Genomic DNA, 57671 nt, shown 5'->3' on the forward strand with positions numbered 1-57671 from the left:
TAGACAGGTACACACTTCAGTCCACAAAAATAAAGGAAGCCACCTTTAACGGCAGCTTCCCTTCCATTTCACTATTTCATCTTAGCCAGCTTACTGTTGATTTCCGAAATCTCCTTCTCCACCTCATAAAGATTCTTCTGCATCCGATCCCTGCGAGCCGTCAGCACACTCAACTGCTGCTTAAGCTCCTCTTTGGTTTCACTCAAAACATACAGACCTCCAATGCATTTAAAAAATAAACCACGACGCTCGATTCCCGAGGGACCACCTTTTTCAGAACTCCCATCTTATTATTTACATTTATTTAATGTAAAGCAGCATTGAAAAACGGAAATCCCTTAAGTATATTCAACGACCAGCCTCTAGTTATTAAAAGGCAGCTTCTATAAAGAGGCCCTGTCAGTTTTTTTGTCAACACTCTGTTTTTTGACGGTCATCTGAAACAGGTGGCTCTTCTTGCCAGCCATTTTTAATCAGGAGTCGGGCAAACTGTGATAACACTTTAAGGTCTCTGGAAATTGCTACCTCACAATGAACGATTAAATCAGCTCTCATGCTGGTAATCGCAGCATAACTGTAATAGGATACTGCCATATTAAATAGGCTGCCTGCATGAAACAGCATTAGTTTGTCTGAAAACGGTGCAATCGAAGAATCAGTTATCTCCGAATCCAAGCTCGGAGGAATTCGAAGGTTATTTGCTTGCAAGAGTGATGAAAATAACCCAATATGTTTATTGGTTACTTGCATACCCTTTTCCATGAACTTTCGTACTTCATTTGATTTACATACTTTACTGAACCCCAGCATAAGTCCCTTTTGCAATATCGTTTTTTTCAGATTAAAGAAAATGTTTCCACTTTCAATTGTATTTAGTTGTCTCTGTTTCCCAATAACATCCGTCACATAATTGATATCTTTTATGTAACTTACTTTTTTTGGAGTCGAAAAATAGGGTGATTTCTCATATAAACCCTTTGATAGCAGAATATCAACCGTGATGTTATAGAGATCCATTGCTTCGTTTAAGCATCTGTAATAAAAATCCCTTACATCTTTTCTTGACGATGAATTAAATGCCATTGGATATAAGGAACATCCATGCATGGACATACTATAAATATATATTAACCAAAAATTTTCAGAAAACAATGGAGGAGCGTCTAAATTCACGTCATCTTTGGTAAAACCGTGAGGAATCGGAAAGTTTTCTTTATTGAAAAAATCTTGGAGATCTTTAATATGTTGAATTGATAACTTCATAGCGAATTCAAGAGTTGAAACTATTTCCTTATCTTTTACACACTTCAATGCATATTCTAAGACGCAAATTGACATTGTTTCACGAATATAATGAATCCATAAATTCGTTATTTCCGCTGATGTCATCCTATTTTGGTCCACTGAAATAACTTCCTTTCTTTAGAAGATACTTCATTTAAATTCCCCCCAAAATGGAAATCCATTCATCCCCGTACCGGTTTTGCCTGCCCAATAAACGAAGTAAAAGGAACCTCCTATATTGAAAGTTCCCCGGCCAACGCATATTTAGAGAGTTGTATTTACAAGCATCGCAATCTCTACAAGCCAAAAAGACAGGCTTGTGATGGTTCCAATGACTTGATAGTAGGTCGAATCCTCTGGTGAGGAATACAACCCATTCGTATAAATAATAATAGCCTTCACTCACTCCCTGTTTTTCAGGATAAGCTATCTTTCTTACGCGGCACGATTTTTAAAAAACCGATAATGCAAAGGGCACCGATTCCTTTTACAATACAATTTCCAATCAATGAATCCTCCACCGTTACGCCAATAAGCAGACTTCCTATAAGCAACAGTATAAAACTGACCAAGGCTCTGATATTACACCCTCTCCTACTGCGAACACGCCCGGATTAATAAAACCACACCCAAAACCATCACGACCGAAATGATATTCACCAGACACCCACTGCTTGGGGAGCCTGTAACCGCTCGTGCCCACGCGTTGTTCAGGGCGGCCCCTGGATTTTTCCGCTGCTCCTTTAATTTCAACCGCTCTCTATTTTCTTCTGACATATAAAGCCCCCCGATTTGTATAAAAAGGCGATAGCGGCCAAAACACAGCCCTATCGCCCATTGAACAGCATCATTTCACATCTACGGAAATACTTGCTCTTTTTCTCGCCCGTAAAAATCTGACGAGATTCAAAATAATTGTTTTTATGACAGCATATGTCGGCACAGCCAGCACCATTCCCAGGACACCTGCCAGATTCCCGGCAGCCAGTAAAATAATGATGATTGTTGCCGGATGGGTATCCAGTGTTTTACCAAGGATCAGCGGAGAAAGAAGGTTTCCTTCGATTTGCTGAGCCACCAGGATGACCACTACGACCAGCAACGCCTTCGTCGGTGAATCGAAGAAACCAACCAGCACGGCCGGCGCTCCGCCGATAATCGGCCCGACATACGGGATAATATTTGTAAAAGCGACGATCAAAGCCATGATCAGCGCATAGCGCAAATCGATGATCATATAGCCGATAAAAGCCAAAATCCCAACCGCCGAAGCAACTGTCACCTGTCCCTGGATGTAGGCAGACAGGGTTTCGCCCGTTTCCTTCAGGATCTTCAGCCCCTCATCACGGTACTCTTTCGGAATAAACTTTGACACAGCTTGAGGGAACCTGTGTCCATCCTTGAACATGTAAAATAGTAAAAACGGCACGGTCACAAGAATAATTGCTATGTTGGTAACGACGCCGAGGAAGCCTTTCAAGCCACTCGTCAGCTTGTTTGGCAAAGTATTCGCATACTCTATCAAGCGCTCCTGCACCGTATCAATCATTTCCCGCTGCTCATCCCTGAAGCTTTTAAACTCAGAAGAACGAACTACATCATAGAAATAATCAGTCGTCTTGTTGGCGAATTCAGGAAGGTCATTAGCAAGCTCGGTGGCCTGCTTGGAAACCGCCGGAACCAGATTCCCGATTGCCAGGACAAGAAGCGCCCCGAACACCACATAAATAATCAAGATCGCAAGCACTCGCGGAACCTTCTTGCGCTGCAGAAAGTCAACCACCGGATTCAGCAGGAAATAGAGAAAACCGGTAATCAAAATTGGAAAAAAGATAGTCGAGATAAAGATTCCGATTGGTTCAAACATAAAGGATATCTTCGTTGAAACATAAATAATGGACGTGATAAGCAAAATTTGAATCAGCCAAAACTGCACTTTCGATTTATTCAATGTATGTACCTCTTGCCTTAGATTATTTTGGTAAAATTATAGCAAAATTCAGAGCTAAAGTATATCGATGTCTCGATTTTGAGCTTCGATCTCCACACTCAATTTCTTCCTTAGCATCGAAATGGAAATTGGCGTAATGATCGTCATGACACCAATCGTCGTGAATGCAATCCCCCAATTAAAATAATCGAGCAGGATCCCAAAAATCATCGGTGAAAAAATCGTTGCGCTAAAACCCATAACAGATTGGATTCCCAGTGCGATTCCTGTGATTTCCGGATCGGATACTTCTGTAATCATCGTGTTATAGATTGGGGAATCGGCGATGATGGTAAATCCATAGACGAAAACAAGCGGAAGCAAAATCCACATGCTTGCGGGTGTCAGCCAGCCAATCGACAGCGAACAGGCGATGCTGATATAGATGAACAATTTGATCGATTTTAACCGGCCAAACGAATCAGACATCCTGCCCCCAATGAAACTGGCAACCCCGCCAATCATCACCACAAACGCTCCAATAAAATTGCCAACCGAAATCGCATTCGCGACACTATGGGTCTGGAAGTAATACACCATAAAAGGCCCAATCCACGCCCACATCGCATAAAGCTCCCAGCAGTGCCCCGTGTAACTGATATTCACTAGCAAATTTCTTCTGGTCAAGACCCGTTTTAACAGCGTCATACTCAAACGCTGATTATGAATATGGATATTTTCCGGAATCCTTGAAAAGTAAATAAGCGAAGCAGCAAGGATTGCAGAACATGAAGTAATGAAAATAACACCCTTCCACCCCACCAAGTTAATGAACAAACCAGAAACCAGCAGGGAAAATCCCGAGCCGACCACAAGCGAGCCAACAAAAAGTCCCAGGGCCGCCCCACGCGCCCGGTCGCTCGAAGTCTGCGCGACAATCTTCATTCCCGGCACATAAATCCCCGCAATCCCTACCCCCGAAATAAATCGCAACAATAAAGCCGACCAAAACCCTTGCGCCAAAACGCTAAAAAGAATACCCGATAGCCCAGCGATCAGAGCTCCATACATAAACGAGTACTTCGGATTATAACGATCACTCAAGAAGCTGTAAAAAAACACCGCCGCCACATAGCCAATATGAAAAAAACCAACGATTATTCCCGATTGCGTCGAGGACAACCCCCACTCCCTCTCCACAACCGGCATCACCGCAGAAAAATTAAACCACACCTGCATTGCCAGAAATTGAGCAAACGATAAAGTCCATAACAAACGAGTCAAACCCATCACCGCCTCTCTCTTTTAACATTAAAATACCGAATTTTCGGAATTTTAACAAGGTGAGTTTTTCCTAGGGCAGTTACCCATCAAACCTGTCCGAACTCCCACTTACTTCGGACAGCTTTTCTGCATTTCCCGCTAAACCTGTCCGAACTCCAGCTTACTTCGGACAGCTTTTCTTCGTTTCGCACTAAACCTGTCCGAACTTGGACTTACTTCGGACAGCTTTTCTGCATTTCCCGTTAAACCTGTCCGAACTTCGACTTACTTCGGACAGCTTTTCTGCATTTCCCGCTAAACCTGTCCGAACTCCGACTTACTTCGGACAGCTTTTCTCCGTTTTCCACTAAAGTTGTCCGAACTTGGACTTACTTCGGACAGCTTTTCACCTCCAGCACCCAAACCTGTCAAAATTACCTCACTTTCTTGACAACTTTTCACCTCCAACACCCAAACCTGTCAAGATCCCCTCGATATCCTCCCACCAACCACAATCCAAAGCAAACCAAAAAAACCGTTCAGAGTATCTCCTGAACGGTTTCCAAATCGAAATTATGCTGCTGGGTTTACTTCTAGTTCTACTTTGATCTTGATGTCTTTACCAACCAGAACGCCGCCTGTTTCTAGTGCTGCATTCCATGTAAGACCGAAGTCTTCACGGTTTACCTTTGCTTCTGCTTCGAAGCCGTATACTTCGACGCCCCATGGGTTTGTGCCTTTGCCGCCGTATTCGACATCGAATGTGACTGGCTTTGTTACGTCTTTGATTGTCAGGTCGCCAGTTACTTTGTAATCGTCGCCATCGCGAGTGATGTTTGTTGATTTGAAATCAATTGTTGGGTAGTTTTCAACATCAAAGAAGTCTGCTGATTTCAGGTGGTTCTCGCGGTCCTCGCTGCGTGTGTCGATGCTTGCAACATCGATTTTGAATGTGATTGAAGCTGTTGTTAAATCTGCCAGGTCTGCTGCCTCAACATCAGCTGTATAAGAGCCGAATTGTCCTTTTACTTTTGATACCATCATGTGTTTTACTTCAAATCCGATTGCTGAGTGCGCCTGGTCTACTACAAATTTAGCCATTATAAATTCCCCCTGTTTTGTTTTTATCTCGAATTCGAGATATGATTCTAAAAAAATATCTCAAAACTAATTATTTTTAATTCGAGATAAATTTATCATGAATTCAAGGTGACTGTCAATACCTTATCAACATTTTTTTTAGCAGAATTAAAGTTACTGTTTATCAAATTTTATAATGCTTTTCCCTCCTTCCCTTTCAGCCTGATCTCTTCGATCCTCCACTTTTCCGTCATATCGTAAAAGCCCCCACCTTTTGACATGACGAATTGATAATTGTTTTCCAAATCGTCAACGGTAAGATAAGTAAGGACAATTTTTCTTTTTTCAACATTAAACTCGCTAAGGTCCAGGACTACACCAGGGTTCCAATCATGAGTACGATATTTAAAAGTAATAGTGCATGGACAATTGCCAGCACCATCAAAAGTGCCATAACCTATGAAATTTTGATGCAATATTAATTCCATCGCTTCTTCATTATTCCCCGCCGCTTTAAAAGCTTCAACAACTTCGATCACATCCAAAAAGTCCTGATATGAAACAGCGGATTGCGCTGCGGCCATTTCATCCTCCAAGGTTGAAAGATTCCCGGCCAAAGTATCATTCTCATTCTTCAGATCATCCGCGATCCTCGACCGGTTTTCGACCTCGATTTCCAGACTGGCAACCTTCTCTTCTAACCGCTTTTTGTCCTCCGCCAACCTCGAAGCCGAATCTGCTGTTCTGGCATTATCCAAAAGAGCAATCACTGTGATGACCAATAAAATAATGAGTACTGAGGTAACGTAATTTTTCTTCCCGCCCACCATTTTCACCCCAATTGCCTTTTTAAAATTTCACGTTGACTTCTTCTGCGTCCTCCCAATTCGGATCAACTTGAGGAATGTATTTTTTCAATTCATCAGAGTAATCTTCAGGCTCTACCATGTTGAAAAGCTCAATATTCACCTCGGTATCATCTTTTTTCAATAATCCAAGGTAGCTCGATGACCCTCTCCAGAAATGGTAAAAGCCTTTAATTGACTTAATCTCTGCCGATTCCAGGTCTGATTTGATCCATCCATCCTCAACTACAAAAACCACTTTCGGCTTGATTAAATAAATCGTCGCACGAACGAAAATCGGGACAAAGAACAAACACCCGATTCCAAATGCTATCAAAATCCAATTAAGATTTAGGACGCCAAACAACAATGCCAGCAAACCCGGAACTGCGAAAACCGCTGACGCTAAAAATTTTACAACCAGCCTTCTCCGCCTCATCACTACCTTCATACTTTTGCCACCTTCCCATAGACATTTATAGGAAAATTATAAACTCTCATCCTTCCATTTTCAAAAATTTTCCACAACATCTACAGCAAAAAATCCGCCCTCGTGTCGAAGGCGGATGCTTTTACGATCTCAGTTCAAAATAATCCATCGTGGAAGTCTCTTCAAAACCGCATGATTTATAGAGGTTAAGCGCATTGGAATTGTCTGCCGCTACCTGCAGCATGATTTCCTCTGTGTTTGCCTCTTTCAGTTTTTCGATTGCCAGCAATAAAAGTGCCCGTCCGTATCCTTTGCGGCGGTGCTCCGGCAGTATGCCAAGGCCAAAAATCGCGCCAAGCTTCGAGGTCACCTGCAGATTCACTTTCCCGATGATTTGTCCGTCTTTTTCAACAAGGTACGAAGTCATCCCCCGCTTTTCCTCTTCCTCGGGAAGAATCATATCCTCGGCTTCGACACTTTCTTCGTCATCATTAAAATAAATCACATTTTGCCTGGCAATCTCCTTCGCGTCCGCATTCGTCGCTTTCCTGAAAGCGAGACCTCCCCGCTTCTCTGTCGCAAAGCCCAGCGCCTCATTTTTCAAAAACATCTCATATTCCGTGTGCTTATATTGCGCTCCACTCCCGGCAATAAACCCTTGACCGGCAGCCGAATCGCGGTCACTTAACAGCAGCATGCTTCCTGAACCCCTGCGTTTCCACTCATTGACAACAAGCTCAAACAATTTTGAAAAAATCCCTTGGCGCCGATACTCTGGATCGACCATCCCATTTACTTCCCATGGTCCGCCAAAGCTGCCAATGCCAATATACCCAATCAGTCTCTCCCCATCGAAGTACATGAATTCATTTACTGCCTGAATGCCTTTTTCATTCCCGCCTACGCCCAGTTTATAATCAAGCTCGAGCTTCAAAGCAGTACGGTCATGTTCCATGCATCGCTCCTGGAGTTGGCCGACTATTTCATAATCATCTTCATCAATTCCCTCTTTTAATTTGATCCACGGTTTCCCGATTTTCCTCACAAGCAGCACCCCATCTGTATAAAATCCCCACAATAAAGGATGTAACCATGATAACAAGCGGAACCGCCATACTGCGGTCTACCCCTTCCATGATCCCAGCCACCATGATTCCCAACAGCATAAAACCTGATAGGGTAAAATAGACTAAAGACTGATCCTTCTTCTGTTTGGTCGTATATTTTATTCGCTTAAACACCGGTTCACACCTCTTTCTCCCAAGAAAATTCTAACAAACCATCATGTAAAAATAACATCCAGAATATTTTTTTAAAAAACCGGTCTAAAACAGTGAAAAAAATAAAAACAGCATGCTAAATCTCATATGATTTTTAGCATGCTGTTATTGTTGCCATAAGAATTTATGCCATTTGAACATTAGAGTTTGCACTATCATTAATACGCCATGATCTTGATGCACAACAAATGGTCCGGCTTTAGATGACAGTCCTTGTCCAACAAAGCACCCTCTAAATTAATAATGAAATGAATACGTATTGTATATTGTCTTCTTACTCACGAGCAGCTTAATTGAAACCAGAGATAAAGATTGTAAATCCAATGTATTAGTGATAGCCTGTACAGACATAGTGTCTTTTCCTATGTAAAGGAGTAAATACACTATGCTTAGTAAGGATGAACACTTACTATTTATAAGAGAACTTGGACGTTTACAGAACGAGTTAAAATACTGTAGCGATGACCAAGTAGGGAATGCTATTCAACAGGACATTCTACTACTCCTAAACGCATTATCTTTGACTGCTAGAAATTAGCAGTTTTTTTAATTCCGTCCATATGTATAAATACACTATCTTACTAAACATTCCTGCTTTGTATGTTCAATATGACTCTTTAGCTTCTGTTTCTAAAATTATGGAGTGACATTAGGATTAGAGATGATGTGGCAAATAAGAGGATAATCCCTACCCATAGTCACATTCCACCATAAATACCTCGTATACTCCTTCAACAAATGGCTCCCAGTCATACTGGCAGCCATTTCTATTTAAAAGGGGGATTTTACAAAGGTTAAGCAGCGTTGCGTTCGACGGCTTCTCCGCGTTTGAATACAGTTTTGCGGATGAATGGAACAACCCAGCGGTCCAATCCGTATTTACCGGCGTTGAAGCCAGCAGCCAGGATGATGAACCCGAAGAAGATGTCAGTTGGGTTGTGAGATACGGTTCCGGCAAGGAAGAAGCTGAAGTTCATCACAAGTCCAAAGAACATCGCGGCAGTTGTCAGTGTTCCAAGCAGCAATCCAAGTCCGACAAGGAATTCCCCCAGCGGGACGATTGTATTGAAAATATCAACATTCGGGATCGCGAAGTTTTCAAGGAAGTTCACGTACCAGCCATACACCATATTTCCATCTGGACCTTTAACCGGGTTTGCGACAGCTCCTTTTAAAAAGCCTGTAGCGTCGAATCCAGGGCCAGTCAATTTGCCCCATCCAGCAGTCATCCAGTTGTATCCAAGCCATACCCTAATGACAGTCAATATACCAGCAGCAACATTGTTTTCTCTTAACCATTTAGCAAACATGTTCCTCACTCCAATAAGTTAATTAGTATTATTACACTCTTAAGATATCAAATTCATCTTGAAAATAGTGCGTTTTGTGAACAAATTCACAATTCCGTTGAAATCTTTTGAACGAATGGTGACAATGGCGTTTTTAGAGGACAATTTTTAAAAAGGCTGCCTTCTCTTGACTATTGATGATCATCTTTCTTCCGCAATCCAACCAACTTCCGTACAACAGGAAGAGGCAAAACTTCCTTCCTGCCCCCTGCATATCGCTCCAAAATTTAGACATCATAAAGATGACTAAACCAAACTAGGAGTGATCTAGATGAAAAAATCAATCATCATTGCAGGATGTGCAGTTTTTACAATGGGCCTGGCCGGATGCGGAGCGAATAATAATGCAGCCGAAAACAATCGTGACCAGCAGGTAGAAATCAACCAGGTTAGACGTGGTCCTGTAGCTACCGAGGATAACAGACTTCAGCTTGCTGACCGTACGGAACGCCAAATTGAGCAGATGCCCGAGGTTGATGATGCACGGGTCATCATCTCCGATAACAATGCGTATGTTGGAGTAAGACTGGCGGACAATAACCTCGACAACGATGGAAATGCTCAGGTCAATGATGCACTGGATGGCAATGGCAGGACTTTTGCCAAAAATGGCCGCGTTGACCAGGATGACAGCTCAGCCGGGAATGATGGCATTATTGACGGGCAGGGCGATGCTGGAAAAGACCGCAGGAATGATGGCAATAATGGTGCCAATATATTGGGCAATGGAAATGACAATGACATGAATGGAACAGTCCGCAATAATGGCAAGACAGTAACTTTATTGGAAAAGCAGATTGAGCAAAGAGTCCGCCAGACTAACAAAGGGATCGACAGAGTTTATGTTTCTGTTGACCGCACCGCTTATAACAGAATGGGAACCTTCGCCGATGATATCCGCACCGACAGAAACAGGGACGGCCTGTTCGAAGATTTCCGCAATTCGATGGACGATCTCTTCAGAAGATAAAATCAAAAGCATAGGATTTGCTTCCTATGCTTTTTTGCTGCCCATTAAAAACAGGAATTTCTCCCTTTCCTCGCGAAATATATCTTAGATCTATACTAAGGGAGATTAACATGGTCGTTGACACTGAGATAAAAGAGGAGATCTTTGAAGCGGTCACACGCTTGTTTGGAATCGAAATTCAAAGCTGGAATCCAATCCATTTAGGATATAAAAACTTAAAATGGCAGGTCAAAACAACTGCCGGCGATTTATTTGTAAAGCAATATAACAAGCAGCGATATCCGGAGGAAAGGGTTCCCGGCCTGGAAAAAGCACTGCAGATTCAAAACATGTTGTACGAGGAGGGCCTGCCGTGTCCTAAGCTTTTTCCCTATAAAGGGAATTTCGTCTTAAATACGGAGAATGGCGAACGCTTCGTTCTCATGGGTTTTAATAAGGGATTCACCCTCCCTCCAGGCAGCGCTAACTCCTATCAAATGTATAGTCTGGGAAAGGTCATTGGCAGGATGCACGTGCTGCTTGAGAAAAATATAGCCAGGGAACCGCTTCATTGGGATCTTTTATCAAAACCTGAAATGCTGGAAAACTGGAATGAGAGATATGAAGAAGCCATTGCTCTTGATTGCAGCAAAACCCTTCAAAATCTGGAGATACAAAGAAGGATTCTCGCGGAAAACGATACATCCTTATTTACTCAATGTGATAAAGGCTGGGCACATTGGGACTTGTTTGCGGATAATATTTTATTCAGCGAGAATGGGGTTTCTTCAATTCTTGATTTTGACCGGATGAATGTTGTCTATACCGATTTTGATATTTCACGGCCGATCTTGTCATGCTGCGTTGATGAAAATCGAATGAACGTGGATGGCGTTTCGGCATTTGTCAGAGGTTATCGGGAGTACAAGCCCCTGCCTTTTGCACAACTGATAAAATCGATAAAACTAACCTGGTGGAGAGAAGCTGAATGGGTCCGGGTTGAGAAGCCTGGAGACTCCACGCCCCTTAAACGGTTCAGTGAAGAGAATGTGTGGATAGCGGAAAATTGGGATTGCCTGGAGGACTTGTTTTCAGGAATATAAAAATGCTGCCAGGATTTCCCGGCAGCACGATTTATGAATATGGGGGGAGTTAACTCTGGTTATGCTGCGTTTCGGACACCATCTTCACCGCGTTTGAATACTGTTTTGCGGATGAATGGAACAACCCAGCGGTCTAATCCATATTTACCAGCGTTGAAACCAGCAGCCAGGATGATGAATCCGAAGAAGATGTCAGTTGGGTTGTGAGATACAGTTCCGGCTAAGAAGAAACTGAAGTTCATCACTAGGCCGAAGAACATTGCGGCAGTTGTCAGTGTTCCAAGCAGCAATCCAAGGCCAACAAGGAATTCCCCTAGCGGCACGATTGTATTGAAAATATCGACATTCGGGATCGCGAAGTTTTCAAGGAAGTTCACGTACCAGCCATATACCATGTGTCCATCTGGACCTTTAACCGGGTTTGCGACTGCTCCTTTTAAAAATCCAGTAGCGTCGAATCCAGGACCAGTCAACTTGCCCCAGCCAGCAGTCATCCAGTTGTATCCAAGCCATACCCTAATCACAGTCAAGATACCAGCGGCAATATTGTTCTCTCTTAACCATTTTGCAATCATGTTCCTCACTCCAATAATTTAATTATTATTATTACACTCTTAAGATATCAAATATATCTCGAAAATAGGGTTATTTGTGAAACTGTTCACATTTCTGTTGAAATGTTTTGAACGAATTTTGACAGCCTTTCATTTTAGGGATCCTTTTGCTTCTAAAAGCACCTTTATGATTGCGATTCCAGCCGCATAAGGGTCCCCTTCTTCTCTAAATACATCCCCTTTCTTGCCTCATAAGGGTCCCTCTCCTCACTAAACGCACTCTTTCTTTCCCTTTCCAGCCATATAAAGAGGATTTAAACCGGCAGTTCTAGAATGTAAAAAATACGAGTCATGATTAGTACGTGGAGGGAGGATTTTTAACGTGTACGAACTGAAAATAAAAGAAAATGATCATAGTGTCATCAGCTTTATCGAGAGTGTAGAAAGCCCAAAGAAGCGTGACGATGCGTACAAATTATTGGATATTTTTACAGATACGACAGGATATCAAGCTAAAATGTGGGGGCCAAGCATCATTGGTTTCGGATCCTACCACTATAAATATGAATCCGGCCATGAAGGCGATGCCCCGCTTGTCGGCTTTTCACCGCGCAAAGCCAAGATCAGCTTGTATTTTGCCACTGGCGACACCGAAAGAGAGGCTTTGTTGAGGGATTTCGGCAAACACACCTCAGGAAAAGCATGTGTGTACATCAACAAAGTGGACGATATTGATACTGAAGTATTGAAAGCACTGATTCATCAGTCTGTTGTCTTTTTAAAAGAAAGATACCCTGCCAGATAAGGAGGAATACGAATGGAACCTGTAACAATCCCAGATCTTACTGCCAGGCCATATGGCTTCACCGTTGAAAGGATCATGAGTTCCCCGCCTGAGGTTCTTTTTGAAGCGTGGACCGAAAAGTTCGACGAATGGTTTGCGGCCCCCGGCACGCTAATTATGAAGGCCGAGGTCAATTCAGTTTTTTTCTTTGAAACAGTGTTTAAATTGGACGAAAAAAGTGAGATACAGCGGCATCCTCATTACGGAAGATTTCTGCAAATCGTACCGAATCGCCTGATTGAATTCACCTGGCTGACAGGTGCAGGTGGAACAGAGGGTGCAGAAACAGTGGTCACGATTGAATTAACATCTCATCAAAATGGGACACTTTTAACCCTGTCACACAAAGGTTTCCCTAATGAAGAATCAAAAAGCCGCCATGATTCGGCTTGGGAAATGATCCTTGAACATCTTGATGAGAAAATGAGATAAATGGTTCCCAATCTCCCCTCCTGCAACAAAAATGTAAATAACTGGTCTTTTTAAAGACATATAAAACGGGAATTAAAAGGGCAAGAGTAGTTATTTTCAGATGGAGGGACCGATGATGAAAAAATCGACCAAAAATTTTGTACTGGCTTCCTTGCTATCAGCGGGCGGCGCTGTACTTCTGACAGCTGCCTACCGCAAGAGCCAGCGGGATGCGATACGTTTCCTTGAGGATACCGACATGAGGAACAGCGCGAAAATTGACCAGATGGAAAGTGTCGATGCGGGCATCGATCCCGCGGAAAAAGGGCTTACCCAGCTAGACTCTGCGATGCGCGCTGAGTGGATCGCCAATGGATTCCCGCAGACTCATATGGAAATGGAAGTATTGGAGAAGGAAACAGATGTTGAAAACAACACGAACTATGCACCGATGTAAAAGGTATAAAAAGAACCTCACCATTGTCTGGTGAGGTTCCTTTTACGCATCATGCACAAGCCTGTTTTCTTTTTTACCATGTAAAAAGTAATAGAAGACAAAACCTATGAGAATCAGCGGCACCATGGCAAGATACAAGCCGTTATAACCATAATTCGGCACCATGAAGCCGAGCAAGAATGGCCCAACACCTATGCCCATGTCCATTGCAATGAAAAACGTGGAGGTTGCGAGTCCCATGCGGTGCGGCGGTGTCATTTTGATGGCAACCGTCTGGGCGATGGATTGAAAGTTTCCATATCCTAAACCGATCAGCGCTGCAGCTGCCAGGAAAATCAGACTGGAACTGACCTGGCTCAGGGCATACATTCCGACCGCAAATAAAAGCAATGCAGGGTATGCCACGCTGTTTGCGCCTCTGGCATCCATCAGTTTGCCAGTGAATGGCCGTGAGAATAAAACGGCGATCGCATAAACGAAGAAGTACATGCTGCCCACCTCAACAAGGCCTGCCTCTTTCGCATATGACGCGATAAAAGAGAGCGTTCCTGAATATGAAAGCGCGATGATGAACATGACAATCGATACCGGAAGGGCATTTGGTTCAAAATAATTAGCCAGGCTGAACCTTCTGCTTTTCGTTCCATCGGCCTGGTAGTCCACGACCGGTTCTTTGATTGTGAGTGCAATCGGCAAACACGCAGCACCGACGACCAGGGAGAATATGAACATGCTTATATAACCAAACTCATTGATCATCGCCAGGCCAATCAGCGGGCCAATGGCTGTAGATAAAATCACACTCAAGCTAAAATAGCTGATCCCTTCCCCTTTCCTGCTGGCAGGAACAACCTGCGCCACAATCGTTCCGGTTGCTGTCGAAGCAAACCCGATCCCAATCCCATGCATGAAACGGATGACAAGCAGAAAATAGATGTTAGAAGGAATGAGATAAAGAGCAGATATAAGAACAAAAAACAGAATTCCTCCAAGCAACATCTTTTTGCTGCCAATCCTTGCAATTTCTTTACCGCCATACAATCTGGCAAAAAGAACCCCAATGATGAAAATACTCGAGGCCAGCCCCGCCATACTGCTGGTAGCGTCGTATGTATCGGCAGCGTATGAGGCCATTGTCACAATCAAAAGATACATCGACAACATAATGACGAAGTTCACGACCGAGATTGAAATAAAATCCTTCGTCCAAAGTTTTTCTTTTGGCATCAAGCTTCCTCCTCGCTTTACTTGTTGAATGCAATAGTCTATTTTGCTTGATAAAATTATTTCGGAAAACGAATTAAATTATAACGCTTTAACATGGATGTGTCCAGAGCCTTAAGTATCTGCCTGCATGCAACCATACTTTTAAAAATGCTATAAACCTTGTAGAGGTGGAGTTACCATGATCAAAAACATCACGGACAGCGCCACTAACCTCCCTTCCGAGCTGATGGCGAGATATGACATAACCGTTGTTTAGGATTATCTGAAAAAAGCAGAGCTGACTCCACAGGAATTTTTTCATAAAATGTTTGCTTCTAACGAGCTGCCAAAGACGTCAAAGATTACTCGGTACATATGCCGGGAAAATGGGATGATAATATCTTTTTAGACGGGATAAAATAAGAATACTTCAGCCACGCCTCCCCTCACACCACAGTTTTGTTCCAATCATAAGCGGGTAGTTTTATTTATTATGAAAGGGGAGTACATATGTGGAATGCAGCATTTTGGGGAGCAGTGTCAGGATCTGCAGTATTGCTAGGTTCCCTGGCAGCAATGATTTTTTCCATTCCTAAAAAGGTCATTGGTTGGATCATGGCCTTTGGCACAGGTGTCCTCATTGGCGCCGCTTCCTATGAACTTTTAGGAGATGCGGTTTACGAAGGCGGAATTTTCGCAAGCAGCATCGGGTTTGTCGCAGGTGCTTCTATCTTCACTCTGCTAGATATACTAGTATCCAGAAAAGGAGCATCCGACCGGAAACGTTCCGGCAAGCAGGCAGCTGAAAATGCAGGAATTGCGATCTTTATAGGGACAGTCATGGATGCCATACCAGAGTCGATCATGATTGGCGCAAGCCTTCTTGAACAAAATACTGTTAGCTTCCTTCTCGTCATCGCCATTTTCGTCAGCAACATTCCTGAAGGACTTTCCAGTACAGCAGGATTGAGGAAAAGTGGATATTCACGCCTGAAAATCTCAGTGATGTGGGTTTCCGTCCTGGTGATTGCCACGCTTTCTTCCTGGTCTGGCTACTTTTTTCTCAAAGATGCCTCGGAGGCTTTCATGTCTGGAATCTCAGGATTCGCAGGCGGCGGCATTATTGCCATGATCGCATCCACGATGATGCCAGAAGCTTACGAAGAAAGCGGACCCGTCACCGGCCTGATCACCGCGCTTGGTCTGCTGGCTTCATTGGTTCTGCATCATCTGTCATAAACTATGCCGGGCGACAAGCCCGGTCGTTTTCTTGGAACTTTTCCTCTTTCTCGGGCACATATTCCCCTTTTATCTGACCCAACTCCTTCACTTTCCTCTTTTACGGTCACATAATCCCTTTTTATGTGACCCAACTCCTTCACTTTCCTCTTTTACGGGCACATAATCCCCTTTTATGTGACCGAAATCCTTCACTTTGCTCTTTTTCGGGCACATATTCCCCTTTTATGTGACCCAACTCCTTCACTTTGCTCTTTTACGGGCAGATAGGACTCTTCAGCATTACCGTTCCCTTATGTATCTTCCAAATCAAAAACCTATGAAGCTTCATCATCGAGAGCTATGTCAAGAAGCCGGGAAAGTTCAAATAAAGGCTGCCAGCATCATACCGGCAGCCTTCACTCTTTTATTCAGTCATAATGTTTTCCATTTCATTGAATTCTTCTTTTACCGCTTTGCCTGGTCCTGTTGTGATTTTACTTACAACGATCACGGCAATCAGGCTCAGGAAGAATCCTGGGATCATTTCATACATGAACTCTGATAGTCCATCGATGCTGATCCAGATGATGACGGTTAGCGCACCGACAATGATTCCGGAGAGTGCCCCCCATCGGTTCATGTTCTTCCAGTATAGGCTCAGGAGCATGACCGGTCCGAATGCAGCACCGAAACCAGCCCATGCGTTACCGACCAATGAAAGTATTGTATCGTTTGGAGTGTATGAAAGCGCGATTCCGACCAATGCTACAAGCAGCACGGCTGCACGTCCAACAAATACTAATTCCTTGTCCGATGCTTCGCGGCGGAAGAACGCTTTGTAAAAGTCCTCCGTCAGCGCACTTGATGTAACAAGCAGCTGAGAAGAAATCGTACTCATGATCGCAGCTAAGATCGCAGCGAGCAAGAATCCCGTGATATATGGGTTAAACAGGATGTTTGCAAACATGATGAATACTGTTTCAGGGTTATCAAGTGCAACATCATTTACCTGAACATAAGCTATCCCAACCAGTCCTACTGCCAAAGCACCGATAATCGATACGATCATCCAAGTCATCGCGATTCTTCGTGCAGGCTTAAGCTCTTCTACAGAATTGATTGCCATAAAGCGTACAATGATGTGAGGCTGGCCAAAGTAACCAAGACCCCATGCCAATAGTGAAATGATTCCAAGGAAAGTCGTCCCCTTGAAGAGATCCATCATTGTAGGATCAATTGCACTTACTGTTTCCATGACATTTGTTGGTCCTCCAAGTTCTGTGAAAGCAACCACAGGCACCAAGACAAGCGCAAGGAACATGATGACACCTTGTACGAAGTCAGTCAAACTAACAGCAAGAAAGCCGCCGAATAGCGTATAAATGATGACGACACCAGCTGTCACGAACAATCCCGTACGATAATCAAGCCCGAATGCCGATTCGAACAAAGTACCGCCCGAAACAAAACCCGCTGAGGTGTACAGCGTGAAGAAAATGATAATAACAACTGCAGAGACAGAACGCAGAATTTTAGTTTTATCTGAAAAGCGGTTTTCAAGGAAATCGGGGATTGTAATTGAATCATTTGCCAACTCCGTATAAGTTCGAAGTCTTGGAGCTAAAATGAGGTAGTTCAAATAGGCACCAATCGATAGCCCAATTGCGATCCAGGCGCTGGAAATACCCGAGGCGTACATTGCTCCAGGCAAGCCCATCATCATCCAGCCGCTCATATCAGACGCACCTGCTGAAAGAGCAGTTACCGACGGCCCAAGACCTCGCCCTCCAAGCATATAGTCTGACAGATCAGACGTTTTGCGGTATGCATACAATCCAATGAGGATCATTGCAATAAAGTAAATCCCTAAAGATATAAATACTTCAAAAGTCATGAAATCTCTCCTTTTCGTTTTCCCTAAACGAAATAATTAACATAGTGGTAATATACTCAGGCATACAAAAAAATTCAGCCGAACCACACTGAAAAAATCTTTATGTTAATTATGCCGTCCAAGTTTTTTTTGCCCTCAGGGGGCTTACGGTTATCTAACCTAACAAACATCCTGAATTGTTTCAAGGATGTTACACCTTATTTTGAACAGGCAAAAACCGCGCCCTGACTAGTCCGTTGGGAATGGAAGCGCTTCCAAAATTAATAGAAGTAAATATATTTAAAAAATTCAGAAATGCTTATTCAGCGACTGTGCAAGTAATATTTATCCAAATTAAAACTCCATGAAAGCAAGGAGTTTTGATTATAATCCACAATTGAACAGTCATTTGCAATCACGGCACTTTCACATCAAGACAGACAAAATAAGGCTGCTCAATGTGATGAATGACTAACCAGGTAAAGCACCATGAACAAACTGCCCATTCCAAGAACAATCAGACTTGCATAAAACAATTTTCGCGCTAAACCTCCGATGAAATAGATGTTCAGCAGAACATAATAAATAAAGGCACTGCCGGCGATGAAAAGCAAATATTCTTTAAGGTACCCGACTGGCATTGGGTTAGTGATACTTGTCAGTACTAGCCCTCCAAATATGAATAGACCGATTATATTCATTACCTTTTTCAAATCTGAGTCCCGGTCCTTCTCATTTTTCGCATTTAGCTGAGTTTTCATCTTCCACCCCATTAATCAGACTTACTAAGTTCTACGATTTCAAACATCAAAGGTTCCAGTAAAAAAGAAAAACTACCCTCTTCCCAAGACAGGCACCCTTACCAATACATTTCCCCAGCATATCCTATATGGAAAGCAAATTATAAAGGAGGGAGTTTGATGAAACTATATTTAGATCCTGGCCACGGCGGCTCGGATCCTGGCGCGCAGGGAAATGGTCTCCGTGAAAAGGATTTGACCCTCGATATTGCGCTTAAACTCCGTTCAATACTGGAAAATAACTATAAAAACGTTGAAATCAGGATGAGCAGGACAGGCGATGTCACGAAAAGTCTGGTTCAGCGTACTGATGAAGCCAATTCATGGGATGCTGATTTTTATCTGTCGATCCACATAAACTCTGACAATGGTTCAGCCAGCGGGTACGAGGATTATATCTATAGCAGCCTTTCAAATAATTCATCAACCGCGAATTACCGCGATACCATCCACACTGAAGTCATGAAACTGAACCAGCTCAATGACCGCGGCAAGAAGAATGCCGATTTTCATGTCCTACGAGAATCAAAGATGGATGCCATGCTCTCAGAAAACGGCTTTATCGATAATGCCCAGGATGCCGCCCTCATGAAGCAGGAATCCTGGCGACGCGATGTTGCCCGGGGACATGCCAATGGCATTGCGAAAGCATCCAATCTGACACCGAAGGATAATGTCGATCGGGAAGAATCAGCGACCGATAGCGTACAATCTCTACACAAAGTGATTGCCGGTTCTTTTAAGGATAGATCGAATGCTGATCAGCTAGCCGCAGACCTGAAAGCAAAAAGGTTTGAAAGCTTCGTAACAACTGCTGAGATTTCAGGCGAGACCTGGTACCGTGTACAAGCTGGGGCCTTTTCGAATCGTGAAAATGCAGAAACTCTGATCAAGCAGATTGAAAGCCAGGGAATCGATGCATTTATCACGACAGACTAATATGTATGAACAGCCGGATCCTTCCCGGATTCGGCTGTTTTCATGCAGTTACTGCTCGTAGCTTTCTTCCAGCTCGGTGATGAGCTTACCGACATATTCAACTGCCTCATGGATTGGTTCCGGCCTGGACATGTCGACTCCTGCCTTTTTGATTAAGTCCAATGGCTTCATCGTACCTCCAGCCTTCAACACTTCGAGCCATTTTTCCACTGCCGGCTTGCCTTCTTCAAGTATTTGCCGGGAAACCAGCGTGGAGATGGTTAATCCGGCAGAATACGTATATGGATATAAGCCCATATAGTAGTGTGGCTGATGCATCCAGGTCAGGCCGGCTCCTTCATCCATTTCAACAGAATTTCCCCAGAAATTTTTCAAAACCTCCAATTTTAACTTGGATAATAAATCTGCTGTCAACGGTTCTCCCTTTTCGGCCAGATTGTATACCCTGCGTTGGAGCTCTCCCTCAAGCAGGTGGGTAACAAAATTATGATAATATGTCCCCAATAACTGCAGGATGACCCAGCGCCTTTTACGAGTGTCGTTTGTGTTTTTCAATAAATGATTTCCAAGAAGCATCTCGTTCATCGTTGACGGCGCTTCGATAAAGTACCTAGAGGGGCGGGTGTTCGTCATCCTCTGATTTTTACCTGCCAGGTAAAAATGGCCGGCATGGCCCAATTCATGGGCGAGTGTGAATGCGCCGCGCATCGTATCTGGCCATGTCATCAAAACGTATGGATGTGCGCCATATGGACTCGAGCAAAAAGCACCCGTACTTTTCCCTACATTGTCCGCATAATCAACCCATCTCTCGGAAAAAGCCATCTTGATCATCTCGCTGTACTCTGGCCCCATTATTTCTAACGCTTCTTTCACTGTTTCAGCCGCTTCCTCGTAGCTAGTCTCTATTTTATAATCCGGGTCCAAAGGGGCTTTAAGATCGGCGTTTTTCATCTTATCCAGGCCTAAGACACGCTTTTTTAAATTTGCATAGCGCCTCATATGCGGAGCCAATTCTTTCTGAATGACATCCAGCTGGTTATCGTACATCTCCTGGGTGACCTGCTGATCATGCAGAAGCATTGCCGTGGCAGACTCATAGTTCCTTAGCCTGGCCATTGTCACTTCTTGATTCACCTGGGTTGCGTAGGTTGCAGCAAAGGTATGTTTATAACGGTTCAAGGTCTTGTTAAAAGATTCATATGAATTCCGCCTTACCGTGCTGGAAGGTGATGAGGCATATTTTCCTGCATACAAAGCAAAAGATAAAGGAATTTCATTTTCCTCATCATCAATAAAAGGATCGAATTGCATATCAGACAATTTGCCGCGATTATAAATATTGTAAGGCGAACTGAACAATGAACCGAGAGCTGCCAGCGTTCCCTCCGTTTCCTCACTAAGTGCATACTGCTTCCGATCCTGCAGGTCGCTTAAATACTTTTTGAAAGGGTCTAATCCTGGCTCCTCATTTAAAAAACTCTCTAGTTTCCCTTTCGGAAGCTTGATGATTTCCGTCTCTGCAAAAGCCAGCTCCGCATTGACAATCGACTGGGCATCACTTGCGAAAGCCGCATCCTTCTGCCTTTCAGAATCGGAATGGTCAACCGATTGCCGCAAATCTGCATACATCGAGACAAGGTTAAGACGCTCCAACAGCTTCTCTCTTGCCTCAAGGCATTCGAGCAGTTCAGCTGCACTATTCCCAAGACTCCCCTTATATTGAGTAACTTTCGGCAAATCTTCCTTGACAGCCTTCAGTTCCCTCTCCCAGTCCTCTCTCGTTTCAAAAAGAGCCGTCAAATCCCATGTCTGTTCTTGATCCACATCCTGCCTTTTCAATCGTTCATTTGATTTCGTCATTTGCTCCCCTCCTCATTATTTTTCGTCTATTACAGCTATACCACAACAAAAAATCAATACACTTGGAATCTTTGGACGTCTCAGAGCAGTAAAAAGCCTGGCACTCAAACAAATGCCAGGCTTGGTCTTCACTGTCAGATTTCCATCGTCCATCTTTCTTCTTGCGTCTCTTTAAGCTGCTTTTCTGTCTCCTCAGGATAGACCGTCCGGAATTTATGATGGTCGGCAGGAATGATCTCAACCATTTTTGCGATCATGTCCTCAGGATCAAACTGATCCTTCAGTCCTTCTTCCTGCTTTTCCATATCCTCTTTCCTGGTAAAATTCTTCTCCTCATCGTACCACTTCCATTTTCCCTCAGCTGCACGCTTATTGAAGCCCGTTTCAAATGCTCCAGGGTTAATCGTCGCCACTTTCACATTGAATTCCGCAAGCTCTGACTTCATTGTTTGCGCGATTCCTTCAATTGCATGCTTGGTAGCCGTATAAGGTCCAACATAAGGCGTAGCCGATATGCCAGCCATCGAGCTCATGAAAATGATTTTCCCGCTGCCTTTCTTCACCAGCTTTCGCGCTGCGATTTGCACCGTTTCAAGCGTGGCAAACACATTCACTTCAAAAAGCGCCCGGATCCGGCCCATCGGCACCTCGGCCAGCGGCCCACCCTCATTGATCGCCGCATTCGCGACAAACACATCAAAATCATATTCACGGATCTGTTCACGATCCCGCTCATTGGTTATATCAAGCTTGAACACTTCCATATCAAGCCCAAGATCCTTAGCCTCTCGCATCAAATCCGTCTTCTGCGAAGTCAGCTCAGTCGTCGCAATCACACGGTGACCCTTTTTCGCCAGGCCCAGAGACGCTCCTCGGCCAAGACCGCTCCCGGCACCCGTGATGAAAATCGTTTTCTCCATGTCTGATTCCTCCAATCCTATAACAATAGTTCCCTCTTCCCACGATAATGTCAGACGAAACATAGAAGTCTTACATGTAAAAAAGCCCAGAGCATTAACTCTGAGCCTGTTTCTGCTTGCAATCAATATAGTGACTTGATTTTGGATACCGATCACCCTTCGAAAACCCAATAGAACAATAAAATAGATCCCCTTGTTCCGTGTCAGTATGAAGCACCAGAACCTTATAATGTTTATTCGCTTCATCCATAATCCTTTTTACCAGAAGGCTTCCGATCCCGTGTCTCCTATACGCCTTCCTTACATAAAACCTTCTCAGCCTGCCAATTTCCTTTTCATTCGAAAACGGGTCTTGATTCAAGCCGCCAATCGCAATCAGAGTACCTTCCTCACTGAAAACGCCAAACAACCCTTCCCCAGCATCGCTGAACGTATTACTGCCATATTTATAGTCATTGATCAACCTTTCCACAAACCGAAAGCCCTCTTGCTTGCTTTCAGTCACCAGGTCATCCAGCTCAATATCCAGCAGGTTATTTATTTGCTTGATCTCATATTTTCCGATTAAGTCCCCCTCCCGTTCAATCAATCATTTATTTGTTCCGCTTCACAACGCAGGCTATAAAAATACTGAATAATCTCCAATTCGTTTTTGATCGATTCCCTCAGCTTTATTAAAGTTCGCTTCCCTGCCCTCCGGTCGATCAACGCAAGAATTTTCACGACCATATCTTCGGATTTCAAAGCCTGATCTATTGGCAGATTCAAAAATTCTTCTACACTATCGTAAAAATCGTACTGTGCATAGATTCCTTCTTTTTTTACCAATTCGTGTGCTGTAACACCTATCTCACGATTAATTCCGGGATCATCATAGCCCATTTCATTCAGTCTGTGTAATTCACGATCCTTTCTATGAAGTCTTATATCAGAAGTAATCGTACACATATTAAGAACTTCCTTTTTATCCACTGTGACAAATGCCCTTCCCATCTGATCGTGTGCCCTTCGATAGTTAGTGACTGTAAAATTCACTCTCCCTTTAAGAGAATCGCATATTAAACTATCCAATCTTTTCTTCAACTTACTCCATAGTTGGCTGCGCAATTATGCAAGCTCCTCCTCCATAACCTCTTGTATTAACTCTTCCAAACTCCCAATACATTTCTGCACTTCAGGCAAATGATAGAACGTACTGGTTGTTTCGAAATGATCCACTTCGCCATTTGGTGAATATAGATAGATTCGTTTCCCAAGTCCAAGTGCTATCCCCATTTCGATATGGCTGCCTTTTCCTGCTGGCAAAAGAACGATCACGACATCGGCCTCCATGACTGCGGCCTTTTCTTTTTGGCCTATTTCTTTTAAGTCTTTAAATGTAGAGGCTCTTTCATTCCTCGTCCAATCATATGTCTGAATATAACCTCTATCGATCAGCTGCTTGCTGATATACCGAACTGCCTCTATGTTCTTAAAGCTCGATGCAGCGTAAAACTTTTTCACTTTCCTTTTCCCCCTCTAAAAAAAGACCGCCGTCCAAAGGCAGCCTACGCTATAAAACTCACTTCCAAACTTCCTCCAGCGTATCCCTGAAAAGCTGGTCCAGCTTTGGGGTGAAATCAGGCAAATCAATTTCAAGTGTTGATGCATATTCTCTTAATCGTGTAATCTCTTCGTTCAGGAATTCGTTGATGACATCAATTTTCGGTTCAAAATCCAGTTCATCCCCGCTTATTTTCCTTTTCAGCAAGGTATCAATCTCGCCCTTCAATTCCCCTTCAGGCAAAAGGTCCTCGAGTAGTTTCGGAAATTCTAATGGCGGGAACTCGTTGTACTTTTCAATCCATCGGGCAGCCAGGACCGGCCTTAGGACATAAAAATACTTTTTGATTTTCACTTGATCTCCCTGCAAGTACTCCCTGAAATTATTGCTCGCCATATTCAAATAATGGTGCAGGCAGGAATTCGGCGCGAAAACCTCTTTGCTTAGCTCCTTCATCTTGTCGACAGTTGAAAAATCCTCATAGTACACGATCCCTGATCGCAGCCATTCCATTAACGGCGGATTTGATTTTCTGAATAACTTCAGGGCCTTGGTCAGTTCCCACCCGGTGATATCCAGCAAATCATTGATCGGCAATTCGATCACATCTCTTTTCTTGCCGATCCCCATCTGGTCAATCGTCAGATAGTCTTCTTTTTTATGAACATAGATGAAACGGACATCATAATCACTATCCTTTGAAGGAAATTCCCAGGCCCTGCTGCCGGATTCAACTGCATAAAGGATTTTCACATCAAAGTCTTCTTCGATTTTTGTAAGGGATTTTAAAATGGTCTCTTTCAAAACGATTCTCTCCATTCACTTTGCTGTTTTCACGGCCCATCTGATGGCCAAAAATAGATACAGGATTGCGGCAAATATAATGACGCTGATCATATAAAAAACTGGACTATCATATTCCCTGTTGATTCCGTGCATCCTGTCATACTCTTCAGCTGATATAAAATATGACCTGATGCTCATCACCGTAAACAATAACAGCAGCAAAGCAAGAATGGCCTTTTTATGTAAAATCAACCTCTTCAAACTCACCCGGAAAGCCTTTGAAAACGCCACATTACCATCCAAACGATATCGATCGTTAAAAGGAGTCAGGAAATAGACCATCAGCCCGCCCCAGACAACTGCAAAGACCACTATTGCTGTGAGTTGCATTCAGATCCCCCGCTCGGTTGCTTTCCTGCCAGGTGTTTTTTATACGCAACCGGACTTTGCAAATGCTCCGGAATGATTTCTGACACCTGCTTCTGCTCCGAAACCTCCTTTATATCCGGCGACATGATCACCAGCCTTTTACGAATATCATTCAGCAAGTAAACCGCTCTGAATAAACTGCCTGCAATCACCCCAAATGCAATTACACCGCCAAAAATCGGCCCGATCACTAGTAAAAAATATCCCAGAACCAGGCTTAGTAAGATCGCTAATAACAAATACATGCCCGCTCTCTCCTAATTCAATAAAATGAAATTCCCTCGAAACTCTCTCTCATTGACCGCAATCCTCGTCGTCAAATCTTTAGTGCGCAGCACATACTCTTTTACACCGATAAATTCGGAATCAGCAATCAAATAGAATTGTGTCCCTTTCTTCAATCCCCTGAAATTCTTTTTAAGCATATATCTCTTCATTCTCGTTGCTCCTGTAGTTTCTCTTCGTTTATTTCAACAAAAAGAAGCGTGAATCCTGCTGATTGACGCTTCTGCTGGTAATATTCAATTACTCTAAAAGAAAAAATGCTGCCAGGATTGGCAGCATACATTCTATTCAATTAACGTGAAGCTTTCGGCGGCTGGCACACTTCGCACTTGCGCTGATGATTATCCTTGAACTTCTTGAATGATTTTTCGAAATTGTTGCCGCATTCGCATTTAAACAGTAGTTTTTGCGAAAAGCCATGGTACTCCGTCGTCAAAAGCTTACTCGCCGAATTTTTCTCTACAAACTCTTTAATCTTATCGATCGTCCATCGCTTGTTCATCTTTATACCTCCATATTTGAATCGCCAGGCGGAGGCTTATCAGGCATCCGTGCAATTTTGGGTGAAATTCATATAATCCTAAGTTCCTCATTATACCATGTGCAGACATACAATTATATAAACTGTTTATTCCTTATTATCCTTTTCAAGCAGCTCTATAATCCGATCCAGTTTTTGTTCCATGCTCTTCTGCTTGTCAGGCCCTATGACCAGTGACCGAACTGCATAGAAAACCGCCGCGAACATTCCGATTAGAAAAATGAAAAATAATAGCTGAAATAACAGATCCCCCATATTCATTTTACCCACCCTTTTTTACCCAATTTTATCATAATTTTGTGATACTCAGTTTTTTAATAGACCTAATCCATTTACATTCCACCCCTGCTGGATTTACTATTAAACTAAATTCTGGACAGGGGTGGTAATTTTGGGAAAGTTTAGAGTGGGAATAATCGGAACGGGTTTTGGCGCAAAAGTCCATGCACCAATGATGGACTACCACGTAGGGTTCGAGGTTGTAGCTGTATCGAGTGTATCGAGGGGCAATATTGAGGAAGCAAGGAACGCAAGCGGGATTGAAAATATCTATACTGACTGGCGGCAAATGCTTGAAGAGGAAGCTCTCGATTTAGTAGTGGTCGCATCTGCAGTTAATTTACATAAGGAAATGGTTAAAGCTGCCTTTGAGAAGGGCGTCCATGTAGTATGTGAAAAACCAATGGCTCTGAATGTTGCCGAAACAGAAGAAATGATTACGGAGAGAGACAAGGCGGGAAAACTTGGGCTGATCAACCATGAATTCCGCTTCCTTCCGGCCCGTACAAGGGTAAAGGAAATCCTTGAGAGTGGGAAACTCGGGGAAGTTTTACATGTCCGTTACTTGTGCTCATTTGCGAGCTATACTGGCCTGGTATCAAAACCCCGCGGCTGGCTGGGACAGGAAGAAAAAGGCGGCGGCATGCTTGGCGCGATTGGCTCCCATATGACAGACTCCCTTCAATGGTGGCTTGATAGCAAATTTAAAGAGGTGTTTGCGCAGCTCCCAATCCATGTTCCCAATCAGACGGATGATAACGGGAATACAGAACACCGTACAGCGGATGATGCTTTCCAGATCATCGGCTCACTGGAAAACGGCGCGACTGTAACACTGGAACTCATTTCTGCTGCGCGCAAAACCGAGAACACATGGCGTCTTGAAATATTCGGTACGGAAGGTACACTTGTAATGCTGGATGACAATAAGGTCCTGCTTTCCGCCGGAGATTCACCACTCGAAGAAGTTGACCTGGTGCCGGATATAGAAGCTCCTTCTGGTATGCCAGAGGTTGCAGCCCGATATTATAACGGCTTCCAGAGGGCTTTGGATGCGCTACATGAAACGCTGGTTTCCGGAGAAAAGCACCCCTATCTCGCAGATTTTGAGCAGGCACATTCGACACAAAAAGTATTGGACGCAGTCAGGGCCTCTGCTCGCGAAGGCAGGAAAGCAGAAGTGAAATAAACGATCCCAGTTTGGAATTACAGCCACAAGTATGTGAGGAAAAGTCTAAAGATGGCTCACATCCAAATTATTAATCAAACGTTTGATTAATAATGCCTAACGCTGTGGCCGATGGGAAAAATGGGTTTAATCAACCCTGTGGTTTTGCAAAATAACCAGGCATGAGTCCCATATCCAATTGGACTCATGCCTTTTTTATCCCGAGAAAGAAACCTAATCAAATATTAGGCTGTCGTTCTACATCTCACGAAGCATAGTATTCAATGTGCTTAATTCCTCTTCAATCGCGGCAAGACGCTTTTCCAGCGGATGGAGATTGCCTTTTACGGATTCCAATTTCTCGAGATTATGCTGGAGCTGCAGGTACTCATCCTTTAGTTCTACGATTTTGTATTCAATTTCTCTTTTATCCATTTCCATTCCCCCTGCTTTGACGTTTTCTTCCTATAGGATAGCATTCTCCAAGCTTTTGGGCACACAAAAAGGCGTACAGCATTGTACGCCCTTCCATCTGATTATTTATTCACTTTTGATAAAAGCGTGATGCTGTAGATAGCTGCGAGACCTACAAGAATGTAGACTACCTTTGCGATTGGGCTGTCCATGCCGCCGAAGATTCCTCCGACTAGGTCCCATTCAAATAATCCAACTAAAAGCCAATTTAGACCGCCGACAATAAGCAATACTAATGATAACAGATTTAAAGTTTTCAAGATAACACCGCCTAATGTATAATTTTTGTATAACCTTTCGAAATTAATTATACAAAACCTATACAAATAATGCAAACATTTTAGATAATATTTTCAGAAAGTTGATTTAACAACATTTTGTCTGTGTAATTTTTGTATAACTTATCTATAATGAGGAGTGGAGGTGAATAGTTTGTATAGCATTAAACAGGTTTCTGAACGATTGGATATTCCTGCGGTCACAATCAGGGCTTGGGAAAACCGCTACAATGTCGTTACGCCTAAAAGGACGGAGGGCGGCCACCGGTTATATAGCGAGAAAGATGTTGAAACACTCAAATGGATCAAGAAACAGGTGCATGAAAAAGACATGAAAATCAGTGATGCGGTCCGGCTTTTGCAGGAATCTGCGCCAGCACCTGCTACACCTCCATCTGAAAATAGTAAATTCAGCGAGTTGAAAGATGAGCTCTACAATGCCCTGGTCAATCTAGATTCCCAGAAAGCGAATCAGCTTACGGATCTCGCTTTTTCTTTATATGACTTTGAAGAGGTCTTCCATTTTATCCTGGTTCAGGTTTTGTATAAGGTCGGGGATGAGTGGGAGAAGGACGTTATCAGTGTCGCCCAGGAGCATTTTGCTTCGCAGTTCATCCTTAACCGCTGCAGCCAATTTTTGCGGGTCCTCCCTGTTCACCCGGCACTCCCAAAGGTACTGGCCTTTTGTCCAGAGGGGGAACACCACCAAATCGGGCTGATGGTCTTCAGTTTATTCTTGAAAAAGAAAGGCCATGACGTCATCTATTTAGGCCCTAACACCCCTCTTGAGGGATTGGCGGATTTGATAAAAATGAAGGACATCAGCATTGTGGCCATCTCGATGACCAACCCTTCTCCGATTGGCAAGCTGGAGGATTGGATTCGTTCTAGTCTGAAAATGGATCCATCCCTGAAATTCATCGTTGGAGGAAGCTGCGTCAAAGACTGTCCGAAGCTTGAATCCAAATCGGTCACCTACTCGCTCGGTTCCGACTGGGATGAATGGTATGCCTCATATATGCGATGATGTTTAACAAAAATGCCTTAGACAAGCTGACACTATAGAAAAGCGAAATGATAAGCTTGAACTGTAGTATTATGAGGGAGGATTATTTGTGAAAAAACTTTTACATCCAATTACCGATTGGGTCTCAACAAAGCGCGGCATGTGGATCACACTTATCGCCTGGCTTGTCCTGATGGTCGGCTTAAGTGCTGGTCCGATGCTTAGCGAGTACAAAACGACCAACTTTCAATCGCTTCCTGATGAAGCAAAATCGATGATTGCCGAGAAAAAGACGGAAAAACTTTTCCCGAACGAACAGGGAACGCCGGGAATCCTGGTTTTTCATAATAAAAATGGTGACATCAATCTGGATGAAGTCAAAGAAATATTGAACGGAATCATCGCTGAAGATATTGACGGAATTGACAATATTGTCAATATCAGTGCGCTCCCGCCCCAGGCATTGGGCGGCTTTATCTCTGAGGATGGGTCGACGATGATCGTCCCGATGGAGCTGGAAAAGGGACTCGGAAACAGCGAGTATTCCGAGATCAACGACAAGACACTCGAAACCGGCAATAAGATTGCTAAAAATCTTGAAAGCACAGAGTTTTATATTACAGGACCAGCCGGGATTGCCGGAGATACCGTCAAGCTGTTTGAACAAGCTGACTTTGTCCTGCTGATCGCAACAGTCCTTATCATTTTGATTTTGCTGATTGTCATTTACCGCTCACCCCTGCTCGCGATCATCCCGCTGCTTGCGACGGTCATCGTCTATCAGGTCGTGAACCAAACTGTAGCGCTCATGGGTGCAGGTGGCCTGGAGGTCAGCAGCCAGACTTCTTCGATCATGAGTATCCTGCTTTTTGCAGCGGTCATTGACTATTCCTTGTTTGTTTTCTCCCGCTATCGCGAGGAGCTGAACAAATATGAAAGCAAATATGAAGCAATGAAATATGCGATGCGTGCAACTGGCGAGCCTGTGTTCTTTGCAGGTGGCACTGTTCTCGCTGCCATGCTTATCCTGTTCTTTGCCGATTTCCGTGATTACCTGAATTTCGCACCCGTTTTCGGGACGGCCATGTTCTTCATCATAATTGCATCGGTCACGCTGCTGCCGGCGCTGTTCACGTTATTCGGACGCAAAGCATTCTGGCCGAAGGTTCCAAAATACGGTCAGGAAACCGAAGTAAAGCATGGGATCTGGGGGCCGGTCGCCAGATTCGTTGTCAACAAGCCTGTCATCTCGGGCGGACTCGTCGCTGTTTTCCTGGTTATCACCGCATTCAATGTCCTCAACCTCGACTTTGAATTCGATACGGTAAAAAAATTCCCTGAAGACCTGCCGTCACGAGTCGGGTATGAAATCGTCGAGGCCCGGTACGATAAAGGGGAACTGGCACCAACAACCATGCTTGTTGAAAGTGATGACGCTTTTACAGAGGAAGATACAAATGCCATCATCGAACAATGGCAAAAATATGATGAAATTGCGTCCGTCCGGGTTTCTGCACAATCCGAAGATCAGAAGGCCCTGAAGCTCAGCGTTGCTTTATCGATGAATCCATATTCCATAGAAGCTATTGATTTCATCGGGAAACTGCGCGAAGAAACGCCTGGGTTATTGAAGGATCTTTCGATTGACGGCGAAGCTTATTATAGCGGAGTCACAGCAAAGCTTCTGGACGAACGCGAAATCAATAACAGAGATATCGTAAAAATCGTACTCCTTGAAACCATTTTGATTTTGGCTCTATTATTCGCTCTCACTCGATCACTGAAGATGTCCATCTACATGATGGGGACTATTCTGCTGTCCTATTTATCAGCACTGGGGCTGGGAATCTTCCTCGTCGACGTCCTATTCGGCTTCGACGCATTAAGCTCCCGCGTCCCTGTCTACGCCTTCATCTTCCTGGTGGCACTGGGAATCGACTATAATATCATCCTTGCCTCCCGATTCATGGAAGAGCGAAAAACACACAGAGTGAAGGATGCCCTCGAAACCGCGATCCGCAATACCGGCGGCGTGATCTCATCAGCCGGTGTCATCCTGGCCGCAACCTTTGCAGCCCTAACGACCATGCCAATCGCCGACTTGTTCGTATTCGGCTTCATCGTCGCCGTCGGCATCCTGCTCGACACCTTCCTGGTACGCGGCATGCTGCTGCCTGCTCTGATCCTATTCTTTGAAAAAGATCAGAAAACGGCTGTAGTGCAGGAAAAATAAGAAAAGGCAGTCCCGTTTTGATATGGGACTGCCTTTTTTCATGACCAGAGGTGTGTTCGTTTTTCGATACCGATGACGGACATTTTTTCTCGATTCACTCATGTTTCTGTCCATCATCACCTTGATGACGGACACTTTTTCTCGATTTCATCTTGTTTCTGTCCATCATCGCCTTGATGACGGACACTTTTTCTCGATTCCCTCGTGTTTCTGTCCGTCATAGCCTTGATGACGGACATTTTCCCACGATTCCCTAGTGTTTCTGTCCGTCATATCCTTGATGACGGACATTTTCCCACGATTTCCTCGTGTTTCTGTCCGTCACAGCCTTGATGACGGACACTTTTTCAGAATTTCCTCGTATTTCTGTCCGTCATAGCCTTAAAGCAAAAGCACATCAACCCAATTCATGTTCCGCAAAACGTCCGATATGGCTTAGCTGTTGGCGGTGCGGGCTGGCAGAATTCGGCCTGCTCAGGTGAATGTTCGTATGGATTTGCCAGAATTTCAAGCAATTTCAGCATGACGCTCATGTCACCTTTTACCGCGGCATTCAGTGCTTCCTCTACCCTGTGGTTGCGCGGAATGACTGCTGGATTGTTATTGCGCATCAGTTCATGGACATCTTCCTTTGATTCTTCCTGGCGCCCGAGCCTTTCCTGCCATTTTTCATGCCACTTTGTAAATTCGGTAGCCTTAAAAAACTCGGACCCTTCAAGCTTCCCGAAGGTCAGGGCTTTGAACGTATTCGTAAAGTCGGCTTCTGACTTATTCATGAGATTAAGGAGTTCGGAAATTAGTTCTTTGTCTTCTTTTTCCTCATTAAAAAGACCTAGCTTCCGCCTCATACCTGACAGGAACTCCGTTTCAAAAGCACCCGGATATTCAGAGAGGGCTTCCTCGGCCAGTTTTACCGCTTCATCTTCATCCTCATGTAACAATGGCAATAAAGCTTCGGCAAATCGAGAAAGATTCCAGCCGCCAATATACGGCTGATTTCCATAGGCATAGCGTCCCTCCCGATCAATCGAGCTGAATACAGTTGCCGGGTCGAAGGTATCCATAAAAGCACAAGGACCGTAATCAATCGTCTCACCGCTAATTGTCATATTATCCGTGTTCATGACACCGTGGATAAAGCCGACATGCTGCCACTTCGCGATCAGGGCTGCCTGTTTCTTGATCACTTTTTTCAAGAATAAGAGGTATCGGTTACCCTCCCCTTCGAGTTCAGGATAATGGCGTTTGATTGCATAATCAGCCAGCTCCCGGAGGTCTTCCTTCTTCCCCCAGTTGGCAGCAAATTGGAATGTTCCTACTCTCAGATGGCTCGCTGCCACGCGTGTCAAAACTGCTCCGGTCTGCATCGTTTCCCGGATGATTTCCTCTCCCGTCACAGCCACAGCGAGGCTTCTTGTTGTTGGGATCCCTAAGCCCGTCATCGCTTCACTAATGATAAACTCGCGCAGCATCGGCCCAAGTCCTGCACGGCCATCGCCGCCTCGTGAATACGGAGTCCGGCCTGAACCCTTCAGCTGGATGTCAAACCTGTCGCCGTCAGGGGTGATTTGCTCACCAAGCAGGACAGCCCGGCCATCCCCCAGCATCGTAAAATGTCCAAACTGGTGTCCCGCATATGCCTGGGAAAGGGGAGTTCCTCCTTGTGGAATCTCGTTCCCGCCAAAGATTGCAGCCCCTTCGTCACCTTGAAGTGCCTCGCTGTTCAAACCCAGTTCTTCCGCAAGTGACTCATTAAAAATCACTACCTCAGGTGCTTTCACTGGAGTCGGTGTTTGCAGACTATAAAATATGTTCGGCAGCCGCGAATAGCTATTATCCATTTTCCAGCCAGCATGGTTGTCAGTCATTGGATTACCTCCCTTTGTTCGTACTGTTTAGCTTTAATATACCCTCGCCTGAAAAAGGAAAGCGCTGTTTCGGCAGAAAGGAATATATAACCAGTAGAATCCATATATACATTTTACCATCATCTAGGGAGTGATAATGATATAGCAGCTTATCAAACTGCAGGGAAAGTCAGCTTCGCCTTTCCGTTGCCGCAGCGGTTATTGCCAGCCTGCATGGGGAGCCTGGGTGTTTATTAGGCCTGATTTAGAAGATATTCCCGAAGATTAAAATGGACCTCAATGAAAAAAGCCTAATTCCCCAAGGAATTAGACTTTTGCCATTGCTTATTGATTCCCGTTCTTCACCCAGCCGGCAACGGTCACGGTGCGTTTTGCCTGATGTTTTACCGCTGCTTCTACATCCTCGACCATATTGCCGTCCTGGTCGACTGTTACGCTAGTGCCGTATGGGTTGCCGCCAGCTCCGAATGTGACTGGATCGGTATAGCCAGGAGCTGCGACGATGGCGCCCCAGTGGTACATCGTTGTGTAAAGTGACAGAATGGTTGCCTCTTGTCCGCCATGCGGATTCTGTGCAGAGGACATCGCACTGACGACTTTGTTCACCAGCTTGCCCTTTGCCCACAGACCGCCTGTCGTATCAAGGAATTGTTTCATTTGCGATGGCATGTTCCCGAATCGTGTAGGGACACTGAAGATGATGGCATCTGCCCATTCCAGATCATCCGGAGTCACTTCAGGGATATCCTTTGTTGCCTCAACTGTCGCCTTCCATGCTTTATTGCCTTCGATAGCTGATTCAGGAGCCAATTCTTTCACCTTAAAAACTTTGACTTCCGCTCCTGCTTCCTTCGCGCCTTCTGCAGCCCATTTGGATAGCTGCACATTCGTTCCACCCATGCTGTAAAAAATAACTGCCAATTTAACCATTTTATCTGCCTCCTTTAGTAGTATGATTCCACACTTGTCCAAACTGCAAACTCGGCTTACAGGTATTCTTTTTCGATTTTACGCGTGCTTCGTACAGTATCAATCGGACGCACGAAATCCTCGATCTGCTCCCGCTTTGATTCAAGGAACGGCGGAAGGGATAGCTTTTCACCAAGGGTTTCATATGGCTCATCACCCATGAAGCCCGGTCCGTCAGTTGCCCATTCGAACAGGATTCCCGGTGCCACACGGGCGTACAATGATTCAAAGAAGAACCGATCAACATAACCGGATGTACCGAATCCTGCAGCTTTCATATGATCGATCCACTCATAAAGAACCGATGTGTCAGCAACACGGAATGCCGCATGGTGCACAGTTCCGAATCCCTGGCGGCCAGCAGGCAGCACTTTATTGTCTTCAACAATGACCTGCGCGCCGTTCCCGCCTTCACCCATTTCAAACAGATGCAGGGAACCCTCTTTTCCCACTTCACGCATATGCATCACTTTTTCAAGTACCTCTTTAAAATAATCGAAACGTGAAATGCGGACATGAAGCGGTCCAAGACCAGTAATCGCGTACTCCAGCGGTACAGGTCCATTTTGCCATGGCGTACCCGAAGCTACACCTTCATTATGCTCATCGGATACCAGCATATACTGCTGATCGTCAAAATCGATGAATGAAATCGTCTTCTTGCCGAACAACTCCTTGATGCCAGTGTGTTTGACTTCATATTTATCAAAGCGTTTGACCCAGTATTCCAGCGCGGCATCTGTCGGCACACGGAAACCGGTTTTGTAAATCTCATCAGTTCCGTGAGATCCTTTAGGAATCCCAGGGAAATCAAAGAATGTCATATCCGTGCCAGCAGACCCTTTATCATCCGCAAAAAATAAATGATACGTACGGATATCATCCTGATTGACCGTTTTTTTCACAAGACGCATTCCGAGTACATAGGTGAAAAACTCGTAGTTTTTTTCAGCACTGCTCGTAATCGCTGTTACATGATGTATTCCTCTTAATTCGTTCATGGTCTCTCTCCTTTATCTTGAAATCGAGATATATTTTCAAAAAAATATCTATCCTTACTATAACCTGTTTTCATCTCGAAAAAACAAATTATCTTGAATTCGAGATAATTTTATCACGCAACAGCACAAAGTGCAAGAAAGAAGTCTCCAACAAAAAAGCCTTTGGGGTATCCCAAAGACTCAACCCTTTAATACCCCGCTGTATTCAGGCTTCCTCTCAAGCTCTTTTTTTGCATAAGAACAAACAGGATCAATCTTCAAGCCCTCATTCTTCGCTTTTTCAGCAACATGGCGGACCAGCTCCTCCGCTATGCCTTTACCTCGGTAATCTGGATCCACACCAGTGTGATTGACCACGAGAAAATCATCGCCATCCCTCGTAAACGTCACTTCCCCAACCTCGAGTCCATCTGCATCCTTCGCAACAAAACGGCCATCTTCTTCAGAAAATTCAAATGCCATCCTTACACCTCCGCAGTTTCATTCAAGATACCTAATTATACCCTTATAACCCTCAATCATGCATATATCAAGCCCCAAATCGGTAATCTAAGAAAAAACAGAACGGATGATACAAGTGGAAAAAGTGAGGATAAGTGAGTTTGACAAGATCGTCGAGCTGGGGAAACAAGGTCAAAAGGCCTTGAACCAATATTGGCTCGATTACACCCTTTATGCTTCAGTTGAATATTGGCTGATGGTTCTATTCCTTATCGGCCCGCTTATCTTATTGTTTTTTAAAATCGACCGGACAAAGATCTTCAGAATCGCTTTCTATGGTTACAGTGTCCATGTTTTCTTCGGATATGAAGATCTTTTTGGAAGGAATATGGGCTTCTGGAATTATCCCTTTCCAGTTCTCCCGGTTTTACCAGGAATCTCGCTCGACTCAAGTCTGATCCCTGTAACTTTTATGCTCGTGTATCAATGGTCTATTAACCACAAAAAGAACTATTATCTTTATGCAATCCTGACTGCAGTCATCCTCTCATTTGCATTCAAACCAATGTTGGTCGGTTTGGGGCTGTTTAAAATGTATGGAAACCTCCACTATGTCCACTTATTTTTGAGTTATTTATCTGTGCTCATTTTAGCGAAATTATTGACAAATTTTTTTGTATGGATGAAGTCACGGCCAAAAAGAGGTCACGACCTGAGCACCTCAAAAACCGAAAGAAGGCCCGATTCTACATAAGGATTCGGGCCTTCACCGAAAGACACTTCCCGGCACATCAAACTGATTCCATAAAAACAATATAAACACCGCAGAGGCTATCCAGGCAAACAATGGATTGTGAAAATGAAGCTTTAAAATAAGGAACATGACCGAATTGAATAACGCAGACCACCACAAGTTCCAGCCATTGAAGTATTTTATCAGCTGAAAATTAATGTCTACCAGCTCATTCACAAAATAGACAACCACCCATGCAAGATAATAAAGGATTTTTTTTATGATCCCATGCCTCGGAAAATGCGCCAAATAAGCCAGGCATGTGGCCGGATACTTGATCGCCATGATGGAAAAAGAAATATGGGTATTCGTGATTCCAGCACCTTCATCCCCGGGTGAAGGATTATACTTCCACATTGGATAATGATCGGATAATAAGTACATGTAGAGAAAGTCGCCCAGAATAAAAAAGAGAACGGTTGGATAGTACTTTCTCCAGTTCTTCCAGTCTCCCCATTTCATTAATATGCCTGCCCAAACCAGCCCATAAATTGTATTTACCATAAATTCTCCTCTTTTTTACAAATAAAGGAAATCGAACTTAGTATAACCAAGAAGCCCTATTGACAATCATCGAATAACGTAAAAGTAGACAAGATACAAAATAGCTGTGAGCTTGAGGAAAGAGGTTCCCTACTTTCTGCCATCGAACGGCTGCCCAATAACACCAAAAAGCGCCATAAACCCATGGCGGCATTGGAAGGCAAATAACAGTGGATCTCACTGTAATTTTTTTCCCATTAAAAAAGAAGAACAGGGACGTCCCCATTCTTCTTTCACTTCCTTATTTCAGTTCTTCAAGTTCAGTTAATGTTCCCTGGATGTCTTCATCTGTCAATGGTGCGAAACCAGTTTCCGATGCGACTTCCTGTGCATTTTTCATAGTGTAGATTGCGTAGTCAAGTACTTGGGCCTTCTCTTTAGCCATGTTTACATTCAAGTATGTGAACACTGGGCGTGTGAATGGTCCGTATTCGCCATCTTCCTTGATCGTTGAAAGAGATGGTTCAACAGGTCCGTTGCCGAAATCGACGTTCACTGCTGCCAATTTATCTTTGTTGTTCGCATAATATCCGTAGCCGAAGAATCCAATGCCGTTCTTATCCTTGGAAACAAGATCAACCAGTGTTGAATAATCCTGTTGCAGGTTGATGCCTTCAACCAGGTCTTTTTCTTCTAAAATATTTTCAAACATGAATTCGTATGTGCCATGGTTTTCATTCGGGCCATATGTGTTGATGGCTTCATCCGGGAAATCAGGGCGTACATCAGACCATTTCTTCTTGCCGCCTTCAGCAAGGAAGATGTCGATGACTTCTTCTTTCGTCAATTCCTTCGCCCATTCATTGTCCTTATTGATGACAATCGTCAAACCATCCAAAGCGACCTTCATTTCTTTTACATCGATGCCAAGCTCTTCAGCTTTTGCCTTTTCTTCGTCTTTGATCTGGCGAGATGCATCGTTATAGTCTGTTCCATTTTCAACAAGGAATTTCTTGAAACCAGCCGAAGTCCCTGAGCGGCTTACTTCCACAGAAACATCTTCCTGCTTGCCCATGTAGTTTTCAGCCATTTTAGCCATGAATGGATAAACCGTACCAGAACCATCAATCACTACGCTGCCTTCAAGTTGAGTTTCATTTCCATTAGATCCATTCTTTGCTTCAGCGTTGCTTTCACCATCCGAACAAGCTGTTCCGAAAGCCATTACTCCAGCAAGCATTGTAAACATCGCTAACTTTTTAAAACCCTTCATTCCATAATTCCCCCTAATATGATGTCCGTTGCTACAAATACAAGATTACTAGAGAGTTATTAATGGGGTTTTAAGGAGTTGTAAATATATTGAAAAGGATTGTTAAGAATTGTGAACCTCTTTGATCATCCATACCTGTTCTTCCCATTGTTTGAATCCAATAGCGGTTAATAACTCTAATAACTTAGCATCCTCTTCAGGCGTATTGACCGTCGTCCTTTGGAATGACCGGTCCAGCGGCGAGAAAGAGTGCTTCAACAGCGTTTTCATAACATCAACACGGTCTTCACGGTTTTCTGCCACTTCCAGCTGCAGCAGCCCGATGTTTGCAACTTCTCCCTCTTTATAAAACTTTTTAAAAAGAGAGTAACCGGCAATCTCGTTCTGGTCATCACGAAGGATCATCGCACTGCCACCTTGAACATTGTCCTTGTGATTTTGCCAGGAGGTTTTATGACGGTAAAAATTCACCTGACTTAATTCTTGCGGTGCCACGTGCTCGACTTGATAGGTGGTTGCAGTATCAAAAGTACCTTCTGGAAATGGCTCATTGTACTGGAGGAATTTCAGCTTTTTCACCAGCTTAAAACCAAGAGATTGATATAGTTGAATGGCACCTTCATTTCTTGAGATCGCCTCGAGAGTCGCGTACTTCACCTGATTCTCACGGTAAATATCCAATGCCTCCTTCATCAACTGCTTTCCGATACCTTTTCCCCGCAGCTCCTTCGCGATCCCGGTCCCTCCATTCCAGGCAATCACTTCACCATTAATCTTCTTGATGCCGCTCAGCACAATCCCGGCAGGCCTGCCTTCATAGTAAGCAATCACCGAGTGCTCCGGAGAAATACCATCTAGCCCAAAACGGTTCGCGAATGTCTCGATCGTTTTCGACTGGTCGTAAAAATAACCCTCAAACCCTCGATTGTAGGCTTCTACCCCGTCTTTTAACGGACAATCACTCAGTCTTTTAATCTCAACTTTCATGAAGAATCTCCTCTTTTCTTTTTAAAATAAACCGACTGTTTAGTTTATTTTATGCTCTGTTTTCATAAAATTGCAAAAATATTTTTTCGACAGTATCCAAACTTTTATGCTTTACAAAAAGGGATGTCTACATCCAGGGAGGAACATGGCTCTATTCAGCCGAAGGAAAACTCTTGTGGAAGCATATCGATGAATCACCAGAAGATCACGCAAAATCGATGAAGTTTTGGAGCAAATAAAAAAACGCTGATCAGCCTGCTGCGATCAGCGTTTCTTCTCGTCTTTTTTATCAGATGCTTCTTCAAATAGTTGAGAAAGATAACCTTTAAGCTCAAAACCTTCTTCATTCATAAACTCAGTGATTTGTTTCATTGTAATCTACCTCCGTTTTAATTTGTTGTTAGAAATAGTATTCCCACTCTAGCAAACTTTTAATCAGCCAAAGATTGGCAGTCTATTATTTTAGACGGATAATAGTTAGAAAAGTTGCATAAAATTTAGAAAAAAGAGGGCTGAATCAAATGCCCTCTCACTTATTTAACTTCCACATGCTGTAATTGAGCTGAAGAGCGTACGACACCCAGGCAATATAAGGCAGCATCAACCTGCCTGCTATTTTATCCTTTTGATAGTATTGATAAGTTGTCAACGTAATCATACCGAGCAGCAATCCGATCTCCGCAAAAGCCGTCCCGCGCAGATTCCACTTAAAAAACAAGAAAGACCAGAGAAAGTTCAATCCGAGCTGGATATCATAAAGGGTTTCCGCCGCAGCCGTCGGTTCCTTTTTCATCGAAACCCGGTAATTAGCAAGTCCCATCGTAGCATACAGACCGGTCCACATAACCGGAAACACCCACGAAGGAGGCGCATAATTAGGCTGCCTCAGCTTCCTGTATTTCTCTTTCGCATTCCGCGTCGCAAGCATCCCTGTTACCATGCCGCCAACCACCGGAATCAATATCTCCTTCACCAATTTTCCCTTGTCGACTCTTCCATTCACCGATAACACACTCATCTTTGTTTCTCACCTTCCTTTTTCTTACTTTTACCTAATGCTAGAGAAAAAAACATTTGAATGTGCAAAAATAAATGGTGGTCTGATGACTATTTTGACAGTTTTTCTCCTTGAGACCTTGTCCCTGTCTTAATTACAGGCTTTTCTTGACAGCTTTTCTCCTTGTGACCTTATACCTGTCAAGATTCCGGGCTTTTCTTGACAGCTTTTCCCCTTGAGACCTTGTACCTGTCTTAATTACAGGCTTATCTTGACAGCTTATCTCCTTGTGACCTTAAACCTGTCAGGATTCCGGGCTTTTCTTGACAACTTTTCTCCTTGAGACCTTGTCCCTGTCTTAATTACAGGCTTATCTTGACAGCTTTTCTCCTTGAGACCTTGTACCTGTCTTAATTACAGGCTTATCTTGACAGCTTTTCTCCTTGTGACCTTAAACCTGTCAGGATTCCGGGCTTTCCTTGACAGCTTTTCTCCTTGAGGCCTTAAACCTGTCTTAATTACGGGATTTTCTTGACAGCTTTTCTCCTTGAGGCCTTATACATGTCAAGATTCCGGGCTTTTCTTGACAGCTTTTCCCCTTGAGGCCTTAAACCTGTCTTAATTACGGGCTTTTCTTGACAGCTTTTCTCCTTGAGGCCTTTAACCTGTCAAAATTGCAGGCCATTCTTGACAGCTTTTCTCCTTAAAATCTCAAACCTGTCATAATACCGCTTTTACCTTGACAGCTTTTCCTCCGATTATCCTCAAACTTGTCCAAAGGCAATACTATAAAAAAACGCCAGCCAAATGGCTGACGCTATCTCCAATCTTCCTATTTCACAAACACATAAGGGTTGCCGCTGAGGGATTTTCTAATCTCTGGAGTAAGAGTGACGCTGGCTTCCTGCGGCTTTGCAGAACTAGTAACCTGTTTTTTTTCTCCGATCCCATCGTAGAACATTGGCTCTGTAGGCATTTCTTGTCCCCCTATAATCGTTTTGTTGACATGAGTACGATTAACCATGTGCCTCATGTTTGATGCCGTTTACTGCTTTTTGACAAGCTCCCGATACTAAGCCCCCAGTTTGCCGTCACCGTACAGCGGCTTGCTTTTCATAGTCTTTGATAACATTGCTGGGACAGCCGCCTGAAGCACAACCCCAATAGAACTTTGTGCCTATATACATTTTATAACATATATACCCGACTAATGTATAGAAAATTCTAACTATTAAGACTGCATTATTGTTCCTTCCCTCTATATCACCTAAAAAAAAGAAGCATGAACACCATGCTTCCTCTCGATTACTCCCCGGCACTAAGCCACATTTCCATCGCCAGTTCGAGTTCGTTATTAAGCTGCTGCTTCCTGCTGTACAACTGATCCAACTCGACATAATCCTGTTGAACGCCCATCACCAGATCAAGCTCCGAAATTTCTTTTTCCAGGCTTTCGATTTTCTTTAAGAGCTTTGCATCCGGCCCCGCTTTCGCAGGATGCGGCTCTTTCTTCTTTAAAACAGGAACCTGCTCGGCTACGGCCTGCTCCCTTTTATAATCATCGTAATTCCCCTCATAGCTCTTCAAGCCAAAGTCCTCGACCGCAATCACGCGCTCTCCGATTTTATTGATAAAATAGCGATCGTGTGAAATGAAGAAAATCGTGCCTTTGAAATCCTCAAGAGCGGCCTCAAGGGTTTCAATCGAATCAATATCCAGATGGTTCGTCGGCTCATCGAGAATCAGCAAATTGATATCCTGGAACATCAGCATCGCCAGCTTCAGTCTGATCCGCTCGCCCCCTGAAAGGAATTTCACCTTTTTGAAGACAGTTTTTTTATAAAACATGAACTTCGCCAGGTACTCGCGCGCTTTTCCCTCGACAATCGAGATATCCTCCCGGAAGCATTCAAGCACGGTCAGCTCTTCGTTCGCAAACACAATCTTCTGCGGCAGATAGGCAGCCATCACATTCGCGCCCAATTCAACCATACCTGCATCAGGCCGTTCCTCGCCGAGAAGCATCTTAAGAATGGTCGTCTTGCCACTTCCATTTGGGCCAACAAGACCCACTCGTTCTCCATAATGAATCATCAAATCGGCGCCATCAAAAATCACCTTATCTTCATAGCGCTTAGAAACACCAAAAGCCTTGATCGTTTCATTCCCGGATCTCATCGTTTCGTTAAAATGAAGCCTCATGTTCCGTCGTTCAAAAATCGGCTTATCGATGCGATCCAGCTTATCGAGCTTCTTCTGGATGCTCGCCGCTCGCCTGAAGAACTTGTTATTGTCCGCCCTCAGCGCCCAATCGCGGAGGCTCGTCACCTGATCCTCCATATTATTGATCTTTTTCTGCTGCTCGCGGAACTGATCGTATTGCACCCGCATATTCTCTTCCTTTTGGCTGATAAAACTTGAATAGTTCCCCCTGTAACTGATCGTTTCCATATCCTCAATTTCAACAATTTTGTTGACCACATTATCAAGGAAATAGCGATCATGCGAGACAATCAGCACAATGCCTTTATAATTTTTCAAAAAGCCTTCAAGCCATTCAATGGAATCCATATCGAGGTGATTCGTCGGCTCATCCAGCAGCAGGATATCCGGCTGATGGACCAGAATCTTCCCGAGACCTACCGTCGTCTTCTCCCCGCCGCTCAGCAAATCGAAATCCCTCTGTAAAAAGTCCTCTGTGAACTTAAGCCCGGTGCAAACCTTGCTTAGCTTCTCCTCTTGTTCGTAACCGCCCCTTGCTTCAAATACATTCACCAGATCACTATACTTATTTAACGCTTTTTCAAGAGCCCCATCCTGTAAAAGCTGCATCTGCCCTTCCAGCTCACGCATCTGTTTTTCAACCCCATGGACCTCTTCAAAAGCCAGATTCAAAACATCAATCACTTTTAGACCGGCTGGGTATGACGGCATTTGTTCCAAATAAGCGAATGACGCACCCCGCGGCCTGTGGATCAAACCTTCATCATAACCTGGACTCGAGGTCTGCGGGTAGCCAGGATAATAATGCATCGGCTCAATTCCGCAAATCACCTTGAGGATCGTGCTTTTCCCGCTTCCGTTCGCCCCGACAATCCCCACCTTATCCCCTTCAAAAGCTTCCAATGTAAAACTGTTCACGACCAGCGTCGCTTCCATATATTTTTTTATTCCATGCACTTTCAGTTCTAACATACAAATTCCTTCTTTCATCCATAATGAAGCTACGCTTTTTATGGACAGCACAAAGAAGAACTTATCTACTATTCAATTTTTGACTCACACAGCTTTCCCGCTGCCAAAATAAAAAAGACTGCAGAAATCCCTACAGTCTTGAATCAACATCTTCAGCAGGCCAAAATAAGCCATGCGAAAATACACCTATCCCGATTCAGTAAAGTAAGTTTCCTTCTAATTGCCGTCATTCCATAAAGAGCATAACGAAATAAACCTATGCAAATAGGCTTTTCACACTCAATACAAAATTCTTATTAATAAAATTAATAATCAGCAATTAGATGTTGGTTCCATAAACTTACTTTCCCTCCTAAACCATTTGCTTTATTATCTCAGCTTTGCATAATTTTGTAAATGCAGTATTTTTCACACTTCTTCTTTCTTCCGGACAGGCATAGGATGGTAGAAAACTTGTCCTTCAGAAAGGATTCCGTGTTATGTTACCGTTTCGAACCAGGCTTACTGCTTCTTTTTATGCTTTACTATCAGTCAGTTTTTGGGGAGTTTCCTTTGTTTCTGCGAAAGCCGTTCTCGGAAAGCTTGACCCCTATTCCCTATTGGTGCTTCGCTTTGGCATCGGTGCTTTGTTTCTGCTGATAATTTTGCTGATCAATCGTTCCCGGCTCCGTATTTCGGTTGGTTACATCCCTCATCTGGTTGTCCTCGGGATTCTGGGTGTGTTCATTCATCAGGTCCTGCAGGCAACGTCATTGTTGACGATCAATGCCTCATCTGCCGGATGGCTGATTTCGTTCTCACCGATTTTCACCGTCCTTCTTTCAGTGTTATTTTTGCATGAAAAGATGGATGTGAAAAAAGCAATTGGAATGCTGGTGGCAATCTCAGGCGTTTTTATCGTCACGACCACCCGAAGCGGCCATTCCTTCGAGTTCGCGCTGAACATCGGCTTCATCCTGATGATCCTTAGCACGCTGAACTGGGCAGTTTATTCGATCCTTTTAAAAAAGCTGCAAATCCCATATCCCGCTCTCGTTGTTACCTTCTACATGAGCTTGATCGGCTTCATTCTCACTCTGCCTTTTATGATCCGGAACAGAGGCTGGGAGTCGGTCCCTTTGCTGACAGAGACCGAATGGGCACATTTGCTGTTCCTCGGGATATTCGTCTCTGGAATTGGGTATTGGTATTGGGGAAAGGCGCTTGAGGTCCTGGATGCTTCGAGGGTATCTATTTTCATTTACCTTGAACCGCTGGTCACCCTGATTGCGGCCATTATTCTTTTACATGAAAAATTTATCCTCATAAGTGCGGCCGGCGGAATCATAATTATGATAGGAGTGGCCATCGTCAATGGCGGCCTTGCACGTTTAGTGGCGAGTGTCATTTTAAAGAAATGAAGAAGGTGGGAGCGCGCATGAATTTGAATCCTAAGGCAAGGAATGTGTTAGATTCTTTAAAGAATCCTTCCAGGCAAGAGATGAAGGAAGCGCTGGTTAAAATCAATATGACGATTGAAGAGTTGGAGACTTTCCTCGAATCGCCATCCGGAAAGCCTTATTACCGCAAGCTTCTGTACAAAAGCGAGGATGTCGAGCTGCTTGTGATGAACTGGTCGGATTTAGAATGTGCTCCCCATGACCACGGCGATTCCCATGGTTGGATCCACGTCCTGAACGGGACTTCCATCAACTACGTCTACGAAGTCAAGAACAGCAAGCTTCCGAAGGAGTTGTTCAAGGAGTACCATCATCGAGATCAGCTTTTTTTCGCGCCTAAAAATGGTGTCCATAAAATGCAGGGTGATGGTACAGAGGGACTCGTTACCCTCCATCTCTATTCCCCGCCAATCACCGGAATGAAAGTCTACGACCTCGAAAAATGCGCAGCCTGTGTTGTTTCAGATGATTGCGGAGCATGGTGGCCAGATGAACAGCACCAAAAACTGAAAGAAATCAAGCTAAAAAAAGAAGCATAGGGACGCTGAACTGCACCACGTCCCCATGCTTTCCTTATTCCCTATTCTTCAAGGTCAGGCCTTTCAGGAAATTACGGGCGAACTTATCACCGCATTCACGGTAATTCTTATGCCCTTCCTTCCGCAAAATCGCTCCAAGCTCGCCTTTGGAAACCCGGACACCGGCAAGATCGAAAAGCTCAAGGATGTCCTCGCTCGTCAGCGACAGGGCAATTTTCACCTTCTTTAACAGCTGGTTATTCACACTTTCCCCAGTCAAAGGCGGAGCACCCGTTTCCCCAGGCCGTTTCCCTCTTTTAAACGTAACCAGGCCATTCAAGAACTGCTCCATCATCGCATTGTTGACCCTTATGTAATCCTCGGGCAGTTCATCGTACTCATCTTCATCCACTTTCTTCAGCATCAGCTGCACATCTTCTTTCCTCATGGCCACGCCGCCAAGCCTGAACATCTCCGCCATATCGGTATCCTTGATATCCAGGGCGTAACGTAAACGGATCAATATATCATTGTTTAGCATTGGAAGTCCTCCTATAGCTTGCCTCATCACTAGTATTGTTCAATTGTAGCATATTTACTTCATGTGCTGGAAAGTAGGATAAAAACGGTTTTGCAGCCAAAGAAGCATAGGAACGGACTTTTCCCCTCTCAAAAAGAAGCACAGGTACTTATTTATTCATGTCTTAAAACGGAAAAAACAGCTTCCCTGATTTCTTTATAACCTGTGCAGCGGCATATGTTTGATTCGAGCCAGTCTTTTATTTCAGCTTCGTCTGCCCCTGGTTTTTTATTGACGAGTCCATGGCAGTTCATCAGAAATCCGGATGTACAGTAGCCGCATTGAAAGCCAAATTTTTCAATAAAAGCTCTCTGAATCGGTGTGTCTTCAAGACCTTCAATGGTGGTGATTTCTTTCCCCTCTGCTTCGACGGCGAGCATCAGACAGGATTTCATTGGAACGCCATCTGCCAGTATCGTGCAGGCTCCGCAATCGCCATTCAAGCATCCAGGCTTTGCACCTGTTAGCCCAAGTCTTACTCTGATGACATACAACAGCGTATCAGCTGGTCTAATAGTCAGGTTATTTTCATCGTTGTTAACTATGAGCGAAACACTAGTAACTGCATCATTGGACATATTAATCACCCTCCAACTGCCTGAATCGCATCAATAATCGTATTTTTCAACACAAATAAGCGGTACTCTGCTGAACCCTCCACATCATTCAGGACAGGTCCAGGGACGAATGGCATTGCTTTCTCTGCTCTCTCCTCAACTGAGAGGGCCAAGTCATTCAGCACAAGCTCCATTTCTTTTGAACGGAACGGGAATGGACAGACTCCGCTGAATGCCATCCTGATTTCATCTTCTATTTTAATGGCGGCTACTGTCACAAGCGGATAGCCAATGTTCCATTGTTTCCGTCTTTTAATGCTTACATATGGTTTGGTTAAATACTTCTTTTCAATCAGGATCGAAAAAATAAATTCTTCTTCGTTTAATTGGATTTCACCATTAAAAATATTATTGATCGGCTTATAGACGATTCCTTCCGCTCCGGCAATTACACAAATGCACTCTGAAACTAGCAGGGGCAAAATCGCTTCCCGGTAAAAAATCTGACCGCATATATTTCCCGCAAGAGTGATTTTATTGCGTGCGGTCCTGTCTGCAATCCCGCTGACTGTTTTGCCGAGCAGCGGAAATTGATTGGACTCTTCAATGGAGGTCAAGGTCGCTCCTCCTCCAATGACTAAATAATTCTCGTGGAGGAATAGAGCAGAATAGTCAGGAATTCCTTTTAAGTCAATCGCCGCATCAGTATAGACAAGATTTAATCTTCCTAAAGTAATCAACTCGGTTCCGCCTGAAAAGTACATTGGCTTTTTCTTATCCCTTCTCAAATCCTGAAAAATCCTGACAGCCTCCTGAAACGTTTGTGGTTTAACATATTCAAAATTAAATGGGATCATTGCTTTACACCTTCACGCATGCGCCATAATTGTTCCGGAATTAGCGGAAGATGCTGCAGCTGAACACCAAGTCCCACAGATAAACAATTCGCCAGCGCCGCAGGCATTCCCAGCAATCCATGCTCACCGGCTCCTCTTGCCCCGTATGGTGCCGCAAGATGAGGGGTTTCGATGAAGTCGATGATATAATCAGGTTCCTCACCATAACGAAGTGGCCGATAGGTCCGAAGTTGCGGATTCAGTACTCTGCCATACTCATCAAATACAAATGTTTCCCTTCCCGCGAATGCAATACCCATGCTCATCGCCCCCATTACCTGGCCTAAAGCAGCTTTTTCATTCATTACTTTACCTATGTCAATCACAGAATAGGCTTTCAGGATCCGGTAAGTATAGTCACGGGTATCCAGCTCCACTTCGATTCCCTGGGCTGCTACTGTCCATTCGGGTCCCGGGTTTCCTTTCCCCGTTTCCCGATCCAAATAGGTGATCCGGGTTAATGTATAGGTACCAGTGGCGATGATCTGTCCTCCAAGTGTGTTTCCGGCCGGATACTTATATCCATAAGCTAAATCCTTTATTTCCAGGCTGATAGTCGGATTATCGATAAAATACACCTTCTCATTGGCGACCTCCAGATCCACAGCAGGAACTCTTAAAACACAGGCCGCACGCTCCTTGAGCTGCCGGATTGCATCCTCCGCCGCCTCGAGAACTGCCCTCCCTGCCATGAAGACCCCCCGGCTACCGACCGTCTTCCAATGTTCAGGTGTGGTTTGAGTATCAACGAGCATTTTCACATGGATCCTGTTTATATCCATCTTCATCCGTTCAGCCAGTATCTGCGCAAGCACAGTTTTCGTCCCCGTTCCAATTTCCACCACACCGGACATCAGGTTAATGCTTCCGTCAGAGTTAAAAGTAAGGAGCACACCGGAGGATGCATCGGTATCAAAGGTCGATGTTTTCCAGATGCAGCATGCTCCCTTCACTCTGATTCTTCGGCTATCTATTTGAATCCGCTGCCCCTCTTGCCAATTCATCAATTCCCGCAATCGATGGATGCATTCAGGCAGGTTGCCGACCGTGCTTGAAGTAAGCTGAACCTGTGTTGGCGTGGTATCTCCAGGAAGGATCGAATTTATATAGCGCAGCTCAAGCGGATCCATCGATAATTTTTCAGCCAGTACATCCATTGTCCGTTCAAAGGCAAACAGTACTTCAGAATGGCTATAGCCCCGATAGGCCCCGGCATAAGGGTGGTTAGTATAAATACAGTAAGAGTTGCACCATATATTTTCGATCTCATATGGACCCGTACAATCCACCGCTCCTGCTCGGCTTATGTCCACTGCTTTGTCGGAATAGGCACCGCCATCGAACAAGAATTGGATTTGCGCAGCCTTCAGCTTCCCATCACTTGTCGCACCTAATTTTACAGTTGCGTCAAGCCCGATATGTACGGGTGAAGTAATCATATCCTCTTCTCTTGTGTTGACAAGTTTGACAGGGCGACCGCTGACTGCTTTTGAAGCTAAGTAAGCAAGCACCTCTAATTGGACCGAGGCTTTCCCGCCATAGGCACCGCCGACGAATGGCGTATTGACGATGACTTTACCAGGCTCAATTCCAAAATACCAATCCATTAGTTTTTTTATGGCATAAGGAGCCTGGGTTGAAGCCATAAAAACGACTGTTCCGTCCGGACGGATTTCGGCTATTGTACTCCGGGTTTCCATCGCCGCGTGGTCGGAAGGGCGGAAGGATATCGTAAACTCGGCAACCACATCGCTTTCTCGAAAACCCTTTTCTATGTTTCCTTTTCGTATTTTGTTCAAATTTGCAATATTAGTATTGGGAATAGGGGATACACCCGGCTGCTTTTCATAGCTTGCGATATTTTCATGGACAAGGGGGGCATCCTTTTTGATCGCTTCTGTAGGGGAATTGACAACTGGAAGAGGCTCATAGGAAACTTTGATTGCATCCACAGCCATTTTTGCAATAACAGGCGTCTCGGCGACCACCATTGCAACAGGCTCGCCGTGATATCTCACCTTCTCGTAGGCGATTGGAGGTCTGTCCTTAATTTCCTCCCCTACTAGAGGATATGGTTCACCACCCAATATCGCTTTTACTCCGGGGATTTTCCAGGCTTCCGTAAAATCGAGCGAAATTATCCTGGCATGGGCATAGGGACTAATAAGCATTTTTGCGTGCAATGTTCGCGGAGATCCAAAGTCACCGGTATATTTTGCCGCTCCCGTAACTTTTTCAAATGCATCCTTGCGAATGACACTCTTCCCAATATACTCCACCTAAACTCCCCCCTTGGTTCATTCCAAGGCTTGCAAAATAACGCAATCCTCTTCAGTATCCACATCAAAAAAAAGCAGCGGATCATGGAAATCAATGATTTTGCCTTTATTGAAAAGCTCCCCGCGGAGAATTTTCCTTGCTCCCTGATCCCCCTTCAATTTCTGGAGATACGGAAAGCATTCCGAAGAAAATAACACCGGCGGCATAGGAATCTGCCTCTTCCCCGCCGCTATATAAAAACAGCCAGGCTCCTTTTTATAAGAGTCTATTAAAATATTTATTACCTCTCTATTAATAAAAGGCTGGTCTGCCAGAAGAATCATGACAGCATCCGCTTTTGCCTCAATGGCTTTCTTCAGTCCGCACTGAATCGACAATCCCTGGCCATCGTTCGCACGGAGGCAATCCATACGGCTCCATTTTATAGGTAGTGTTTTGCACTTAAGCCAGTCAAGCGAATCCTCTGTTCTTGTCACCACAATAGTATGGTCGAGATGGGACTCCAAAGCTTCATTCAGGGCGACGGATCCTAAAGGAAGCTGATGATAAGGCAAATACCGTTTATCCCTGCCCATTCGTTTGCTTTCGCCGGCTGCCAGATAGATTCCGATAATGTTCATGAATCAGCCTTCCCCGTTGTCCTCATTTTTCCGATCATCTCAGCCACTATGCTGACGGCTATTTCCTCAGGACCCTCTGCCCCGATCGTAAGTCCAACTGGTGAGGAAACATGATTAGGGATACGCTCACTTCCTAATAGTCGCTGCGTACGTTTCCGGGAACCTAACACACCTAAATAAAACAACGGTTTGTTCAGCAACCGCGAAAGGATATATTGATCTTTTTGGAATTGATGGGTCATCACCACCACAAAATCCTTTTCAGTAAAACTGAGGGTTTTCATAACTTCTTCCGGAGGACCTACAATAAGTTCATTTGCCTCCGGGAAACTATCATGATGGCAAAAAGCAGGGCGCCAATCAATCACACAAACTTCAAAGCCAGTACGTGACGCCAATGAAACTAGCGGTTTCGCATCCTTTCCTGCCCCAAAGACATACAACAGCGGCTTGGGTGCGATTTCATGAATGTAAAATAAATCGGAAGCATGCTTGCTCCTAATTAAGCCTTTTTTCAGGTCGTATGCATGGACTCCTTCATCAACGGCTTCAAAAAACTCGCCGATTCCGAAGTTTGAACCATCTTCAACCGCATAGAAGTCTTCCAATTGCTCGAGGCTTTTGGTGAAGCGGATGATTCTGGTTACTTTCTGTTTTTCCTCCAGTCTATTTTTTAACAACAGAAGGTTTTGCCGCAATTCTCCTGCCACAGGCTCCAATAAAACCGTGATCACCCCATTGCAGCCTGCTCCCTGACCCCATGACGAATCGTCTTCAGCGCTCAAATCGTATTCAACGGTACATGTTCGCCCTTCACACCAGACTTGTTTCGCTCTTTCATTAAGATCCTCTTCCAGGCAGCCTGCTGTCAATGTCCCTACTGTCCGATCGTTATCCAGTATCAGCATCATGGATCCTTCCTTCTTATAAGCGGACCCTTTTACAAGAATAATAGTCGCGAGCACCATGGGCTGTTGCGCAGAACAACCGATTGTCTCCAAAATTCGATATAGATCCTCCACGAATTCCCCCCACTTTATCTACACATCTCTATATGGATATTCTGCATTGCAAATTTTTATATTAATTCTTTTAAGAAATTGCTTGTTGCGATATAGAATGACCCCTTAAATCCCTCGTGGGAAACCTGCGGTAATGCCTGCAATTCGGAATTAAGAACATGATACAGGGTTGCTTGTTCGGTTTTATCCCACTTATCCGTCTCAATTTGAAGGGAAGTCCCAACATTCTTGAAATGGTTGCTGAAATTTTTTATTTGCCTGCCCATATCCGCTTGCTCTCCAGGCGTTAACAGGAGCTCCTTTTCCCAATTTTTAAAATTACCGGTGACTGTAGAAAGATAGGTATGTGCTTTCTCCAGCTTTTGTATTTCAGATTGGCATCTGGAAATGTTGAATTTATGTTTTTTGCCAAAAGGGTTGAACTTCAGGCTTTTGGAGGCGCTCTTCAACAAGGTCTTGGCGGTGCTTAGCTCCTGCTGGAATTGGTTTATACTGCTCTCGACTTCAGTCGATTTCCCCTGTCCCCATTCAAATTCAATCCAGTGCGAAACTTCCGCAAATATATCGGATATCTGCCGTGTCAGTCTTCCAACGGACGCAGCTGCCTGTTTTGTGTAATCAGGAGGATAGAAAAACATGTGAATCAATAAAGCAATCACTGCCCCAACGATGGTATCGACAATCCGGTCCATCGCATAACCCTTTGAATTCCGTTCAAAAACGAAAATAAATAAAATCGTGAGGGCTACCTGATGCAATACCGTTTCATCACGTCTCAGCCATTTTGCGATGAATGTCCCACCTAACATCAATAGCCCCAGCATCCAGCCATTCATGCTTAAACGGCTGACAAGGTATACGGTGGTTATGACACCAATCACCGTCCCGACAACACGATGAATCGAAAAAAAGATCGATTGATAGACGGTCGTCTGTAAGCATAAAACAACGGAAAGCGGCGCCAGGTAAGGGTGATCTGAGCCAACAAGCTTGGCCACCTCCCAGGAAATTGCCGAAGCAATCGCCATTTTCCAAATCAAAACGGTTTTATTTTCCAACTCTTTTAGTTGCATGCCATCATTCTCTCATTCGTTTTTCCGTTATTTTTCTATTTTCCATAGGTTCTTATACAGAGGAGGAAAGTCACTTTCTTATCAATTTGAAATTTCATTTAACAAGTGGAAAACTTTTCGAAAATCAGCTCGTCATTTTTCGTCACCCAGATGCCAGCATCATGAGTCATGGGCACAAAAAAGCCATGATCAGAATCATGGCTTTTCCCGTAAAATATATTTCTGGTAATTTTCCAAGGTCATTGCGTTTTCGGCCAAAACTCGGAATAATAGCCAGTTCGAAGCTAAAGGCTCTATTATATGCACTAGATACCAGGACCAATAGCCACCTCTAAAGCTCATCAAACCCATTCTCATCCGATGTTTTCGTGTACTGTCTTGATTTTTGCTCAAAGAAATCGGTCTTGCCAAGGTCTACCTCCTGATAAGCGATGATCCATCTTAGCGGATTGGTGCGATGTCCTTCGAATGGCGCTGCAAATCCCAGCTGTTCTGCCCGTTTGTTGGCCATGAATTTTATATAAGCCTCCACGTCTGACATCAGCAGGCCATCGATTTGGTTGCCGATAATATAATCAGCCCACTCAATCTCCAGCCGGGCAGCTTCCCGGAAGGCTGCAGTCCCAAACTCCCTCAATGATTGTGAGTCATACTTAGGGTTTTCACGGAGAATCTCTTTGAAAATCTTCTCAAATAATCCTACATGCAGCTGTTCATCACGGTTGATGTAGTTGATCATCGTGCTGGTGCCAACCATTTTCTGATTCCGCGCCAGGTTATAAAAGAAGGAGAATCCCGAGTAGAAGAACAGGCCTTCAAGGATGACGTCATAAACGATGGAATGCAGCAGATTCTCGACATCAGGATTTTCAGCAAAATCCTTATACCCATCTGTTATAAACTCATTCCGCTTGCGCAGGATCGGTTCTGTCCTCCAATAATCGAACACTTCCTCTTGCTTCGCTTTCGATACAATGCTTGACAGCACATAGCTGTAGGAATGATTATGGATCACTTCCTGCTGCGCCAGGATGATCATCAGCGCATTTAGACTGGAATCGGTTAAATAATCGGCCACCTTGCCGGCATAGTCTGTCTGTATGCTGTCGAGCAATGCCAGGAGCCCGATGATTTTTAAAAAGGCATCCTTTTCCTTTTCAGACAGCTGGGAAAATTGCTTGATATCCTTTGACATATTGATTTCAAAAGGGGTCCAGAAATTGCCCAGCATTCTCTTGTATTTTGGATATGCCCACGGAAAGCGGACATCATCCCAATTCAGGATATTTGAACTTTGCCCATTAATAATCCCGGTCGAGGCATTTGGTGCACCGGCATCGACCAGTGATCTCTTCTTCAATTGGTTCATCTTTTTCCGTCCCTTCCTCTTAGCTATGGCAGCTCTCGCATTCGTCCCACTCACTGCTTGATGTCGAACGGACATAATAAGTTGTTTTCAGGCCAGATTTCCAGGCATCCATATGCAGGTCCAGCAGCGCTTTTGCCTTGATGGTATTTTTCACATAAAAATTAAATGAAATGGATTGGTCGATATGGCGCTGGCGCCGCGCATTCTGTTTGATGCTCCAATGCTGGTCAACATTGTAGGCCGTCTTGTAAAACCACATTGTTTCTGCTGATAGATCAGGTGCAGTCACTGGAATCTTGTAATCTTTCTTTTCCTCAGAATATTCGAGCCTGAAAATTGGATCAATACTTGCTGTCGAACCCGCCAGAATCGATGTTGAAGAGTTAGGTGCCACCGCCATCAGGTAACCGTTCCGGATGCCATTCTGCTTTACCTCTTCGGCTAAATCATCCCATCTTTCACCGTTGTACTGTCTCTTCTCGAAAAACTGTCCTGTCGACCAATCGGAACCTTCAAAATAAGGATATGCCCCTTTTTCTTTTGCCTGCTCAAGGCTTGCGCTGATGGTTAAGCAGGCAATCTCTTCATAGAGGGCATCACAATATTCTGCCGCCTCTTCGCTTTCCCATTTGATTCCTTTCAGAGCCAGAAGATGGTGCCAGCCGAATGTTCCCAGACCGATTCCCCGATAATTCTTGTTGGTTATTTGTGCCTGCAGCACAGGGATTTCATTGATATCGATGACATTATCCATCATCCTGACTTGAATATTGATCACTCGTTCAAGTACATCATCCATTACACTTTTGGCAAGGGAAATCGAGGACAGGTTGCAGACGACAAAATCACCCGGCTTTTTATAAATTAAAATTCTTCCGTCCTCGATTGTTTCTTCTTCAAGGAGAGTTGGGCTCATGTTCTGGGTGATTTCCGTGCATAGGTTGCTGCAGTAAATCATCCCTTTATGGTGATTGGCATTCAGCCTGTTGACCTGATCCCTGTAAAACATGTAAGGCGTGCCGGTTTCTAGCTGAGAGACCATGATCGATTTAAAGATTTCAATTGCCGGCACCACTTCACGTGACAACCCTGGATGGTTGACGCATGCCCAATACTTTTCCCGGAATGAACCTGCACCCTTTTCCTCATCAAAATGATCTTCAAGCGAAAATCCCATTACCCGCCTTACTTCATGTGGATCAAACAGATACCAGTCGCCCCGTTTTTCTACCTGTTCCATAAATAAATCAGGAATGCAAATGCCTGTGAATATATCATGGGTCCGCTGGCGCTCGTCACCATTGTTCAGCTTTGCATCAAGGAACGGGAAGATATCTTTATGCCAGACATCAAGGTAAACAGCAATTGCACCCTGCCGCTGCCCTAATTGATCGACCGAAACCGCGGTGTTATTCAGCTGTTTCATCCACGGGATCACTCCGGAACTGATTCCTTTGAAACCTTTGATATCACTGCCGCGGCTTCTGATTTTGCCCAGGTACACGCCTATGCCGCCGCCATTCTTGCTCAAGGTTGAGATATCCGTGTTGGAATCATAGATGCTTCTTAAATCATCCGCTACCGTATCAATAAAGCAGCTCGACAGCTGGCCATAGCTTTTGCCAGCATTCGCAAGTGTCGGTGTTGCTACGGTCATATAGAGATTGGACAGCGCCCAGTATGCCTCCTCTACCAATCCAAGCCGCTTTTCCATCGGTTCTTCTGCCAGCAAGGTCATCGCGATGATCATGAATCTCTCCTGCGGCAGCTCCGCAAAATCGCCTTTTTGAGTGCGTGCAAGATACCTTTCCGCCATCGTGGCAAGCCCTATGTAGGTAAATAATTTGTCTCTCTCGGGATCGATCACTTTTTCAAGATATTCGATTTCTTCCTGGGAATAAGCCTTTACTATTCGGCTATCATAAATCCCGATTCCTATCAGTCTATTGATTAAATCATAGAAGGATCCATAACCAACTCCTTCCCGAAATCCTGCACTAAGCTTGTACAATTTCTTCAAGTAAAAGCGTGCTGCCACATAGGTCCAGTCAGGTTCAATACGGCCGATTCGTTCGACTGCTGTCAAAATTAACATGTTCTCGAGTTGATCGTCTGTCATATTCTTGGCTTCAAGGACCTGGTCGACCTTTTCTTTGAATGGTGAAAAATTTAATTGAGGGAACGATTGTTCAATTTCTGCAATCCGTTTGGCTGCATGATCATCCTTTACTTGAATTTTCATCGATGACTCCTCCTGCTTGTTTACTTTTTTTCTTTTCCAGCCTATGCTGCCTTCTCATGTCCGCCGTGTTGAACAGCTCCCATTCCTCAATACTTTCCGGAATGACCCCGGCGACTGGAACGGGCACACCTTTTTCATCCTTTGCCACCATGGTTAAAATCGAGGTGGTCGTCAAAGTCTTTTTACGCGTATTCAAGTTCTCGCTTTCCACTTTCACGAACACTTCCATCGACGTCCTCCCTGTTGAAATCACCACAGCTTCAAGCGTTAAGATATCGCCCACTACTGCCGATGACAGGAAATTCACTGAGTCAATCGAAGCCGTAACAACTGCCATCCTGCTGTGCTTCATCGCTGCAATCGCTGCGATTTCATCAATATAGGACAACACGGTGCCGCCAAAAATCGTTCCAAGATGATTCGTGTCCGGAGGCAAAACCAGCCGGTTCTGCAAAGTCCTGGACACATTTGTAGATAATCCTTCCATTCCTGACCTCCTGTTTGAAAAATGCTCCCTGAAAATGAGAAAAACCCATCTCGAAAGATGGGTTTAAGTAACGTTGATCAATTAACACCTCATATGTATCTGCAAAACTACATGAGCCTATCAATTTATCCCCGTAATACCTTCCCAATTCCCGAAGAAGATAACACGCATAAATATGGCAGGTCTCCTGACTTGTGCTTCACCCTACTTTAAGGCCTTCCCATCCATTTTTAAGACAGTGGTTCATCCTTATTTCGTCAGCACTTACAGTTGCGGGAACAGTTCTGGACTTTCACCAGATTCCCTATTAAGTCTTGTTCAGACACCATACTTACCGGCAATTTCAATATTTAGTTATATTAATCTCTTTCCAACACAATATATCGTGTTATGAATTGATAGTAAATCATCTCTGAGGGTTTTTCAACTATTTTCATAACAGCACGCCAATTATGAGTGTGGTCGATATATTGCGAAATGTGGCCGATATAATTAAATTTTCGCCAATAAATTGAAACGCTGATGCTTGGAACATAACCCCGCAAGCGGAGAATCCCATGGGGCCGGCCACGCTCAACCTGAATTCGCTTATTATCAATAAATTTAATCAAACGTTTGATTAAACATTACGGGCACAAAAAAAATCCACAAGAAGAAGTCTTTTGTGGATTTTTTTTGGCCTTGCCTCGTGCGCACTTATTCAATCATCTCGGATATTGTTCACATATCAAAGATTCTATTTCGCATTCTCATCAGGTTGATGAATTCCGAAGACATTCCCTTCAGTATCGATATAATATCCTTGCCACGCCATTCCAGGGAGGGCATATTTGGGTATTGAAACATTGCCGCCGTTCTCGAGAATTTTCGCTTCAGTTTCATCATAGTTTTCTACTCCCATTGTGCATGCAAATCCATTTAATGCTTGGTTAGCTTCTGGAGGAGCACTCTGCCGCTG

Annotated in this window: 63 protein-coding genes and 1 riboswitch (1 of these 64 only partly in view); of the genes, 13 read left to right on the top strand and 50 right to left on the bottom strand. The window is 44.2% G+C overall.

All coding sequences use genetic code 11. The features are described from left to right. Positions 1–71 precede the first annotated feature (71 nt). From FS736_RS25250 to FS736_RS18860, 12 genes are all read right to left on the bottom strand, one after another. The gene (locus FS736_RS25250) at positions 72–206 is read right to left on the bottom strand and encodes a hypothetical protein (protein ID WP_260983660.1); all 135 of its coding nucleotides are present in this window, start codon (positions 204–206) and stop codon (positions 72–74) included. 205 nt (positions 207–411) lie between these two features. Then, positions 412–1404 (bottom strand): DUF3231 family protein, encoded by a 993-nt coding sequence (locus FS736_RS18815; protein ID WP_251544942.1) that lies wholly within the window; start codon positions 1402–1404, stop codon positions 412–414. A 144-nt stretch (positions 1405–1548) separates the two neighbouring features. Beyond that, a complete protein-coding gene (locus FS736_RS24435) occupies positions 1549–1686 on the bottom strand; it encodes a hypothetical protein (RefSeq protein ID WP_186326842.1) in 138 nt (45 codons plus the stop codon). A gap of 192 nt (positions 1687–1878) precedes the next feature. Beyond that, on the bottom strand, positions 1879–2061 hold the full coding sequence (locus FS736_RS18820) for a hypothetical protein (protein WP_144480164.1): 183 nt from the start codon (positions 2059–2061) through the stop codon (positions 1879–1881). Between the two features lie 70 nt (positions 2062–2131). Beyond that, positions 2132–3235 carry an AI-2E family transporter gene (locus tag FS736_RS18825; RefSeq protein ID WP_144480166.1) on the bottom strand — a complete coding sequence of 368 codons (1104 nt, stop codon included), beginning with the start codon at positions 3233–3235 and terminating at the stop codon, positions 2132–2134. A gap of 54 nt (positions 3236–3289) precedes the next feature. Further along, a complete protein-coding gene (locus FS736_RS18830; RefSeq protein WP_395883527.1) occupies positions 3290–4498 on the bottom strand; it encodes an MFS transporter in 1209 nt (402 codons plus the stop codon). A 552-nt stretch (positions 4499–5050) separates the two neighbouring features. Further along, positions 5051–5578, bottom strand: a complete 528-nt coding sequence (locus tag FS736_RS18835; protein WP_144480170.1) for a YceI family protein — start codon at positions 5576–5578, stop codon at positions 5051–5053. Positions 5579–5748: 170 nt separating this feature from the next. Further along, positions 5749–6384, bottom strand: coding sequence for a coiled-coil domain-containing protein (locus FS736_RS18840; protein ID WP_144480172.1), 636 nt, complete (start codon positions 6382–6384; stop codon positions 5749–5751). A 22-nt stretch (positions 6385–6406) separates the two neighbouring features. Beyond that, positions 6407–6853, bottom strand: a complete 447-nt coding sequence (locus tag FS736_RS18845) for a DUF5381 family protein (RefSeq protein ID WP_144480174.1) — start codon at positions 6851–6853, stop codon at positions 6407–6409. A gap of 121 nt (positions 6854–6974) precedes the next feature. Beyond that, positions 6975–7877 carry a GNAT family N-acetyltransferase gene (locus tag FS736_RS18850; RefSeq protein ID WP_144480176.1) on the bottom strand — a complete coding sequence of 301 codons (903 nt, stop codon included), beginning with the start codon at positions 7875–7877 and terminating at the stop codon, positions 6975–6977. Then, a complete protein-coding gene (locus tag FS736_RS18855) occupies positions 7831–8073 on the bottom strand; it encodes a hypothetical protein (protein ID WP_144480178.1) in 243 nt (80 codons plus the stop codon). The genes FS736_RS18850 and FS736_RS18855 overlap by 47 nt, the downstream gene beginning before the upstream one ends. Before the next feature lie 833 nt (positions 8074–8906). Then, a complete protein-coding gene (locus FS736_RS18860) occupies positions 8907–9422 on the bottom strand; it encodes a DoxX family membrane protein (protein WP_144480180.1) in 516 nt (171 codons plus the stop codon). A 310-nt stretch (positions 9423–9732) separates the two neighbouring features. On the opposite strand from FS736_RS18860, the gene FS736_RS18865 reads away from it, so the two are divergent. After that, positions 9733–10431 carry a YhcN/YlaJ family sporulation lipoprotein gene (locus tag FS736_RS18865; protein ID WP_144480182.1) on the top strand — a complete coding sequence of 233 codons (699 nt, stop codon included), beginning with the start codon at positions 9733–9735 and terminating at the stop codon, positions 10429–10431. Positions 10432–10541: 110 nt separating this feature from the next. Then, positions 10542–11513, top strand: a complete 972-nt coding sequence (locus tag FS736_RS18870; protein WP_186326843.1) for a phosphotransferase — start codon at positions 10542–10544, stop codon at positions 11511–11513. Positions 11514–11572: 59 nt separating this feature from the next. Here the strand turns inward: FS736_RS18870 and FS736_RS18875 are convergent, their stop codons facing one another. Beyond that, positions 11573–12088 carry a DoxX family membrane protein gene (locus FS736_RS18875; RefSeq protein WP_144480186.1) on the bottom strand — a complete coding sequence of 172 codons (516 nt, stop codon included), beginning with the start codon at positions 12086–12088 and terminating at the stop codon, positions 11573–11575. Between the two features lie 361 nt (positions 12089–12449). On the opposite strand from FS736_RS18875, the gene FS736_RS18880 reads away from it, so the two are divergent. From FS736_RS18880 to FS736_RS18890, 3 genes are all read left to right on the top strand, one after another. Beyond that, positions 12450–12872 (top strand): DUF1801 domain-containing protein, encoded by a 423-nt coding sequence (locus FS736_RS18880; RefSeq protein WP_144480204.1) that lies wholly within the window; start codon positions 12450–12452, stop codon positions 12870–12872. Positions 12873–12884: 12 nt separating this feature from the next. Then, positions 12885–13343 (top strand): SRPBCC family protein, encoded by a 459-nt coding sequence (locus tag FS736_RS18885; protein WP_144480206.1) that lies wholly within the window; start codon positions 12885–12887, stop codon positions 13341–13343. A gap of 115 nt (positions 13344–13458) precedes the next feature. Then, positions 13459–13779 carry a hypothetical protein gene (locus FS736_RS18890; RefSeq protein ID WP_144480483.1) on the top strand — a complete coding sequence of 107 codons (321 nt, stop codon included), beginning with the start codon at positions 13459–13461 and terminating at the stop codon, positions 13777–13779. 42 nt (positions 13780–13821) lie between these two features. Here the strand turns inward: FS736_RS18890 and FS736_RS18895 are convergent, their stop codons facing one another. Continuing rightward, positions 13822–15006, bottom strand: a complete 1185-nt coding sequence (locus tag FS736_RS18895) for an MFS transporter (RefSeq protein WP_144480208.1) — start codon at positions 15004–15006, stop codon at positions 13822–13824. Between the two features lie 489 nt (positions 15007–15495). Between FS736_RS18895 and FS736_RS18900 the strand changes: the two genes are divergently transcribed. Further along, positions 15496–16224 carry a ZIP family metal transporter gene (locus FS736_RS18900; RefSeq protein ID WP_144480210.1) on the top strand — a complete coding sequence of 243 codons (729 nt, stop codon included), beginning with the start codon at positions 15496–15498 and terminating at the stop codon, positions 16222–16224. A gap of 406 nt (positions 16225–16630) precedes the next feature. Here FS736_RS18900 and putP read toward each other — a convergent pair whose 3' ends face one another. Together putP and FS736_RS18910 are read right to left on the bottom strand one after the other, a co-directional pair. Then, positions 16631–18100, bottom strand: coding sequence for a sodium/proline symporter PutP (gene putP, locus FS736_RS18905; protein ID WP_144480212.1), 1470 nt, complete (start codon positions 18098–18100; stop codon positions 16631–16633). A gap of 434 nt (positions 18101–18534) precedes the next feature. Further along, the gene (locus FS736_RS18910; RefSeq protein WP_144480214.1) at positions 18535–18840 is read right to left on the bottom strand and encodes a hypothetical protein; all 306 of its coding nucleotides are present in this window, start codon (positions 18838–18840) and stop codon (positions 18535–18537) included. Positions 18841–18999: 159 nt separating this feature from the next. Here FS736_RS18910 and FS736_RS18915 point away from each other — a divergent pair, with 159 nt between their 5' ends. Then, positions 19000–19818, top strand: coding sequence for an N-acetylmuramoyl-L-alanine amidase (locus FS736_RS18915; protein WP_144480216.1), 819 nt, complete (start codon positions 19000–19002; stop codon positions 19816–19818). 48 nt (positions 19819–19866) lie between these two features. Here FS736_RS18915 and pepF read toward each other — a convergent pair whose 3' ends face one another. The 11 genes from pepF to FS736_RS18970 all read right to left on the bottom strand — a co-directional run bounded on the left by pepF (position 19867) and on the right by FS736_RS18970 (position 26446). Next, complete coding sequence (gene pepF, locus FS736_RS18920) at positions 19867–21681, bottom strand: oligoendopeptidase F (protein WP_144480218.1); 1815 nt, start codon at positions 21679–21681, stop codon at positions 19867–19869. Between the two features lie 134 nt (positions 21682–21815). Beyond that, on the bottom strand, positions 21816–22601 hold the full coding sequence (locus FS736_RS18925) for an SDR family oxidoreductase (protein ID WP_144480220.1): 786 nt from the start codon (positions 22599–22601) through the stop codon (positions 21816–21818). 94 nt (positions 22602–22695) lie between these two features. Then, positions 22696–23190, bottom strand: a complete 495-nt coding sequence (locus FS736_RS18930; RefSeq protein WP_260983661.1) for a GNAT family N-acetyltransferase — start codon at positions 23188–23190, stop codon at positions 22696–22698. Then, positions 23187–23708, bottom strand: a complete 522-nt coding sequence (locus FS736_RS18935) for an SF0329 family protein (protein ID WP_144480222.1) — start codon at positions 23706–23708, stop codon at positions 23187–23189. The genes FS736_RS18930 and FS736_RS18935 overlap by 4 nt, the downstream gene beginning before the upstream one ends. After that, complete coding sequence (locus tag FS736_RS18940; RefSeq protein WP_144480224.1) at positions 23709–24104, bottom strand: TIR domain-containing protein; 396 nt, start codon at positions 24102–24104, stop codon at positions 23709–23711. A gap of 58 nt (positions 24105–24162) precedes the next feature. After that, complete coding sequence (locus tag FS736_RS18945) at positions 24163–24948, bottom strand: nucleotidyltransferase domain-containing protein (RefSeq protein ID WP_144480226.1); 786 nt, start codon at positions 24946–24948, stop codon at positions 24163–24165. A 15-nt stretch (positions 24949–24963) separates the two neighbouring features. Continuing rightward, a complete protein-coding gene (locus tag FS736_RS18950) occupies positions 24964–25320 on the bottom strand; it encodes a hypothetical protein (protein WP_144480227.1) in 357 nt (118 codons plus the stop codon). Further along, positions 25302–25604: a hypothetical protein gene (locus FS736_RS18955; RefSeq protein ID WP_144480229.1), complete on the bottom strand. Its 303-nt coding sequence runs from the start codon at positions 25602–25604 to the stop codon at positions 25302–25304. The genes FS736_RS18950 and FS736_RS18955 overlap by 19 nt, the downstream gene beginning before the upstream one ends. Positions 25605–25616: 12 nt before the next feature. Further along, entirely contained in the window at positions 25617–25796 is a 180-nt protein-coding gene (locus FS736_RS18960; protein WP_144480231.1) for a hypothetical protein, read from the bottom strand. A gap of 140 nt (positions 25797–25936) precedes the next feature. After that, positions 25937–26146 carry a hypothetical protein gene (locus tag FS736_RS18965; protein ID WP_144480233.1) on the bottom strand — a complete coding sequence of 70 codons (210 nt, stop codon included), beginning with the start codon at positions 26144–26146 and terminating at the stop codon, positions 25937–25939. Positions 26147–26272: 126 nt separating this feature from the next. Continuing rightward, positions 26273–26446 (bottom strand): DUF4083 family protein, encoded by a 174-nt coding sequence (locus FS736_RS18970; protein WP_144480235.1) that lies wholly within the window; start codon positions 26444–26446, stop codon positions 26273–26275. A gap of 130 nt (positions 26447–26576) precedes the next feature. On the opposite strand from FS736_RS18970, the gene FS736_RS18975 reads away from it, so the two are divergent. Continuing rightward, a complete protein-coding gene (locus FS736_RS18975) occupies positions 26577–27653 on the top strand; it encodes a Gfo/Idh/MocA family protein (protein WP_186326845.1) in 1077 nt (358 codons plus the stop codon). A gap of 237 nt (positions 27654–27890) precedes the next feature. Here FS736_RS18975 and FS736_RS24440 read toward each other — a convergent pair whose 3' ends face one another. Both FS736_RS24440 and FS736_RS18980 read right to left on the bottom strand, forming a co-directional pair. Then, positions 27891–28067, bottom strand: a complete 177-nt coding sequence (locus FS736_RS24440) for an SE1832 family protein (RefSeq protein ID WP_186326846.1) — start codon at positions 28065–28067, stop codon at positions 27891–27893. 101 nt (positions 28068–28168) lie between these two features. Further along, on the bottom strand, positions 28169–28366 hold the full coding sequence (locus tag FS736_RS18980; RefSeq protein ID WP_144480239.1) for a DUF378 domain-containing protein: 198 nt from the start codon (positions 28364–28366) through the stop codon (positions 28169–28171). Positions 28367–28538: 172 nt separating this feature from the next. Between FS736_RS18980 and FS736_RS18985 the strand changes: the two genes are divergently transcribed. After that, positions 28539–29411: a MerR family transcriptional regulator gene (locus FS736_RS18985; RefSeq protein ID WP_186326847.1), complete on the top strand. Its 873-nt coding sequence runs from the start codon at positions 28539–28541 to the stop codon at positions 29409–29411. Positions 29412–29499: 88 nt separating this feature from the next. Then, on the top strand, positions 29500–31623 hold the full coding sequence (locus tag FS736_RS18990) for an MMPL family transporter (RefSeq protein ID WP_144480243.1): 2124 nt from the start codon (positions 29500–29502) through the stop codon (positions 31621–31623). Between the two features lie 407 nt (positions 31624–32030). Here the strand turns inward: FS736_RS18990 and FS736_RS18995 are convergent, their stop codons facing one another. The 4 genes from FS736_RS18995 to FS736_RS19010 form a co-directional block, all read right to left on the bottom strand. Continuing rightward, the gene (locus FS736_RS18995; RefSeq protein ID WP_144480245.1) at positions 32031–33491 is read right to left on the bottom strand and encodes a protein adenylyltransferase SelO; all 1461 of its coding nucleotides are present in this window, start codon (positions 33489–33491) and stop codon (positions 32031–32033) included. Between the two features lie 324 nt (positions 33492–33815). After that, the gene (gene wrbA, locus FS736_RS19000) at positions 33816–34421 is read right to left on the bottom strand and encodes an NAD(P)H:quinone oxidoreductase (protein WP_144480247.1); all 606 of its coding nucleotides are present in this window, start codon (positions 34419–34421) and stop codon (positions 33816–33818) included. Between the two features lie 56 nt (positions 34422–34477). Then, positions 34478–35461, bottom strand: coding sequence for a ring-cleaving dioxygenase (locus FS736_RS19005; RefSeq protein WP_144480249.1), 984 nt, complete (start codon positions 35459–35461; stop codon positions 34478–34480). A gap of 180 nt (positions 35462–35641) precedes the next feature. Next, a complete protein-coding gene (locus FS736_RS19010) occupies positions 35642–35923 on the bottom strand; it encodes a GNAT family N-acetyltransferase (protein WP_144480251.1) in 282 nt (93 codons plus the stop codon). Positions 35924–36038: 115 nt separating this feature from the next. On the opposite strand from FS736_RS19010, the gene FS736_RS19015 reads away from it, so the two are divergent. Next, positions 36039–36656, top strand: a complete 618-nt coding sequence (locus FS736_RS19015; RefSeq protein ID WP_144480253.1) for a hypothetical protein — start codon at positions 36039–36041, stop codon at positions 36654–36656. A 12-nt stretch (positions 36657–36668) separates the two neighbouring features. On the opposite strand, the gene FS736_RS19020 is transcribed toward FS736_RS19015, so the two are convergent. The 6 genes from FS736_RS19020 to abc-f all read right to left on the bottom strand — a co-directional run bounded on the left by FS736_RS19020 (position 36669) and on the right by abc-f (position 43630). Then, entirely contained in the window at positions 36669–37199 is a 531-nt protein-coding gene (locus FS736_RS19020; RefSeq protein ID WP_144480255.1) for a CBO0543 family protein, read from the bottom strand. A 280-nt stretch (positions 37200–37479) separates the two neighbouring features. Beyond that, the gene (locus FS736_RS19025) at positions 37480–38451 is read right to left on the bottom strand and encodes a PstS family phosphate ABC transporter substrate-binding protein (protein WP_144480257.1); all 972 of its coding nucleotides are present in this window, start codon (positions 38449–38451) and stop codon (positions 37480–37482) included. A 102-nt stretch (positions 38452–38553) separates the two neighbouring features. Then, positions 38554–39438 carry a GNAT family N-acetyltransferase gene (locus FS736_RS19030; protein ID WP_144480259.1) on the bottom strand — a complete coding sequence of 295 codons (885 nt, stop codon included), beginning with the start codon at positions 39436–39438 and terminating at the stop codon, positions 38554–38556. A gap of 529 nt (positions 39439–39967) precedes the next feature. After that, entirely contained in the window at positions 39968–40456 is a 489-nt protein-coding gene (locus tag FS736_RS19035) for a TspO/MBR family protein (protein ID WP_144480261.1), read from the bottom strand. Positions 40457–41267: 811 nt separating this feature from the next. Beyond that, the gene (locus FS736_RS24445; RefSeq protein ID WP_186326848.1) at positions 41268–41411 is read right to left on the bottom strand and encodes a hypothetical protein; all 144 of its coding nucleotides are present in this window, start codon (positions 41409–41411) and stop codon (positions 41268–41270) included. Between the two features lie 329 nt (positions 41412–41740). Next, on the bottom strand, positions 41741–43630 hold the full coding sequence (gene abc-f / locus FS736_RS19040; RefSeq protein WP_144480263.1) for a ribosomal protection-like ABC-F family protein: 1890 nt from the start codon (positions 43628–43630) through the stop codon (positions 41741–41743). A 479-nt stretch (positions 43631–44109) separates the two neighbouring features. Here abc-f and FS736_RS19045 point away from each other — a divergent pair, with 479 nt between their 5' ends. Beyond that, positions 44110–45030, top strand: coding sequence for a DMT family transporter (locus FS736_RS19045; RefSeq protein WP_144480265.1), 921 nt, complete (start codon positions 44110–44112; stop codon positions 45028–45030). Between the two features lie 17 nt (positions 45031–45047). Then, positions 45048–45608: a cysteine dioxygenase gene (locus FS736_RS19050; protein WP_144480267.1), complete on the top strand. Its 561-nt coding sequence runs from the start codon at positions 45048–45050 to the stop codon at positions 45606–45608. A 34-nt stretch (positions 45609–45642) separates the two neighbouring features. Here the strand turns inward: FS736_RS19050 and FS736_RS19055 are convergent, their stop codons facing one another. From FS736_RS19055 to FS736_RS19105, 11 genes are all read right to left on the bottom strand, one after another. Then, positions 45643–46128 carry a YehS family protein gene (locus FS736_RS19055; RefSeq protein WP_144480269.1) on the bottom strand — a complete coding sequence of 162 codons (486 nt, stop codon included), beginning with the start codon at positions 46126–46128 and terminating at the stop codon, positions 45643–45645. A 152-nt stretch (positions 46129–46280) separates the two neighbouring features. Then, positions 46281–46745 (bottom strand): (2Fe-2S)-binding protein, encoded by a 465-nt coding sequence (locus FS736_RS19060; protein WP_144480271.1) that lies wholly within the window; start codon positions 46743–46745, stop codon positions 46281–46283. A gap of 5 nt (positions 46746–46750) precedes the next feature. After that, a complete protein-coding gene (locus FS736_RS19065; protein WP_144480273.1) occupies positions 46751–47581 on the bottom strand; it encodes an FAD binding domain-containing protein in 831 nt (276 codons plus the stop codon). After that, a complete protein-coding gene (locus FS736_RS19070; RefSeq protein ID WP_144480275.1) occupies positions 47578–49899 on the bottom strand; it encodes a xanthine dehydrogenase family protein molybdopterin-binding subunit in 2322 nt (773 codons plus the stop codon). Before FS736_RS19070 ends, FS736_RS19065 begins: the two co-directional genes overlap by 4 nt. Positions 49900–49917: 18 nt before the next feature. Continuing rightward, positions 49918–50520 carry an NTP transferase domain-containing protein gene (locus tag FS736_RS19075; RefSeq protein ID WP_144480277.1) on the bottom strand — a complete coding sequence of 201 codons (603 nt, stop codon included), beginning with the start codon at positions 50518–50520 and terminating at the stop codon, positions 49918–49920. After that, a complete protein-coding gene (locus FS736_RS19080) occupies positions 50517–51542 on the bottom strand; it encodes an XdhC family protein (protein ID WP_144480279.1) in 1026 nt (341 codons plus the stop codon). Before FS736_RS19080 ends, FS736_RS19075 begins: the two co-directional genes overlap by 4 nt. Before the next feature lie 56 nt (positions 51543–51598). Continuing rightward, positions 51599–52615 carry an FUSC family protein gene (locus FS736_RS19085; RefSeq protein ID WP_144480281.1) on the bottom strand — a complete coding sequence of 339 codons (1017 nt, stop codon included), beginning with the start codon at positions 52613–52615 and terminating at the stop codon, positions 51599–51601. Between the two features lie 331 nt (positions 52616–52946). Continuing rightward, positions 52947–53984: a ribonucleotide-diphosphate reductase subunit beta gene (locus FS736_RS19090; protein WP_144480283.1), complete on the bottom strand. Its 1038-nt coding sequence runs from the start codon at positions 53982–53984 to the stop codon at positions 52947–52949. A gap of 19 nt (positions 53985–54003) precedes the next feature. Further along, the gene (locus FS736_RS19095; RefSeq protein WP_144480285.1) at positions 54004–56226 is read right to left on the bottom strand and encodes a ribonucleoside-diphosphate reductase subunit alpha; all 2223 of its coding nucleotides are present in this window, start codon (positions 56224–56226) and stop codon (positions 54004–54006) included. Next, positions 56204–56713 carry an acyl-CoA thioesterase gene (locus FS736_RS19100; RefSeq protein ID WP_144480287.1) on the bottom strand — a complete coding sequence of 170 codons (510 nt, stop codon included), beginning with the start codon at positions 56711–56713 and terminating at the stop codon, positions 56204–56206. The genes FS736_RS19095 and FS736_RS19100 overlap by 23 nt, the downstream gene beginning before the upstream one ends. Before the next feature lie 160 nt (positions 56714–56873). Next, positions 56874–57058: riboswitch (cobalamin riboswitch) on the bottom strand. 391 nt (positions 57059–57449) lie between these two features. After that, positions 57450–57671: the 3' portion of a VOC family protein gene (locus FS736_RS19105; protein ID WP_144480289.1), read on the bottom strand. 174 nt of this gene lie beyond the right edge of the window; 222 of the gene's 396 nt are visible here — the last part of the coding sequence; its start codon lies off the right edge, out of view — the gene reads right to left on this strand; its stop codon occupies positions 57450–57452.

This window comes from Cytobacillus oceanisediminis 2691, assembly GCF_007678455.1.
GTDB classification, from domain to species: Bacteria; Bacillota; Bacilli; order Bacillales; family Cytobacillaceae; genus Mesobacillus; species Mesobacillus oceanisediminis_A.

Coding starts and splice junctions, on each gene's coding strand:
- putP (WP_144480212.1), bottom strand. CDS start 18,100: ATGACTTTTGAAGTATTTATATCTTTAGGGATTTACTTTATTGCAATG.
- FS736_RS18995 (WP_144480245.1), bottom strand. CDS start 33,491: ATGACTGACAACCATGCTGGCTGGAAAATGGATAATAGCTATTCGCGG.
- FS736_RS18965 (WP_144480233.1), bottom strand. CDS start 26,146: ATGAACAAGCGATGGACGATCGATAAGATTAAAGAGTTTGTAGAGAAA.
- pepF (WP_144480218.1), bottom strand. CDS start 21,681: ATGACGAAATCAAATGAACGATTGAAAAGGCAGGATGTGGATCAAGAA.
- FS736_RS18835 (WP_144480170.1), bottom strand. CDS start 5,578: ATGGCTAAATTTGTAGTAGACCAGGCGCACTCAGCAATCGGATTTGAA.
- FS736_RS19025 (WP_144480257.1), bottom strand. CDS start 38,451: ATGAAGGGTTTTAAAAAGTTAGCGATGTTTACAATGCTTGCTGGAGTA.
- FS736_RS18910 (WP_144480214.1), bottom strand. CDS start 18,840: ATGAAAACTCAGCTAAATGCGAAAAATGAGAAGGACCGGGACTCAGAT.
- FS736_RS19010 (WP_144480251.1), bottom strand. CDS start 35,923: ATGGCATTTGAATTTTCTGAAGAAGATGGCCGTTTTGTTGCGAAGGAT.
- FS736_RS19005 (WP_144480249.1), bottom strand. CDS start 35,461: ATGAACGAATTAAGAGGAATACATCATGTAACAGCGATTACGAGCAGT.
- FS736_RS18870 (WP_186326843.1), top strand. CDS start 10,542: ATGGTCGTTGACACTGAGATAAAAGAGGAGATCTTTGAAGCGGTCACA.
- FS736_RS18900 (WP_144480210.1), top strand. CDS start 15,496: ATGTGGAATGCAGCATTTTGGGGAGCAGTGTCAGGATCTGCAGTATTG.
- abc-f (WP_144480263.1), bottom strand. CDS start 43,630: ATGTTAGAACTGAAAGTGCATGGAATAAAAAAATATATGGAAGCGACG.
- FS736_RS19085 (WP_144480281.1), bottom strand. CDS start 52,615: ATGCAACTAAAAGAGTTGGAAAATAAAACCGTTTTGATTTGGAAAATG.
- FS736_RS18845 (WP_144480174.1), bottom strand. CDS start 6,853: ATGAAGGTAGTGATGAGGCGGAGAAGGCTGGTTGTAAAATTTTTAGCG.
- FS736_RS19100 (WP_144480287.1), bottom strand. CDS start 56,713: ATGGAAGGATTATCTACAAATGTGTCCAGGACTTTGCAGAACCGGCTG.
- FS736_RS18860 (WP_144480180.1), bottom strand. CDS start 9,422: ATGTTTGCTAAATGGTTAAGAGAAAACAATGTTGCTGCTGGTATATTG.
- FS736_RS18875 (WP_144480186.1), bottom strand. CDS start 12,088: ATGATTGCAAAATGGTTAAGAGAGAACAATATTGCCGCTGGTATCTTG.
- FS736_RS19090 (WP_144480283.1), bottom strand. CDS start 53,984: ATGAACCAATTGAAGAAGAGATCACTGGTCGATGCCGGTGCACCAAAT.
- FS736_RS18895 (WP_144480208.1), bottom strand. CDS start 15,006: ATGCCAAAAGAAAAACTTTGGACGAAGGATTTTATTTCAATCTCGGTC.
- FS736_RS19075 (WP_144480277.1), bottom strand. CDS start 50,520: ATGAACATTATCGGAATCTATCTGGCAGCCGGCGAAAGCAAACGAATG.
- FS736_RS19060 (WP_144480271.1), bottom strand. CDS start 46,745: ATGTCCAATGATGCAGTTACTAGTGTTTCGCTCATAGTTAACAACGAT.
- FS736_RS24440 (WP_186326846.1), bottom strand. CDS start 28,067: ATGGATAAAAGAGAAATTGAATACAAAATCGTAGAACTAAAGGATGAG.
- FS736_RS19095 (WP_144480285.1), bottom strand. CDS start 56,226: ATGAAAATTCAAGTAAAGGATGATCATGCAGCCAAACGGATTGCAGAA.
- FS736_RS18970 (WP_144480235.1), bottom strand. CDS start 26,446: ATGAATATGGGGGATCTGTTATTTCAGCTATTATTTTTCATTTTTCTA.
- FS736_RS18820 (WP_144480164.1), bottom strand. CDS start 2,061: ATGTCAGAAGAAAATAGAGAGCGGTTGAAATTAAAGGAGCAGCGGAAA.
- FS736_RS18865 (WP_144480182.1), top strand. CDS start 9,733: ATGAAAAAATCAATCATCATTGCAGGATGTGCAGTTTTTACAATGGGC.
- FS736_RS19065 (WP_144480273.1), bottom strand. CDS start 47,581: ATGATCCCATTTAATTTTGAATATGTTAAACCACAAACGTTTCAGGAG.
- FS736_RS18925 (WP_144480220.1), bottom strand. CDS start 22,601: ATGGAGAAAACGATTTTCATCACGGGTGCCGGGAGCGGTCTTGGCCGA.
- wrbA (WP_144480247.1), bottom strand. CDS start 34,421: ATGGTTAAATTGGCAGTTATTTTTTACAGCATGGGTGGAACGAATGTG.
- FS736_RS18955 (WP_144480229.1), bottom strand. CDS start 25,604: ATGTATTTGTTATTAGCGATCTTACTAAGCCTGGTTCTGGGATATTTT.
- FS736_RS18885 (WP_144480206.1), top strand. CDS start 12,885: ATGGAACCTGTAACAATCCCAGATCTTACTGCCAGGCCATATGGCTTC.
- FS736_RS19045 (WP_144480265.1), top strand. CDS start 44,110: ATGTTACCGTTTCGAACCAGGCTTACTGCTTCTTTTTATGCTTTACTA.
- FS736_RS19030 (WP_144480259.1), bottom strand. CDS start 39,438: ATGAAAGTTGAGATTAAAAGACTGAGTGATTGTCCGTTAAAAGACGGG.
- FS736_RS19055 (WP_144480269.1), bottom strand. CDS start 46,128: ATGCTAAACAATGATATATTGATCCGTTTACGTTACGCCCTGGATATC.
- FS736_RS18890 (WP_144480483.1), top strand. CDS start 13,459: ATGAAAAAATCGACCAAAAATTTTGTACTGGCTTCCTTGCTATCAGCG.
- FS736_RS19050 (WP_144480267.1), top strand. CDS start 45,048: ATGAATTTGAATCCTAAGGCAAGGAATGTGTTAGATTCTTTAAAGAAT.
- FS736_RS19020 (WP_144480255.1), bottom strand. CDS start 37,199: ATGGTAAATACAATTTATGGGCTGGTTTGGGCAGGCATATTAATGAAA.
- FS736_RS19035 (WP_144480261.1), bottom strand. CDS start 40,456: ATGAGTGTGTTATCGGTGAATGGAAGAGTCGACAAGGGAAAATTGGTG.
- FS736_RS24445 (WP_186326848.1), bottom strand. CDS start 41,411: ATGCCTACAGAGCCAATGTTCTACGATGGGATCGGAGAAAAAAAACAG.
- FS736_RS18950 (WP_144480227.1), bottom strand. CDS start 25,320: ATGCAACTCACAGCAATAGTGGTCTTTGCAGTTGTCTGGGGCGGGCTG.
- FS736_RS18915 (WP_144480216.1), top strand. CDS start 19,000: ATGAAACTATATTTAGATCCTGGCCACGGCGGCTCGGATCCTGGCGCG.
- FS736_RS18960 (WP_144480231.1), bottom strand. CDS start 25,796: ATGAAGAGATATATGCTTAAAAAGAATTTCAGGGGATTGAAGAAAGGG.